General features: G+C 72.4%; 60 protein-coding genes and 1 pseudogene (1 of these 61 cut by a window edge). 33 read left to right on the top strand and 28 right to left on the bottom strand.

All coding sequences use genetic code 11. The features are described from left to right. From ACIOJE_RS35190 to ACIOJE_RS35180, 3 genes are all read right to left on the bottom strand, one after another. Positions 1-538: the 5' portion of an exonuclease domain-containing protein gene (locus ACIOJE_RS35190; protein ID WP_400781995.1), read on the bottom strand. Its footprint begins 923 nt before the window's first position; the window shows 538 of its 1461 coding nt (coding positions 1-538); the start codon lies at positions 536-538; its stop codon lies off the left edge, out of view. Positions 539-668: 130 nt separating this feature from the next. Beyond that, the gene (locus ACIOJE_RS35185; protein WP_400781993.1) at positions 669-1256 is read right to left on the bottom strand and encodes a hypothetical protein; all 588 of its coding nucleotides are present in this window, start codon (positions 1254-1256) and stop codon (positions 669-671) included. Positions 1257-1320: 64 nt separating this feature from the next. Then, the gene (locus ACIOJE_RS35180) at positions 1321-1611 is read right to left on the bottom strand and encodes a hypothetical protein (protein WP_400781991.1); all 291 of its coding nucleotides are present in this window, start codon (positions 1609-1611) and stop codon (positions 1321-1323) included. 186 nt (positions 1612-1797) lie between these two features. Between ACIOJE_RS35180 and ACIOJE_RS35175 the strand changes: the two genes are divergently transcribed. From ACIOJE_RS35175 to ACIOJE_RS35075, 21 genes are all read left to right on the top strand, one after another. Then, the gene (locus tag ACIOJE_RS35175; RefSeq protein ID WP_400781989.1) at positions 1798-2121 is read left to right on the top strand and encodes a hypothetical protein; all 324 of its coding nucleotides are present in this window, start codon (positions 1798-1800) and stop codon (positions 2119-2121) included. A 236-nt stretch (positions 2122-2357) separates the two neighbouring features. Next, the gene (locus ACIOJE_RS35170) at positions 2358-2816 is read left to right on the top strand and encodes a hypothetical protein (protein ID WP_400781987.1); all 459 of its coding nucleotides are present in this window, start codon (positions 2358-2360) and stop codon (positions 2814-2816) included. Between the two features lie 504 nt (positions 2817-3320). Then, the gene (locus ACIOJE_RS35165; protein WP_400781984.1) at positions 3321-5111 is read left to right on the top strand and encodes a ParB/RepB/Spo0J family partition protein; all 1791 of its coding nucleotides are present in this window, start codon (positions 3321-3323) and stop codon (positions 5109-5111) included. Positions 5112-5321: 210 nt separating this feature from the next. Continuing rightward, on the top strand, positions 5322-5624 hold the full coding sequence (locus tag ACIOJE_RS35160) for a hypothetical protein (RefSeq protein WP_400781981.1): 303 nt from the start codon (positions 5322-5324) through the stop codon (positions 5622-5624). A 93-nt stretch (positions 5625-5717) separates the two neighbouring features. Further along, positions 5718-6122: a hypothetical protein gene (locus ACIOJE_RS35155; RefSeq protein ID WP_400781979.1), complete on the top strand. Its 405-nt coding sequence runs from the start codon at positions 5718-5720 to the stop codon at positions 6120-6122. Between the two features lie 15 nt (positions 6123-6137). Continuing rightward, entirely contained in the window at positions 6138-6350 is a 213-nt protein-coding gene (locus ACIOJE_RS35150; RefSeq protein ID WP_400781976.1) for a hypothetical protein, read from the top strand. Between the two features lie 93 nt (positions 6351-6443). Beyond that, positions 6444-7136: a hypothetical protein gene (locus ACIOJE_RS35145; RefSeq protein WP_400781974.1), complete on the top strand. Its 693-nt coding sequence runs from the start codon at positions 6444-6446 to the stop codon at positions 7134-7136. A 437-nt stretch (positions 7137-7573) separates the two neighbouring features. Next, entirely contained in the window at positions 7574-8152 is a 579-nt protein-coding gene (locus ACIOJE_RS35140; RefSeq protein ID WP_400781972.1) for a hypothetical protein, read from the top strand. 88 nt (positions 8153-8240) lie between these two features. Beyond that, positions 8241-8996 (top strand): hypothetical protein, encoded by a 756-nt coding sequence (locus tag ACIOJE_RS35135; protein ID WP_400781969.1) that lies wholly within the window; start codon positions 8241-8243, stop codon positions 8994-8996. 161 nt (positions 8997-9157) lie between these two features. Then, positions 9158-9463 carry a hypothetical protein gene (locus ACIOJE_RS35130; protein WP_400781967.1) on the top strand — a complete coding sequence of 102 codons (306 nt, stop codon included), beginning with the start codon at positions 9158-9160 and terminating at the stop codon, positions 9461-9463. A gap of 910 nt (positions 9464-10373) precedes the next feature. Then, on the top strand, positions 10374-11423 hold the full coding sequence (locus ACIOJE_RS35125) for a hypothetical protein (RefSeq protein WP_400781964.1): 1050 nt from the start codon (positions 10374-10376) through the stop codon (positions 11421-11423). 159 nt (positions 11424-11582) lie between these two features. Further along, on the top strand, positions 11583-11969 hold the full coding sequence (locus ACIOJE_RS35120) for a hypothetical protein (RefSeq protein ID WP_400781961.1): 387 nt from the start codon (positions 11583-11585) through the stop codon (positions 11967-11969). 102 nt (positions 11970-12071) lie between these two features. Next, the gene (locus tag ACIOJE_RS35115; protein ID WP_400781958.1) at positions 12072-12386 is read left to right on the top strand and encodes a hypothetical protein; all 315 of its coding nucleotides are present in this window, start codon (positions 12072-12074) and stop codon (positions 12384-12386) included. A 215-nt stretch (positions 12387-12601) separates the two neighbouring features. Beyond that, a complete protein-coding gene (locus ACIOJE_RS35110) occupies positions 12602-13303 on the top strand; it encodes a hypothetical protein (RefSeq protein WP_400781955.1) in 702 nt (233 codons plus the stop codon). A gap of 337 nt (positions 13304-13640) precedes the next feature. Continuing rightward, positions 13641-13802, top strand: coding sequence for a hypothetical protein (locus tag ACIOJE_RS35105; protein ID WP_400781952.1), 162 nt, complete (start codon positions 13641-13643; stop codon positions 13800-13802). A 73-nt stretch (positions 13803-13875) separates the two neighbouring features. After that, positions 13876-15930, top strand: coding sequence for a hypothetical protein (locus tag ACIOJE_RS35100; RefSeq protein WP_400781950.1), 2055 nt, complete (start codon positions 13876-13878; stop codon positions 15928-15930). Between the two features lie 199 nt (positions 15931-16129). Beyond that, on the top strand, positions 16130-16441 hold the full coding sequence (locus tag ACIOJE_RS35095; RefSeq protein WP_400781948.1) for a DUF6211 family protein: 312 nt from the start codon (positions 16130-16132) through the stop codon (positions 16439-16441). Beyond that, positions 16429-17328 carry a hypothetical protein gene (locus tag ACIOJE_RS35090; protein WP_400781946.1) on the top strand — a complete coding sequence of 300 codons (900 nt, stop codon included), beginning with the start codon at positions 16429-16431 and terminating at the stop codon, positions 17326-17328. The genes ACIOJE_RS35095 and ACIOJE_RS35090 overlap by 13 nt, the downstream gene beginning before the upstream one ends. A 33-nt stretch (positions 17329-17361) precedes the next feature. Then, positions 17362-17946, top strand: coding sequence for a hypothetical protein (locus tag ACIOJE_RS35085; RefSeq protein ID WP_400781944.1), 585 nt, complete (start codon positions 17362-17364; stop codon positions 17944-17946). 171 nt (positions 17947-18117) lie between these two features. Further along, complete coding sequence (locus tag ACIOJE_RS35080; RefSeq protein ID WP_400781942.1) at positions 18118-18678, top strand: hypothetical protein; 561 nt, start codon at positions 18118-18120, stop codon at positions 18676-18678. Between the two features lie 1018 nt (positions 18679-19696). Beyond that, positions 19697-22045, top strand: coding sequence for a helix-turn-helix domain-containing protein (locus ACIOJE_RS35075; protein WP_400781939.1), 2349 nt, complete (start codon positions 19697-19699; stop codon positions 22043-22045). A 47-nt stretch (positions 22046-22092) separates the two neighbouring features. On the opposite strand, the gene ACIOJE_RS35070 is transcribed toward ACIOJE_RS35075, so the two are convergent. Further along, a complete protein-coding gene (locus ACIOJE_RS35070) occupies positions 22093-22530 on the bottom strand; it encodes a DnaJ domain-containing protein (RefSeq protein WP_400781937.1) in 438 nt (145 codons plus the stop codon). A 372-nt stretch (positions 22531-22902) separates the two neighbouring features. Here ACIOJE_RS35070 and ACIOJE_RS35065 point away from each other — a divergent pair, with 372 nt between their 5' ends. After that, positions 22903-24075: a hypothetical protein gene (locus ACIOJE_RS35065; protein ID WP_400781936.1), complete on the top strand. Its 1173-nt coding sequence runs from the start codon at positions 22903-22905 to the stop codon at positions 24073-24075. A gap of 320 nt (positions 24076-24395) precedes the next feature. Further along, positions 24396-24971 carry a helix-turn-helix domain-containing protein gene (locus ACIOJE_RS35060; protein WP_400781933.1) on the top strand — a complete coding sequence of 192 codons (576 nt, stop codon included), beginning with the start codon at positions 24396-24398 and terminating at the stop codon, positions 24969-24971. A 126-nt stretch (positions 24972-25097) separates the two neighbouring features. Here the strand turns inward: ACIOJE_RS35060 and ACIOJE_RS35055 are convergent, their stop codons facing one another. From ACIOJE_RS35055 to ACIOJE_RS35015, 9 genes are all read right to left on the bottom strand, one after another. Then, complete coding sequence (locus tag ACIOJE_RS35055) at positions 25098-26381, bottom strand: hypothetical protein (RefSeq protein ID WP_400781931.1); 1284 nt, start codon at positions 26379-26381, stop codon at positions 25098-25100. After that, on the bottom strand, positions 26378-26674 hold the full coding sequence (locus ACIOJE_RS35050; protein WP_400781930.1) for a hypothetical protein: 297 nt from the start codon (positions 26672-26674) through the stop codon (positions 26378-26380). Before ACIOJE_RS35050 ends, ACIOJE_RS35055 begins: the two co-directional genes overlap by 4 nt. Further along, positions 26671-26883, bottom strand: a complete 213-nt coding sequence (locus ACIOJE_RS35045) for a hypothetical protein (protein ID WP_400781927.1) — start codon at positions 26881-26883, stop codon at positions 26671-26673. The genes ACIOJE_RS35050 and ACIOJE_RS35045 overlap by 4 nt, the downstream gene beginning before the upstream one ends. Continuing rightward, the gene (locus ACIOJE_RS35040) at positions 26880-27161 is read right to left on the bottom strand and encodes a hypothetical protein (protein WP_400781925.1); all 282 of its coding nucleotides are present in this window, start codon (positions 27159-27161) and stop codon (positions 26880-26882) included. The genes ACIOJE_RS35045 and ACIOJE_RS35040 overlap by 4 nt, the downstream gene beginning before the upstream one ends. 11 nt (positions 27162-27172) lie before the next feature. Further along, entirely contained in the window at positions 27173-28087 is a 915-nt protein-coding gene (locus tag ACIOJE_RS35035; protein WP_400781923.1) for a hypothetical protein, read from the bottom strand. Then, the gene (locus tag ACIOJE_RS35030; RefSeq protein ID WP_400781921.1) at positions 28084-28395 is read right to left on the bottom strand and encodes a hypothetical protein; all 312 of its coding nucleotides are present in this window, start codon (positions 28393-28395) and stop codon (positions 28084-28086) included. The genes ACIOJE_RS35035 and ACIOJE_RS35030 overlap by 4 nt, the downstream gene beginning before the upstream one ends. Before the next feature lie 69 nt (positions 28396-28464). Next, a complete protein-coding gene (locus ACIOJE_RS35025; protein ID WP_400781918.1) occupies positions 28465-28806 on the bottom strand; it encodes a hypothetical protein in 342 nt (113 codons plus the stop codon). Positions 28807-28952: 146 nt separating this feature from the next. Further along, complete coding sequence (locus ACIOJE_RS35020; protein ID WP_400781916.1) at positions 28953-29672, bottom strand: hypothetical protein; 720 nt, start codon at positions 29670-29672, stop codon at positions 28953-28955. Next, positions 29669-30244: a hypothetical protein gene (locus ACIOJE_RS35015; protein ID WP_400781914.1), complete on the bottom strand. Its 576-nt coding sequence runs from the start codon at positions 30242-30244 to the stop codon at positions 29669-29671. Before ACIOJE_RS35015 ends, ACIOJE_RS35020 begins: the two co-directional genes overlap by 4 nt. 117 nt (positions 30245-30361) lie before the next feature. Between ACIOJE_RS35015 and ACIOJE_RS35010 the strand changes: the two genes are divergently transcribed. Together ACIOJE_RS35010 and ACIOJE_RS35005 are read left to right on the top strand one after the other, a co-directional pair. Continuing rightward, positions 30362-31282, top strand: a complete 921-nt coding sequence (locus ACIOJE_RS35010) for a DNA ligase (protein ID WP_400781911.1) — start codon at positions 30362-30364, stop codon at positions 31280-31282. 143 nt (positions 31283-31425) lie between these two features. Continuing rightward, positions 31426-32046 (top strand): hypothetical protein, encoded by a 621-nt coding sequence (locus tag ACIOJE_RS35005; protein WP_400781908.1) that lies wholly within the window; start codon positions 31426-31428, stop codon positions 32044-32046. A gap of 47 nt (positions 32047-32093) precedes the next feature. Here the strand turns inward: ACIOJE_RS35005 and ACIOJE_RS35000 are convergent, their stop codons facing one another. From ACIOJE_RS35000 to ACIOJE_RS34990, 3 genes are read right to left on the bottom strand one after another with little or no spacing between them, the layout of a single operon-like run. Next, entirely contained in the window at positions 32094-32804 is a 711-nt protein-coding gene (locus tag ACIOJE_RS35000; protein WP_400781905.1) for a hypothetical protein, read from the bottom strand. A 51-nt stretch (positions 32805-32855) separates the two neighbouring features. Continuing rightward, entirely contained in the window at positions 32856-33461 is a 606-nt protein-coding gene (locus tag ACIOJE_RS34995; protein WP_400781902.1) for an HNH endonuclease, read from the bottom strand. A 35-nt stretch (positions 33462-33496) separates the two neighbouring features. After that, positions 33497-33886 (bottom strand): hypothetical protein, encoded by a 390-nt coding sequence (locus tag ACIOJE_RS34990; RefSeq protein WP_400781900.1) that lies wholly within the window; start codon positions 33884-33886, stop codon positions 33497-33499. A gap of 566 nt (positions 33887-34452) precedes the next feature. Here ACIOJE_RS34990 and mobF point away from each other — a divergent pair. Beyond that, positions 34453-39510 carry a MobF family relaxase gene (mobF, locus tag ACIOJE_RS34985; RefSeq protein WP_400781898.1) on the top strand — a complete coding sequence of 1686 codons (5058 nt, stop codon included), beginning with the start codon at positions 34453-34455 and terminating at the stop codon, positions 39508-39510. A 262-nt stretch (positions 39511-39772) separates the two neighbouring features. Here mobF and ACIOJE_RS34980 read toward each other — a convergent pair whose 3' ends face one another. The 9 genes from ACIOJE_RS34980 to ACIOJE_RS34940 form a co-directional block, all read right to left on the bottom strand. Further along, on the bottom strand, positions 39773-40300 hold the full coding sequence (locus tag ACIOJE_RS34980) for a hypothetical protein (protein ID WP_400781896.1): 528 nt from the start codon (positions 40298-40300) through the stop codon (positions 39773-39775). Further along, positions 40297-41778 carry a type IV secretory system conjugative DNA transfer family protein gene (locus tag ACIOJE_RS34975; RefSeq protein WP_400781894.1) on the bottom strand — a complete coding sequence of 494 codons (1482 nt, stop codon included), beginning with the start codon at positions 41776-41778 and terminating at the stop codon, positions 40297-40299. The genes ACIOJE_RS34980 and ACIOJE_RS34975 overlap by 4 nt, the downstream gene beginning before the upstream one ends. Then, positions 41768-42037: a hypothetical protein gene (locus ACIOJE_RS34970; RefSeq protein WP_400781892.1), complete on the bottom strand. Its 270-nt coding sequence runs from the start codon at positions 42035-42037 to the stop codon at positions 41768-41770. Before ACIOJE_RS34970 ends, ACIOJE_RS34975 begins: the two co-directional genes overlap by 11 nt. Then, positions 42037-43596, bottom strand: coding sequence for a hypothetical protein (locus ACIOJE_RS34965; protein WP_400781891.1), 1560 nt, complete (start codon positions 43594-43596; stop codon positions 42037-42039). Before ACIOJE_RS34965 ends, ACIOJE_RS34970 begins: the two co-directional genes overlap by 1 nt. Beyond that, positions 43593-45080 carry a hypothetical protein gene (locus ACIOJE_RS34960; protein ID WP_400781889.1) on the bottom strand — a complete coding sequence of 496 codons (1488 nt, stop codon included), beginning with the start codon at positions 45078-45080 and terminating at the stop codon, positions 43593-43595. The genes ACIOJE_RS34965 and ACIOJE_RS34960 overlap by 4 nt, the downstream gene beginning before the upstream one ends. A gap of 20 nt (positions 45081-45100) precedes the next feature. Beyond that, positions 45101-46711 (bottom strand): hypothetical protein, encoded by a 1611-nt coding sequence (locus ACIOJE_RS34955; RefSeq protein ID WP_400781887.1) that lies wholly within the window; start codon positions 46709-46711, stop codon positions 45101-45103. Continuing rightward, on the bottom strand, positions 46708-47487 hold the full coding sequence (locus ACIOJE_RS34950) for a hypothetical protein (protein WP_400781885.1): 780 nt from the start codon (positions 47485-47487) through the stop codon (positions 46708-46710). The genes ACIOJE_RS34955 and ACIOJE_RS34950 overlap by 4 nt, the downstream gene beginning before the upstream one ends. 169 nt (positions 47488-47656) lie before the next feature. Continuing rightward, positions 47657-47983, bottom strand: coding sequence for a hypothetical protein (locus ACIOJE_RS34945; RefSeq protein WP_400781883.1), 327 nt, complete (start codon positions 47981-47983; stop codon positions 47657-47659). A gap of 23 nt (positions 47984-48006) precedes the next feature. Then, on the bottom strand, positions 48007-49503 hold the full coding sequence (locus ACIOJE_RS34940) for a hypothetical protein (protein WP_400781881.1): 1497 nt from the start codon (positions 49501-49503) through the stop codon (positions 48007-48009). Between the two features lie 547 nt (positions 49504-50050). Here ACIOJE_RS34940 and ACIOJE_RS34935 point away from each other — a divergent pair. Genes ACIOJE_RS34935 through ACIOJE_RS34925 form a run of 3 tightly spaced genes read left to right on the top strand, consistent with a single transcriptional unit; the run spans position 50051 to position 51932 of the window. Then, on the top strand, positions 50051-50305 hold the full coding sequence (locus ACIOJE_RS34935) for a hypothetical protein (protein WP_400781879.1): 255 nt from the start codon (positions 50051-50053) through the stop codon (positions 50303-50305). After that, positions 50302-51315, top strand: coding sequence for an NlpC/P60 family protein (locus ACIOJE_RS34930; RefSeq protein ID WP_400781877.1), 1014 nt, complete (start codon positions 50302-50304; stop codon positions 51313-51315). Before ACIOJE_RS34935 ends, ACIOJE_RS34930 begins: the two co-directional genes overlap by 4 nt. Further along, complete coding sequence (locus ACIOJE_RS34925) at positions 51312-51932, top strand: hypothetical protein (RefSeq protein WP_400781875.1); 621 nt, start codon at positions 51312-51314, stop codon at positions 51930-51932. Before ACIOJE_RS34930 ends, ACIOJE_RS34925 begins: the two co-directional genes overlap by 4 nt. 72 nt (positions 51933-52004) lie before the next feature. Here ACIOJE_RS34925 and ACIOJE_RS34920 read toward each other — a convergent pair whose 3' ends face one another. From ACIOJE_RS34920 to ACIOJE_RS34910, 3 genes are all read right to left on the bottom strand, one after another. After that, the gene (locus ACIOJE_RS34920; protein ID WP_400781873.1) at positions 52005-52325 is read right to left on the bottom strand and encodes a hypothetical protein; all 321 of its coding nucleotides are present in this window, start codon (positions 52323-52325) and stop codon (positions 52005-52007) included. 67 nt (positions 52326-52392) lie between these two features. Continuing rightward, the gene (locus tag ACIOJE_RS34915) at positions 52393-52629 is read right to left on the bottom strand and encodes a hypothetical protein (protein ID WP_400781870.1); all 237 of its coding nucleotides are present in this window, start codon (positions 52627-52629) and stop codon (positions 52393-52395) included. Next, positions 52626-52817, bottom strand: coding sequence for a hypothetical protein (locus ACIOJE_RS34910; RefSeq protein WP_400781867.1), 192 nt, complete (start codon positions 52815-52817; stop codon positions 52626-52628). The genes ACIOJE_RS34915 and ACIOJE_RS34910 overlap by 4 nt, the downstream gene beginning before the upstream one ends. A 224-nt stretch (positions 52818-53041) precedes the next feature. On the opposite strand from ACIOJE_RS34910, the gene ACIOJE_RS34905 reads away from it, so the two are divergent. From ACIOJE_RS34905 to ACIOJE_RS34890, 4 genes and pseudogenes are all read left to right on the top strand, one after another. Beyond that, entirely contained in the window at positions 53042-53857 is an 816-nt protein-coding gene (locus ACIOJE_RS34905; RefSeq protein ID WP_400781865.1) for a hypothetical protein, read from the top strand. Positions 53858-54006: 149 nt separating this feature from the next. Beyond that, the gene (locus ACIOJE_RS34900; protein WP_400781863.1) at positions 54007-54159 is read left to right on the top strand and encodes a hypothetical protein; all 153 of its coding nucleotides are present in this window, start codon (positions 54007-54009) and stop codon (positions 54157-54159) included. Positions 54160-54451: 292 nt separating this feature from the next. Beyond that, a complete protein-coding gene (locus ACIOJE_RS34895; RefSeq protein WP_400781860.1) occupies positions 54452-56044 on the top strand; it encodes a hypothetical protein in 1593 nt (530 codons plus the stop codon). A gap of 119 nt (positions 56045-56163) precedes the next feature. Beyond that, positions 56164-56914 (top strand): annotated as a pseudogene (locus ACIOJE_RS34890) (hypothetical protein); the annotation flags it as partial.

Genomic DNA, 56914 nt, shown 5'->3' with positions numbered 1-56914 from the left:
CCACCCGCTCCAGCCAGCGTGCATCAGCCTCCCGCCGCTTGGCCGCCGTCACCCGCCGACAGTCCACACACAACCGCCGCCACCCGTACCCCTCCCGCACCACCGGGAACGGCCGCCCCCGCAGCCGCTGCCGCCGACACCCCTCACACGTCCGCAGCCGCAGCCGCTTCGCCGCCGCCTCCGCCCGATCGCGGCACTCCTCGCACCGGCCGCCCCGCACGATGTAGCCCCGCACCAGCGAGCACACCGGGCACCTCCGCCGGGCCTCCATCTCCGCTTTACGCTTCGACGCCAGCGGCTTCATCTTCACCGCGTCCGCCGGATCGAACAGCGCCCGCTGCTCGACTTGGTAACCCCGCGCGTAGTACCTGCACAGGACGTAGGCCACCGGCAGCTGACCCGGCGCCAGCTTCAACCGGTGCCGCCGTCCCAGCTGCGTCTTGGTCCGCAGCCCCGCCGGCGCCGCCCCCGAGTCGTACACCGGCACACCCCCGTCCAACCGCAGCGGCTCACCCCGCGGCACCAGACCAACGCTCACGGAACACTCCTTTCACGGGAAATTCGGCACACCACAAATATCGCAATACAGCCCACCGCGCAAGCAATACCCAAAAGTCGAACCAAAAAGCGAAAGGCCCCCTTTTGGAAACGCGCGAGAAAGCCAGTATTCAATGGATCTCCATTAAATGTGGACCCATCCGGTCGCCGCTCGCACCCTTCGGGTACCAGTCCAGGGCCTCCCGCACGATCTGCGCCGGCGAACACAACAGCGCCACCAGGCGCTCCCGCTCGTTCCGCAGCCGGGCCGGCGTCCCAATCGCCCGGCGGATGCCCAACCGATCCAGCTCCGCGAACGCCCCCTCACTCAGGCGCCACGACGCCGTCCGGAGGTGTTTCACCAGGTCGGACGGCAGACTGTAATGACGCTGCCTAAGCCGGCCGATGTTCGGCCCCGGCCACCGGCCCGACAACTCCATCCCCAGTTCCTCCTCCTCGGTCAGCGGTTCCCACGGCCCCGCCACGTCCTCCTCCGCCAGGCGCCGACGCAGTGAAGCCGCCACCAGTTCCTCTGCCGGAGGCCACCAATCCGCCTGGACCCGGGCCACCTCCAACCGCGCCTCCCGCCGGCTCAGGCCCTCCCCCTCCAATTCCAGCGCGTAAGCCACCTTCTCCGCCCTGTGCTGCCGATCACGTAGCTGGAACCGGGCCGCCTGAACAGCGGTAATACACACAGTGATCTCGCTTTTCTCCACCATTTCCCCCACCACTCCAATCTATGGATCTCCATTGAATCACCGGCTCAGCGGCCGCCGCAGCAGGTCAGTTCACCGCCGGCCTCGCCGCCGCCGCCCGCTCCACCACGTCCACCACCCGCTCCCACACCTCACGATCACCGTCCACATCACCGACCACCCAAAGCCGCGCCGAAGTGACCCTCTCCGCGTGCGCCCACAGCCGGGAGGCCGTCCCAGATGTGGCGGCCGCGGCACCGCGCATCAACGGCGGGAGATCGGCCAGCACCAACCGGCCCGAGTGCGGCGGGGTCAGCCACCCGCCAGCCGCGACCTCCAACCGGGCGAGCAGGCCCGGAATGTAGCCCTCGCTATCCACCAACCCAGCCTGACACAACAAGGACCCCGCCGAGACTGCGGCGGACGGCCGCCCCGGACGGCGCCGCCACTGGGGCCCAGGCCGTACCCGGCCGGGTTGCCTCACTCGAACGGGTGATGCCCAAAACTCGGAGACCTGCCCCCAGTTCACCAGGTGGTCCCAACCCCCAACCACCCGGAGCACCCCGTGACCTACCGCAGGCTCACCGCCGGCCTCGCCGCCGCCGCCCTCCTCACCGGTCTCACCGCACCGTCCGCCGAAGCCGCCACCCCCGAACGACGCGGCATGCACCGAGGCACCGACGGATGCTTCAACTGGTCCTGGGACGACGGAGGTTGGTCCAGCACCACGGTCTACTGGCACAACACCTGCGATCGGGCCGAAAAGCTGGCCATCGCCTGGAAATGGACCGGACTGGAGGTCAGTCGGATCACGGTCCCCGCCGACGGCAAAGGCCACCAGGCCAGGCGCTCGGAACCCGAATCGATCTGGGACGACGGCGCCGCCTGACCCACCCGACAGTCAGCCGATCACCACAGCCGTCGCATCGTCGCGGTAGCCGTCCGCAGGCGGCTCGGCGGCGGCCACAAGCGCCTCGGCCAGAGCCCGTCCACCGTCCGGCATCCGACACCGCCTCAGCCGCCCGCACAGCGAACACCCCGCCCGACGACACCCAAGCCGTGAGCTGGGCTTTTTGTGCCCGGCGCAGGCCTGCGACCCCATCCCCGCGCGGTCGTTAAACCGGCATGGAGACCGCTGCCGAAGACCCGCTCACCGCCCTGCTCGCCTCGCTTCGGCTCGACGTCGGAGTGAGCTGGGTGTGCTGGGCCTGCTCGGTCCAGAGCTGCTACGTCTACCCGTCCGTCGACGCCGCCCGGCACGACGCGGCCGGCCACGCCCTCGGCCTCCACCAAGACCGGCTCGCGCTGTCCGAGATCGCGCTGCGGCTGGTGTCGGAGGAGGAGCAGCAGGTCCGCACCGACGCGCTGCTCGGCGGGCCCCCGATGGTCCCACCAGTCGAGGACCCGTACCTCCGACCGGACCTGAGCCCGCTGCAGCAGGAACTGGTCTGCGACGCGATCGGCTGCCCTCCCAACTCCCGCCACCGGCGCCGCCGGCCCCCACTCGACACCGACGAGGCACCCGTCGTGCTCATCCCACGCCGCGCAGGATTGGCCGCGTGCCCCGACCCCGGTTCAGCCTGAAAGACGCCTCCACCCTCCGGGGGACCGCTCACTCCGGGGGAGCCGAGCCCGGACGGCACCCGGTGGCGGGGCGCCGTCCGGGCCCTGACCCGCCGTAGGTGGTTGCTGTCCCGGGGGTGGCCGCCCGCCTCCCCCGCCGCCCGGACACCCCAAAGGGGCTACCGGGGGCCCCGCCAGAGCGTCAACCCGGGAAAAAGCACCCCGGGTTGACCCCCCGACGCGACCCCCGGCAACGGCTACGCTGCCCGACCGACGGGGGAGCCCACCGACCACCCGGCCCCCCGTCCGTCGGTGGCCCGACACCCCGAACGGCACCCCGCCCCGGCGACCCCAACTCCCCAACCAGCAGCCAGAATTCACCCCGACACGCCGTCAGGATCAATTGGACACCACACCCAAAACCATGGTTTAATTGACACATCAAAGCGGGGAGGGCAACCCCCGCCGAGACCGGGCCCACCGGCCCGGAAGACACCACCACCAGCACCACCAGGGAGAAACCCCATGGCGAACACCGCCACCGCACCCGCAACGGCCGCCCGCGTCCGCCGAGCCAAGACCGCCCCGGCCGTCCCGCAGGCGGCGCCCGCCGTCGAGGCGGAGCCGGTCGCCGAGGCCGCCGCCGTCGAGGCGGAGCCGGTCGCCGAGGCCGCCGCCGTCGAGGCGGAGCCGGTCGCCGAGGCCGCCGCCGTCGAGGTGTGGCCCGCCTTCACCGTCGTCGACCTGCTCGCCCACCCCGGCAACACCCCCGGCGAGCCGGACGCCGAGCTCACCGCCAGCATCGCCGAGCACGGCATCACCGACCCGCTCCACATCACCCTCCGCTCCGACGGCACCCCCCATGTCCAGGACGGCCTCCGGCGCCTCGCCGCAGCCCGCGCCGCCGGACTGGAGAGCGTCCCGTACTCCCCCGTCCCGCAGATCCGGGTCACCGCGCTCACCGCCCACACCCGCAACCTGCGCAAAGGCCTCCACCTGGACGAGCCGTTCGTGGAGTCGATCCGCGAGCGCGGCGTGGACATCCGGCTCATCCTCGTCCCCGGCGAGGACGGCAGCCCCGTCGTGGTCGACGGCCACCGCCGCCTCGCCGGTGCCGTCGAGGCCGGACGCACCCACGTCCCCTACGAGATGACCCGGCAGGACGCCGCCGAGCAGATCCTCACCATGCTCCGCACCGCCGTCCACCGCCGGGACCTCACCGCCGACGAGCAGATGGACGGCCTGTTCGAGCTGGCCGACCTCGGAGCCGACCCCGCCGCCGTCGCCGCCGCCTCCGGCCGCACCAAGAAGGAGGTCAAGGCCCTGGCCGAAGCCTCCCAGGCTGCCCCCGTCAAGGCCCTGCGCCGGGCCGTCCCCGGCGTCACCCTGACCCTGGGCCAGATGGACGAACTCGGGGAACTGGACGGCGTGCACGAGGCCCAGGCCGCCGAGGAGATCGCCAAGGCCGCCTCCGACGACAAGGCCACCGCCAACGAGGTCACATGGATCATCAAGCGGGCCAAGGCCCGCCAGGACGCCGCCGCCAAGCTCGCCGCCCAACTCGCCGAGCTGGAGGCCGCCGGTGCCCGCCTGCGCGAGGAGGCCGAGCTGAGCGAGAAGGCGTCAACCCTCCACAGCCTGCGCGACGGCAAGGGCAAGGGGTTCACCGCCGAGCACCACGCCGCCACCTGCCGTGGCGCCATCTGGGTCCGCCGCACCGGATCCGACACCTACACCCAGATGTGCGCCAACCCCGACCTCTACGGCCACAAGCGGGTCCTGCCCAACGAGGGCAAGCCCCGCAAGAGCGCCGCCGAGCAGGCCGCCATCAAGCGCGGCAACGAGGACTGGGCGGCCGCCACCGAGATCCGCCGCGCCTGGCTGACCGCCTACCTCGCCAAGGGCCGCAAGTACACCGCCGCCGAGCAGAAGGCGATGACCGAGGCCCTCGCCGTCGCGCTGCTGCCCGGAGGCTGCCCCAGCATCAGCGGCCGCCACGGCGACCACCGCACCCTCCCCACCCTGGTCGCCCTGCTCGGCGTCAAGCCCGCCAAGGGCCAGACCACCGTCACCCGGGCCGACATCGCCAAACTCTGCGACCGGGCCACCTCCGCCCGCCTCACCGCCCTCTCCCTCGCCACCATCCTGGCCTGCGGTGAAATGGACTCCACCCGCGAGGCCTGGCGCACCGAGGAAGGCGCCGACAACGGCCGCCGCACCAAGGCCCGCGCCCACCTGACCCTCCTGATCACGCTCGGCTACCCGCCCGTCGGCATCGAGCAGGCCGTCCTCCAGGACAAGCCCTACAAGGCCTGACCGGCCCCGCCGCCCGGGGCGGGCAGACACCCGCCCCGGGCCCCAACTCCCGTACCACCAGCGGAAATCCACCCCGACACGCCGTCAAGATCAATTGGACTCCGCACCCAAAATCATGGTTTAATTGACACATCAAGGCGGGGAGGGCAACCCCCGCCGAGACCCCGGGCCCACCGGCCCGGAGGACACCACCAGCACCAGGAGCACCAGTTGAACGCCGACGCCTACCGCCTCTGCTCCCCGGCCGCCGCCGGACTCGACCTCGCCGACCTGCTGATCAGCGGCCAGATCACCGCCATGTCCGCCGGTCCCGAAGGCTGGACCGCCACCCGCACCCCCGGCGGCACCGCCCGCCCCTTCACCACCCCCGAGCACGTGCGCGCCTACGCCGACCACACCCGCCACCAGGCCGCCGTCACCGCCCAGGCCACCGCCGACCCCGAGGACCGGTTCCTGCGCCGCATCGCCGCCCGCGCCGCCGAGGCCGCCGCCGCCACCCAGCGCACCGCCTGACCGGCCACCACCCCGCACACAGCCCGGCGGGACGCGGAGGGCAACCCGCCCCCGCCGGGCCCCACACCACCAGCACCGAGGACACCCGTACCCGTGAGCACCAGCACCGCCACCCGCACCGCCCGCTCCACCCGCGCCACCGACGCCGACGACGCCGCCGACACCGGCTGCTGCCAGGCCGCCGCCCAGGCCACCACCACCCGCGAGAGCGCCGAGCTCCTCCAGGCCCGCGCCATCGCCCGGCACCTGCCCGCACTCGGCATCCCGACCAGCCGCGTCGCCGCCGCGCTCGACCCCGCCGCCCAGTCCGCCGTGGTGCGCGTCGACTCCCCCCACGGCCTCTACGCCATGGCCATCCCGCCCGTCGGCCACGCGTTCCCCGTGCTCCACCACGGCCGCCGCATCGGCGCGCTGGACGTGCGCCGCGTCCCCGCCACCACCGACTCCGCCACCGCCGCCCACCTCGCCCTCTACCTGCGCGACCGCGCCGCCCTGTAACCCGAGGAGACCGACGTGACCACCACCGCCCTGTACGACCCGGCGACCCCCGTCGAGATCACCGCCGCCGGATACGAGGCCTGGGCCGCCGGACGCGAGCACACGGCCACCCTGCGCTCCCACGCCCGGTTCAGCTGGCCCGTCGTCGCGGCCGACTACTACCGCGCCGCCGCCGAAGCCGCCTTCGAGGACGTCATCGCGCGCGTCCAGCCCCGCCCGGCCGACTGACCGGCCACCACCCCGCACACAGCCCGGCGGGACGCGGAGGGCAACCCGCCCCCGCCGGGCCACTCCACACCACCAGCACCGAGGACACCGACCATGCTCACCCTCACCACCCCCGCCACCGACCGCCTGGACGTCATCGAGGCCCTCCGTGTCGTGACCTCTCTCTACCGCGTGCGCGGCTACTTCCAGCCCGTCAGCCGCCAGTGGGAGGACCGCGAGCCCACCGCCCACGAGGCCGAGGCCTACCTCCACGGCTACGACCGCCCCCAGCTGCGGGCCGACATCGACAGCGTCCACGACGCCGCCGACCTCGCCACCGCCGCCCTCCAGTGGTGCCTCGACGGCGCCACCAGCATCGACACGTTCCGCCGCCGCCTCGCCTCCATCGCCCGCCAGCCCCTCGCCCCGTGGACCGCGCTGCCGCTGCTGGCCTCCGTCCCCGCCGCCATGGAGCGCGCCCGGGCCGCCGCCGAGACCCGCGAGGCCGCCCACCGCTCCCGCCACCTCGGCACCCCGGGCGAGCGCCTCACCGGCCTCACCCTCCGCGTGGTCCGCGTCTTCGCCGAGCGGCCCCGCCAGTTCGGATGGCACGTCCAGCCCAGGAACACGATCCTCCTCCGCGACCCCGCCACGCTCGACACCCTCACCTGGACCTGCACCAGCGCCCACCTGCCCGCCGTCGGACGCACCCTCACCCTCTCCGGCACCGTTCTGGCCCACCGCCTCTACCAGGGGATCACCCGCCAGACCGAACTCACCAACTGCCGCTGGAAGTACACCGGCTGACCGCCGGTTCCCCGGGCGCACCCACCGCCCGGGGAACCGCCCGGGCCCGCGAGCGGCCGACCGCGTCCGGCGGCATCGAGCCGCCAGCCACGGGCATCCGCGCCGTGGCCGGCCACCGACCCCACCCGCGCGCCCGACCGGGCCCGCGCGGCATCGAGCCGCCCGGCCCCGGGGCTGACGCCGACCCCGGCCACCCCGCACCACCTACCGCACCACCCCGACCCCGCCGCGCGGAGGGCAACCCGCACGGCACCGGGACACCACCACCAGCACCCAGGAGCACACCATCATGACCACCAACCAGCACTGACCCGCCCCCGCCGGTCCCGGGCCCACCCGGGACCGGCCCCCACCCCCACCGCGCGGAGGGCAACCCGCGCGGCACCGGCCCGGGCCAGCCGGCCCAGCCGGACACCACCAGCACCAGGAGCACGAGCATGACCACCACCACCCCGTCCTACCGCGTCGGAGACCCGACCGGGGACTGCCGCTACCCCGTCTACGTCATCGACCCCCGCACCGGCACCGAGGCCCTCGCCGGAATCGCCCAGCGCTGGGGACGCGACTGGCTCACCACCACCAGCAACGGCGTGAAGAACCACGGCCGCCCCGACGAGGGCGTCCCCGGCATCCAGGTTCCCGCCCAGTACATCGCCACCGAGTACGCCGCCGGGAACACCACCCCCCTGCACAGCGCCCAGCTCGCCGAGGAAGACCTCACCCAGCCGCAGGGCGACGTCCCCCTCCTCCACCCCCGCGTCCCCCAGACCCCCCGCAACGCCAAGGCCGCCCAGGACGCAGACACCACCATGGCCCGCTACTACTGGCTCCGCATCGGCGGCTTCCCCGGATCCGACAACCCCCAGGCCACCAAGTGCCTGCTGTGCGGCTGGACCGGATGGCGCTACTACAGCCACCTTCGCGGCCGCAACGGCAACCCCCCGAGCGCCAACCGCCACCCCGGCACCTGCATCGACAAGGCCCGGATCCGCCAGCTCATCCCCGGCACGAAGTAACCCCCTCAGCCGCGCGGAGGGCCACCCCTCCGCGCGGCCCCCACCCGGCCAGCCGGCACGGCCCCACCACCACCAGGAGCACACCGCCATGACCACCACGTCCACCTGGACCCCCGGCGACCAGCTCGCCGACGTCGTCAAGACCGCCCTTGACCAGCGCGGCATCACCTACGAGAGCCACGGCTCCGCCCGAACGGAGTACCTGGTCATCCCCATCCCCGGCGGCCCCGGCGAGATCTGCCTCAGCGATGTCGACAGCGCCCTGGCCGGAACCCTCGGCGAGTTCCGGGGCATGCACGCCCACTACCTCCCGACCAGCCACATGTACGGCTACGGCGACGACGTGCAGCTCTTCGAGTCCCCCGACCTCGGGGCGCTCCGCGGAATGGACGCGTTCGCCGCCGAGTTCGGCGCCCTGCTCGCCGCCATCACCGCCTGCCTCGCCCTGGTCGGCTCCGGCGACAACGCCCGCCGCACCCTCGCCGCCCAGGCCGCCGAGCGGTTCCACCACCACACGCCGCCCCCCGCCACCTACCGCTACCGCCGTGCCGCCAGCGGCATCGTCACCCTCGCCGTCACCACCACCGCCGTCATGGACGCCCGCTCCCTCGCCGTCCGGCTCGCAGGCGCCTACAGCGTGCCGCTGGACAACGGGACCAAACTGCCTGCCACCCTCACCGTCGCCGACGTCATGCAGACCCTTGCCGACGAGAGCGCCGGATGCGCCGACGGCTGGCACTTCTGGGCACAGGAGCCCAGCGAGGATGCCGACGAGGCCACCCAGGAATGGGCCACCGGCCACATCGGCCGCCTCTTCCCCGACCTGACCCCCTACCAGGACTGACCCCGCCCGCCGGTCCCCGGGGCGCCGCCCCGGGGACCGCCCCCCGGCCGCGCGGAGGGCAACCTGCGCGGGCGGCCGGGTGTCGGCGGCATCGAGCCGCCGCCCCCGGGCCGCCGGCCGCCGTACACCACTACCGACACCAGCACCCAGCGGAGAACCCCGTGACCATCTGGACCCCCGGCCTTGTCGCCCTCGACACCCTCGGCCCCTACCCCTGCTTCCTCAGCAGCCGCACCTGCCCGAACGGCTTCGCCCTGCCCCGCGTGAGCCTTGACGTCGTCCGCCGGATCGCCGCCGACATCGACGCGGATAACCAGTTCTACCGCGACCGCGACACCCTTCGCGTCACCGGCACCACCGTCGACGTCATCGACTACGCAGACGGCGACCTGGTCGAGCGGTGCGAGCCCAACGAGGACGGTACCTACTCCATCGGCCACGGCTACTGGACCTGGACCGCCTGCTGACCCAGCACCAGGCCGCCCCGGCCCCGGGGCGGGTGGCCGGAGGCCGGCGGCGTCGAGCCGCCGTCCCCCGGGGGCTGCCGCGCGGCGGGGCCGGCCGCCGTGCCAGCGGCTGTGGAATCGGCGCCCTTCGGGCGGCGGCCCCGTGTCCGGCGCGTTCACCGCCGGGGCCGTGGCCGGCCCCGGCGGGCGCCGGACAACCCGCTGGCGTGCTGGCGCGCTGGAAGGCTGACCTTCCTGCGCGCCGCGCCGAGCCGACGTCAGCACTTTGCTGACGTGAGGGTTGGTGGGTGGTGGTGGCCGCCTGGGTGTGTCCGGCGGGGGTGGTGGGCTGCCGGTGGGGGTTCTGTGGGTGGGTCGGCTTCGGGTGGTGCCCTTCCGGCATCGGCCTGCGGCCGATCCGGCAGTGGGCGCGCCTGGTCGTGTGACCGCGCCGTGCGGCTCCGGCGGTCGAGGTGCGGCGTGCGTTCCCGCGCCGCCCGCGACTTGGGAGGCTCCGCCGCGCGCGAGCCCCCCGCGGGGCTCCTCCGGACCCCCGCCCCGCGGGGACCGGTTTCGGTGGCGGGTCGCCGTTCGGGGCTGGGGAGTTGGTGGTGGCCGGGGTGGGTGCGCGAGTGGCCGGGGTGGGTGGTGGCCGTGGGGTGGCGGGCGTCGTCGCGGTGGGTCAGGTGGTGGTCGAGGTTGGGTTCGGCGGGTGCGGGCGGGGTCGTGGCGTGGGGTCAGAACGGGCTGACTGGGAGGGGGGCCGGGCGGGCGTCCGGCGAAGAAAGCGCAGTTCAGTGGCGGTTTTGGATTGGACACGGCCCCAAAATCATGGTTTAATTGACACATCAAGGCGGGGAGGGCAACCCCCGCCGAGACCCCCGGACCACCGGCCCGGAGGACACCACCAGCACCACCAGGGAGAAACCCCATGGCGAGCACGCCCCAGACCGCCGACCGCATCGCCCGCCTCGCCGAGGCCAACGGCTGGACCGTCACCCGCAGCGGCCGCACCCCCCGCAACGGACAGGCCACCCACCTCCTCCACGCCGAGCGCGGCACCGACGTGATCAGCATGTCCTGGCAGCGGACGTCCACCCCGCGCGGCCTGCGCTGGACCCCCTCCACCTACACCGTGAGCATCAGCGCCATCGTCGGGACCGCCAGCCTCGCCGAGATCACCACGATCATCACCACCCCGACCGAGCCCGCCACCCCCATCAGCCCCGCCCGCATCGGACTCTGCGACGCCCCCGAGCAGGCCCACAGTCAGACCCCCGGCGCCGCCGTCGGCGTCCGCCTCTACCACGTCGGGGACACCACCGGCACCGAGCGCGACGCGATCTGCGCGCCCTGCGCCGCCGCCCGCACCCACCGGCCCCTGACCGACATCCCCGCGTGGGAGCTCACCGACGACGACCGCCAGACCATCACCGACACGCTCACCGAGTACATCCAGGACGTACGCCGCGACGCCGCCTACGGCTGGGCCGACTCCCTCACCTGGGACGCCGACCCCAACGGCCCCGAGCCGCACCGGGTGCCCGTCCTCTTCGACGAGTGGTACGCCGCCGTCGACCACATCGACCCCGCCACCGCCTACGCCCGCTGGCGCGCCGAGCAGGGCCGCCCCCTCACCGCCGACGAGTACCAAGCCGTCGGCCTCACCGCCCCCATCGACGCCGACGAACCCGCCGCCGCCGACATCGAGGAGCCCGCCGGAGTCGGCCCCGCCACCCAGTACCTCGCCCGCGCCCTCGCCGACGGCCTCTGCACCCTCCAGCGCGTCGCCCCCCGGACCTGGCAGTACGTCATCCACCACGAGCTGTACACCGTCACCCACAGCGGCCCCCACCGCTACGACGTCCGCCACGCCACCCTCTCCGGCCTCCACGAGATCGCCACCGATCGCGTCACCCTCCAGGCCGCCGCCCAGAGCGCCCGCGCCCACGCCCGCCAACTCCAGGCCGCCCGCGCCTGACCCGCCGCCGGTCCCCGGGCACCACCGCCCGGGGACCGGCCACCGACCCGGCGCGACAGGCCGGGCCCGGGCCGCATCGAGCGGCCCGGCCCCGGGGCTGACGCCGACCCCAGCCGACCCGCACCGGCCCCGCCGGACACACCACCACGAGGAGCACCGATGCAGACCACGACCACGCCCCCCGCCGACGCCGCCGCGCTGATCGCCACCGCCGAGGCCAACGGCTGGCAGACCAGGATCAACCTCTTCGCCTCGGAGCCTGGCACCCAGCACTACAGGCTGTCCGCCAGCCAGGACAAGACCAAGGGCGGTTGGGGCACCTGGGTCACCGCCGAGTGGTACACCACCGGCGGACCGTGGCTCCCCGGCCCCCAGGAGCCCTACCTGGCCACCGCCATCACCGGCGGACCGTGGGTCCTCGGCCCCAGCGAGGAGCCCCGCCCGATCACCGCCGACGAGGGCCACGACGCGACGATCGCCCAGCTCGCCGAGTTCATGGCGCTCAACCCCGTCACCCGGCCGGTCGAGACCCCGCCCGCCGACTGACCGACGGCCTCCGGTCCCACCCCACCGGGGGCCGCGCGGAGGGCAACCCGCGCGGCTCCCGGCCAGCCGAACACCACCACCAGCACAACCCTGGAGAGCACCATGACCGACACCCCCACCCAGTGCCCCGCCGAGGCCGCCCAGCTCATCGCCACCGCCGAGGCCGCCCACTGGACCGTCACCACCGGCACCACCCCGCTGCCCGACGGCGGCACCCGCTACTACCTGCACGCCACCAACAACCCCGACAACTGCTACACCGAGCGCGCATGGGTCGCCGCCGACTGGCGCACCGCCGACGGCCAGTGGACCCCCGACGACCACAGGCCCCCCTACCTGATGTACGACGGCTACGGACTCACCGCCACGGTCCAGCGCCTCGCCGAGCTCATCACCTCCCTCCCCGTCCGGAACTGACCGACGGCCGCCGGTCCCCGGGCACCACCGCCCGGGGACCGGCCACCGGCCCGGCGCGCGTCCGGGTCCAGGCCGCATCGAGCGGCCCGGCCCCGGGGCTGACGCCGACCCCGGCCACCCCGCACCACCTACCGCACCACCCGCCGCGCGGAGGGCAACCCGCACGGCACCGGCCCCGCCGGACACACCACCACCAGCACCAGGAGCACACCACCATGACCACCCAGTACCGCGTGGACGACCGCGTCTCCCACACCGCCGCCCCCGCCGACGCCCCCGAGTACGGCACCCTCCGCCTCATCACCGCCACCGACAACGGCCCCACGCTCACCGTCGAGTGGGACCACCGCCAGGGCCGGACCCAGGACCACACCCACGCCGAACTCCACCACGCCCCCCGCTACGAGGCCGACCAGGCCGTCCCCGCCCTCGCCACCGGCGTCCGCGTCCAGCGCCGCATCACCCACCTCGACCCCGTCCCCGGAGCCCGGCCCCGCCAGCTCATCGAGCGCGGCACCTACCAGGGCATCCTGTACGGCGGGCACACCGTCCTGTGGGACGGCGCCGCCCACCCCGAGTTCAGCCACGGCACGCCCGACTTCCGCGTCCTCCACCCCGGCCACCTCGCCGCCGAGCGCCGCATGAGCGCCCACGCCATCGGCGACCGCATCGAGACGATCCACCGGGGCCAGATCCTCGGCGGCCGCGTGCTGGAGATCCGCCGCACCAGCGGCCGCCTCGGCGTCCGCCAGGCCCGCATCCGCCTCGACGGCCAGCCCGGCACCCTGTGGCGCGACGTCCTCACCCTCTACCCCCTCCACGGCGCCCAGCTCGCCGCCGAGTGCGCCCGCCGCAGCCTCGCCGGACAGCCCCATCAGCAGGCCGTCCAGGTCTACTACGGCGACTACCGCCCCTGACCGGCCGCCGGTCCCCCGGGCACCACCGCCCGGGGGAACCGGCCACCGGCTCGACCCCCGGCGCCGGCCGGACCCCACAGCAGCCGGCCGGCCCGCGGCCCGTGAAATCGACGCCCCTCCGGGGCGGCCGCCCCGACTCCGGCGCGTTCACCGCCCGGGGCCGTGGCCGGCCCCGGGCGGGCGCCGGAGCAGCACCACCTCCCCGCCCAGGCCTGCCGACCTACCGCACCACCCCGCGCAGGCCCCGGCCCCCAGACCGCCCGCCCGGCAACCACCGGACGGGCCCCGGGCGAGGCAACCGCCCGCACCCCACCAACACCACCACCAGGAGACCCCCATGTCCGAGCACACCAGCGACCACGACCGCGCCATCCCCCAGTTCAGCACCGTCATCCCCGGCCAGCGCCGCGCCAGCGCCCCCACCGGCGGCGGCCGACCCTTCGGCCCCCCGCCCGCCGACGACACCATCCCCGGCCCCGCCGACGGCACCGACCGGTGACCACCACCACCTGACCGACCCGCCGGGGCCCGCATACCACCGGGCCCCGGCCCCACCCACCAGGACCACCACCGTGTTCACCATGCCGCCGCTGTGCCAGGCCGTCGACCCCGACCAGCCCCACCTCCTCACCGCCGCCCCCTGCCGATCCGACGCCACCCACCGCGTCATCGGCTACCGCCTCACCACCCCCGACCTCGCCGCCGGCTACCACCAACTCGCCTGCCAGCCCCACGCCCACGCCCTCGCCGACCACTGGACCCGCCGAGGCGTCCGCACCGCACCCGGCCGCCGCCCCGACCCCGTCATCGCCCGCACCCACCCCTACCGCCCCGGCGCCCTCTACCCCACCGCCCTGCAACCCGCCTTCGACGCCCTCCCCTCCTACACCCCCCAGCCGCCGCCCGCCGCCCCGCGGCCCGGCCGCCCCGGCCGCCGCACCCCGCCGCCCCGGCAGCCCGCCCTGTGGACCACCACCGCCGTCCCCGCCCCCGAGCCCGGCACCCCCACCGCCGGCCCCGACGACGCGGACGACGCCGACCTGATCGTCCTGCCCGGCTACGTCCGCGCCGTCCCCGCGGGCACCCGCCCCGACGGCGTCCAGGACCGGTGGCGCATCGAGTGCCGCCGCACCGGCCACGGCGACGGCGACTGCAACGACCCCGCCGCCGACGGTGGGTGGCGCGCCGTCCGCACCGTCAGCGGCGACCACGACACCGCCCTCGACTGGGCGCTCGACCACGCCGAACACCACCTGCCCCGCAACAACCTGGTCACCGTCGCCGAGCTCGCCGCCGCCCGCACCGCCGCGTTCAGCGCCGCCCAGGCCGACGTCCTCCAAGCCGCCCTACGCGGCGAGCTCCACGAGGACCTCAACGGCTACTACACCCCCGACGCCGGCAACTGGACGCCCCGGTCGTTCCTCGCCCGGCGTGTGCGGACCCTGCTCGCCCTCGGCCACCTCGCCTGGACCCCCGACACCACCGGCTACCGCCGCACCCTCCCCCTCACCCCCACCGGCCGCACCCTGTGGACCGCGTGGGTCCACGCCCGCCGCTGCGAGCTCATCACCCACGCCGACACCGACACCGAACACGGCGTCACCGACCTCCAGCGCGACCAGTACCTGATGCTCAAGGAGGAGTTCCCCGCCGAGCGCGCGGCCGCCAACCAGCGTGCCCAGCAGCCCCCGCCCGAGCGGCCGCCCACCGTCCGCGCAGACGGCCACTGGTACCGGCCCTACGCCGCCACCACCGACACCGAGCAGGAACGCGCCGTCCACTACGGCCCCCACCGCTACCGCCTCCGCCGCGCCGCCGAAGACCAGCCGATGACCCTGTTCCGCTTCGACGGCGGCCCCGCCCTCGCCACCGGACTGCCGTCCTGGCACCAGGTGGAGCAGGCCGTCACCGCCCACGCCCAGGACGGCGGCGAGCGCGGCCGCGACGAACTGGGCCCGCGCCCCGCCATCCCCTGGGGACTCGTCGTCTCCTGCCCCGTGACCATCCACCAGGTCGGCTACCGGTGGCGCGACGTCGAATGCGCCGACTGCGAGCGCTGGGGACACCTCATGGGCCGAGGGCCCGGCCTCGGCGAGCACGACACCGAGCCCGCCGCCGTCCACGCCGCCACCGCCCACGCCCGCCACCACGAGCAGCAGATCCGCGCCGCCATGGAGAAGGCCCACCGCGAGGAGGCCGCCCGCGCCCTCGCCCCGCACTTCACCGCCGAGCTGTACAACCTGCTGGCCGCCGCCGCCGACCGCGCCGACGGCATCACCTACGACGGCCGCACCCGCTACCGCACCATCCCCGCGGGCACCCCCGCCAGCAGCCGCCGCAACGGACGCCCCGTCCGCCGCGAGCTGGTCACCCTCCTCCAGCGAGCCGGCTACCTCCACTACCGCCGGCCCGGCAACCACGGCCCCGTCACCCTCACCCCCGACGGCCGCACCGCCCACCAGGCCCTCGCCGACGCCACCCTGCCCGCCACCTGGCCCACCCGGCAGGCCCCCGAGAAACTCCCCTACGTGCCCGAGGGCTGGGCCCAGGCGCGCATCCGCCAGCAGCAGCGCGAGCACTGGCAGCGCATCGAGGCCGAGCACGCCCAGCGCCGGACCGCCGCGTAGAACACCCCGCAAAGCGTGGTTTAATTGACACTCTGTCCCGTGCCGGCCGCCCCGCGGCCGCCGGGACAAACACGGAGGCCCGCCGCAAGCGGCGGGCCTCCGTGAGACGGGCGGACGCAATTGGGCAACCGGTCCGGCCCCGTCAACACCACCAGCAGAACACCGCGGCCAAAACCGCAGAACTCCACCGGAGCCACCCATGCTATCCGACCAGGACCCCCGCGACGAACAGCCGCACGACGCACCGACGTACGGCGATCTCGTCACCCTCACGCCGGCGGCCGCCGCCGGTGCCCCCGCCGCCGACCACTACCTGATCGCCGACCTCACCGACCACCCCGGCAGCGGCGTGCACACCATCGCCGACCCCGTCGAGCGGCCGCTGATGTACGTGCTCTGGCTCCCGGAGGACCACCCCCGGTACCAGGACTGGGCGATGAGCGTCACCCGCGAGCAGATCGCCGGGGTCGTGCGGCACACCGAGGACGGGGTCCGGACATGGCGACCCTGACCGCCGCCGGAACCCTGTTCCTGCCGCGCCAACGGGTCGCCCTCCCCGAGGAGACCCCCGTGAACCCCGCGCACCGACCCGCCGACGACCTGCGGCTCGACCAGGCCGTACGCCTGCTCGCCGAGCACCCCGAGGCCGACACCGCCGACCTCGCCCACGCCGCCCACCAGCAGCACGGCAGCCCCGAATCCACCTGGCGCCGCCTCATCACCCAGACCCGCGCCGAGCTCACCGACCGCACCGGCCTCATCGAGGCGACCGGCCTCAGCCGCAGAACCCTGAACCGCCTGTGGGCCGAGCGCGCCGACAACGGCCACCCCGTCCCCGTCACGGTCGACGGCGTGATGCACTGGCACCCCCGGCACTGGCAGACCTGGCACACCGGCCTCACCGAGGAACGCGCCACCCAGCACCAGGCCGACGCCGGCGGCATCACGCGCGACGGCGAACCGGACGACCTCGTGCCCTGGCGCGAGCTCGGCCGCATCCTCGGCCACAAGGACGGCACCACCGTGGCCGGCTGGCGCAAGGACCCGCCCGCCGGACCCATCGGCGACTTCCTGCGCGACGAGGAGCCGGACGGCGAAATCCTCTACCGCGGCCAGCTCCAGCCGGCCTACCGGCGCCAACGCCTCTGGGACATCGCCGCCCAGGCGCCCAGGCGCGGGCAATCCGGCGCGAACCGCGGCGCCGGCCGCCGCACCGGCACCCCCCATATCCACGCCCACCGCGACACCGCCCGGCGCCTAATCGCCGAACATCCGGACTGGACCACCGCCGACCTCATCCGCGCCGCCATCCAGCAGGTCCCCGACGGCCCCGGCAAAACCATGTGGCGACGGATCATCGAAACCGCCCGCACCGACTCCGGGACGGACGCCCCGTGACCACCGGACACCCCCGAGACGAGGCCGCCGCCCATGCCCGTTGACGACCACCACCCCGAGATCGCCGCCGCACTACCCAGGGACCTGGACGTCGACCTCGGTCCCTACCTCCGCGACGCGTTCGCCGTCCCCGCCGACGAGCCGGACGACGACGGCCCCGACGACGACTGCGATTGCCACGACCAGGACGACTACGACCGCGACGAACCGGGTGACTGCCACTGCGAGCCCGCACCCGACGACGACGAGGAGCCCGTCCGGCTCCGCCACGACCCCGTCCGCGGACTCGACGTCCTGCGGCTCAGCCACGTCCCCCGCACCGCCGTCGAGGACGGGCACGCCGAACTCTCCCTGCACCGGCCGATGCTCGCCCTGATGCGGCGGGAGATCGGCGCGTGGCTGGAGGCCGCCACCCTGCACGACCTCCAGGCCGCCGGCTTCACCGCCACCGTGACCAGCAGCGGCCCGCCGCTCACCGTCACCGGCAACTACCCGACCCTCCACCGGCTCGCCGACGCCGGACTCACCGACCCCTGGGGCTACACCGCCGCCAGGTACAAGACCGCCCCGGACAGCACCCTGGACGACGGCGTGCTCTACCTCGGCCCCATGCCCTGACCCCCAGACCTACGGGCAGGCCCGCAGACGAATCCCCGTTCAGCCCACGCCTCCACCCGCCGCCCGACAGAATGCGACGAGCGGCATGCAGCTCCTCCCCGCACCCGCGGGGGTCAGCGCCGGTCCGTCAGGTCCGCGCGCGCTGCACATCCCCGATCACGGAGGACCACCATGCCCCAGACCATCACCAAGCCCGCCGCCGAGCTGCAGGTCGGCGAGATCTTCACCTCCCCCGCCAGCCTCATCAACCCGCGCGGCTCCGAACCGCACCTGTGCACGGACGCCCCGGAGCGCCTCGGCACCGTCGGCCCGGACGCCAAGCTGATCCGCACCTTCGGCGTCCCCTACGACCGCGCCGGCCACCTGCCGGACGGCACGCTGGAGTTCGGCCGCACCCTCCACGCCACGTTCAACATCCCCGCCGACACCTTCGTGACCGTGCACGGCACGGCTGTCCAGAGCGGACTCCAGGTCCCCGGCGAGCCCCCGACCAGCATCCGGGACGAGACCGGGCGGCGCCGTCAGAGCTGGACCCGCGAGGTCCGCCGGATCTCCCACTCCAAGCAGTACACCCCGGACAGCCTGTTCAACCGGTTCGGATTCCAGCGCGCCCTCTGCAAGGCCACCAAGTACGGCGCGCTCCCCGCGGACCTCGCCACCGTCTCGGACCTCCCCGAGGCCCGGATCACGGAGTTCCTCGCCACCGCCCCGCCCCGCCTCTTCGACTGCTGACCACGACGCCGGGCCGCGACGTACTGTCGCGGCCCGGCCGTACCTGAGTACCCGTACTCATGACCCCTAGCCAGGCACCCAGCAGGATGACAGATACCTGATCAACTGGGCCCACCCGAGCCTCCGTCAACCAACGCCGGAAAGCGCCGTTTAGCCGGCCACAGGGCATACGGAACCAGGCTCGTTGACGCGGCCACCACGTCAACGAGCCTGGCAGGTACCAGGACACGGGGACCGATTCGGCCAACCCGATAGGACAAAAGGGAAAAATGGTGCAATCTGACGGCTCGTCAATCCAGACTCCGGAAAAAAGATCGCGCCACGCCGTGAAAGTTGTGCACCACAATGCCCTGTCCCACTAGGATCTTGGCTATGGCAGCACCACGAGGACGTCAGCAGCGCGGAAGGTCGGCCGAGTTCCCCCCGGACCGGCCGATCCTTGCGACTGCCCGGCTGGCCCCTGGTGACCCGCTCCGCCCCGGATTCGAGCAGTTGGTTAGGTCGATGGGAGTGTCGGGCGCCGAGGTTGTGCGCATTGCCCTGCAGTCGCTGATTGAGCATCACCGGCCGATGGCCCGCCACCACGAGGAGGCAGGGACCATGACGTAACAGGCCCAGCTCCGGACTCTTACCCACCGGCTTCCTAACCCGGCGGGCGGTCCACGGAGCGTCCCCGGTGTCTCAGCATCCCAGGTCACCACACCCAGCTGAGATCACCCATCAATCACACAAGACGTTTGTTCGGACGACGGTTGGTTCCTAGGCCAACTGGCGCCCTTTTACGCCCTGGAGCCCTGCCATCGTAGCGCAGACCGGCGGCGACGGGACCCCCATGTCCGAGTCCGGCGTGTTGCCGGATTATCGACTTAGCGATCCGTGCGCCGCACTTGACGTGGACCCAACACGTGTTTTGACCGTGTTTGTGACGAGGTTGCACCCGAGCGCACTGGTGCGCGCGGCGGCCGAGGATGGCCAGGGTGGTCATCTGAATTCCTACCCGGCCGGGGCGACGATGCCCGTGTCGGAGGCCGTTGCGGAGCATCCGTCGCGCCCGGTGGTGGTCTACCTGACGCAGCGCCGGCGCGGTGTCGACCGGTTCGTTTTGCTGGTCGGGGAGTTCGACACCAAGGCGTGCGGCGCGGGGGCGGCCGAGGAGCACGCCGCCGAGTACGCGTGGATCCTCGCGGAGGGGGGTGTGGCGCCGGTGCCGGCGCGGTCGGGTCCGTCCGGTGGCTGGCACGTGTGGTCAGGGTGTTCGGCCGGGGTGTCGGCGGAGACCGTGGCGCGGATCAACGCGGCGGGCAAGGCGTTGTGGCCGTCCTGGGACAGCAGCCCGCTCAGCAACCCTGCCACCGGCGCGGTCCGTCCGCCCGGTTCACCGCACCGGCACGGCGGGCACAGCCGACTGACGGCCCACACGGTCGAGGAGGCGGTGCGGCTGCTCGGTCCCGCCTCGGCGGGCCCGGAGGCCTACGTCCGGGTGGCGGAGCGGATGGAGGCCCTGGCCGCCGAGCGCGGCCGCGCGATCGTGCTCCGGACGGCGGCAGGCACCCCGGCCCGCGGCGACGGGCCGAGCGTCCCGCCGTCCATCAAGCTGATCGACCCGCGCGACCCGGCCCGGGGTGAACGGCCGGTCGTGCGCCGCGTTGCCGCTGACGAGAACGGCCGCCCCTACATCGCGGACGTGCCGCGCCGGGAACTGACCGGCCGGGCCGCGCGCCAGCTCGCCCGGAAGCTGTCCGACCGCGACGACCACAGCCACCAGTTCCACGCCCCGCTCGTCGACATGGCCGTGCGGGGGTGGCGGTTCGAGCAGGTGGCCGCGGTGGTGCGGGACGCCGCCGCCTCTCCCGCGCTGGAGTGGCTGCGGACCGTCAAGGACGCCACCGGTGCCCGGATCGAGCGCACGGCGGACGACGCCGCCGACCGGCTGGAGAGGGCATGGTGGCTGGCCGTCCAGGACGCCGCCCGCATGCCCCGCCGGCCCACGGACTCCGACGGGTACGACGAGCCGAGCGAGGCCGAGCACGCCGCCGCCGACCTGCGCAGGCGCATGGACGCGGCCGGAGAGGCCCGGTGGGCCCGCGAGAGCGGGCCAGCGGACTACGTCCTGCTGTGCGTGCTGTCCTGGCTGATGATCACCTGCGACAGCCTGGACGTCTCCGCCGACGTGCGCCGCCTCGGCGTGCTGGCCGGTTACTCCCCCGACACCGCCTCCCGGACCCTTCGGCGCCTCATCAAGGACGGCTGGCTGGTCGTCACCAGGGAAGCGATCAAGAGCGCAGGCGAGGCCCGCCGGGTCACGCTCGCCACCTCTCACGAGTGCCCCCCCGACGGCCACCACCACCGCTGTGCCGTCTACGACGTTCCCAAGAGGCGCCAGGGGTCTGACAGAAGTGTCAACGCCGCCCCCCTGAAGGGTGGTGATGCGCACTCTCAGAACCTCCGGACCTCCCTCGGCACTGTGCTGGCGCACGCTCAGAGCGACGTGTGGCACCGGCTCGGACACCACGCGGCCCGTACGCACCGGGTGATCCTGGAGTCCCGTCGAGGCCTGTCCCTGGTGACCCTGGCGAAGCGCACTGGCTACACCCTCCGTACGACCCACAGGCACGTCACCCGCCTTGAGGAGCTGGGGTTGGTCACCACTGTCCAGGGAGCCCAGGGACAGGCCGTGAGGGCGGTCAGGGGGGCGTCGTTGTGGCAGGCGGCCCGTCAGTGCGGAACCGATGGGCGGATCGCCCGTCTCGCCGTACGGGCACGGGTGGAGCAGGAGCGGCACCGGTGGTGGCTGGCCGAGGAGGAATGGTCGGCCCTGGCGAAGGAGGAGAAGCGGGCCCAGGGGCGGCGCCGGGAGGCCGACGAGCTGGTGTTGCCGGGGATGGACCCGGGCCGGCGCAAGTACCCCCGGTTCGAGGACAAGAGCCCCGACCACGCCAGGGCCTACCGGATCGAGGCGGAGCGGATCCAGGCGCCGGGCCTGCTCGTCCACGCGCTGCAGCTCGCCGCGGACGGGCAGTTGGTGGACCCGCCCCGGCTGGCGCCCACCGAGGCGGTGAAGGCCGCGCCGGAGCCGGGCGCGCGACGTCGGCGACGTCGGCCGCGGCCCGCCGGGGTACGGCCCCGCCGCCGGGGCGGCGCCGTACAGATGGCGCTGCCCGGCCTGGCCGGCGGACCCGTCGCCGATGAGCCGTCGGTCACGGCCCTGGCCCTGCAGCTGAGCTGCCCGCACTGCGATGCCCGCTCCGGGCAGCCGTGCGCGCGGTTGGATGGGCAGCCGGCCGCCCGTCTGCACAAGGGCCGCCTGACCAAGGCCCGGCGGCTCCAGGACCGGCAGCGCGCCGCCCGGTACCGGTACGGCGCGTGAACCCGGCCGGGGGGCTTCCCCCGGCCGGGCCAGGACGAACACGACGGCTACAACAGGCCTGCGTCTTTCAGAACGGCGGCGGCCTCCGAGAGCCGTTTGAACGCGGCGTCACCCTTGCCGTGGTGGTGGTCGGGGTGGTGCAGCCGGGCGGCCGTGCGGTACGCGGTTTTCAGCGTCGTCACCCCGTCGTCCCGCAGTTCGGCCAGGTCGAAGAGGACCACCCGCGCCTCGGCCGTCGACAGCCCGCCACGGCGGAAGCCGGACGAGGAGGAGCCGGCACGGCGCCGGCGTTCCTCCTCAGCCCGCCGTCGCTCGTACTCGGCGTGCTGGCGCCGCTGTTCCTCCTGCAGCCGCTCCCACGCGGCTTGCTCGGCGCGTTCCTCCTCCGCCTGGCGTTCCTTCTCGGCGGCCGCCGCCTTGGCCTCCCGGTACCCACGCGCCTTACAGGCGTCAGAACACCACCGCGGCGGCCGCCCGCTCTGCACAGGACGCGTCCAGGAGAACCTGCAGCCGTCACACCACAGCCGCTCAGTCCGCGGCGGCCTGGGCGGGGGCACCCGCCGTTCTCTGACGTTCCGCGCCATAGCACCCATCCCATCCAAAGATTCTGAGGCCCCCTCACCCGAGAGCCCGTCACGTTTCAAATCGTAACGGCCCTTGGCCCTGTGTCACGTTTCAAATCGTGACGCCAGCCGCGGCCGGCGCGTCACGATTTGAAACGTGACAACTACCAGCCTCGGCCCCACGTTAAGTTTCGTTCCGTTCTGTAACGAAACGGAACGAAAGAATAAATCTGTTTTGTTCCGTTTAAGAACAGAACGTTTGAAATTGCGAACGAAACGGAGGATGATGGGCGTATGACCGATGATGTGGCGCTCGGCGCCGTCGAATCCGGGGCCGAGGAGGCCGAGACGCGGTGTGGCCGCCCGGGGTGCCCGCACACCTTCCGCCAGCCGCCGACGGGCCGTCGGCGTATCTACTGCTCGTACGAGTGCCGGCGGGCGATGTTCGACGCCGGACGGGAGGTGAAGAAGGCCGAGGCGCCCGACGGTGCGCGGGACGGCATCCCGCCGCAGGACCTGACCGCGGAGCTGGTGAGCTTGGTCGCCGGCCTTACGCAGGTGGCCGGCGCGTTGCACCGTGAGCGGGCGGAGTTGGATCCCGCGTCGGTGCGCTCCAAGGTGGCCAAGGCCGAGGCCGAGGCCGCCGGTGCCACGGCCAGGGCCGAAGGGCTTCGGGTCAGTGTGGAGGCCGCGGCCGAGGCCATGGCGGAGGCCGCCGAGGAGGTCAAGGAAATTCAGGCCAGAGCGGACGAGGAGGCCCAGGAGGCCGCCCGCGTGATCGCCGAGCTCACCGCGGAGCGCGACCACTACCGCGACACCGCGGCCGCCGAGGCCGAGCACGCCAGCGCGGCACTGGACATGCAACAGGCCGCGCTCGACCACGCCGGCCGCCTCGGGCTCAGGGCCCAGGAGAGCGAGGACCTGGCCGAAGCGGCGCGGGCCCGCGCCGCACAGCTGGAGACGGAGCGTCAGGCCCTGGCTAGCACGGCCGCGGCGGCGGAGGCGACCGCGAGGGCCGCCGTCGACCAGGCCGAGAAGGAGAAGGCCCGCGCCGACAAGGCCGAGGAGAAGGCGACAGCCGCGCGGGACGCCGCCGAGAAGGCCGTGCGGGCGAAGGACGCCGCCGAGCTCAAGCAGAAGAACGCCGAGGACCGCGCCACCAAGGCCGAGAAGGAGAAGGCCGACGCGGTGAAGGCCCAGCGCATCGCCGAGGGGCTGCAGAAGGAGGCCGAGGGGAAGACCGCGGCGGCGGAGGCGACCGCGAGGGCCGCCGTCGACCAGGCCGAGAAGGAGAAGGCCCGCGCCGACAAAGCCGAGGACCGGTTGGCCTCTCTGGCCGTCGCCCTGCTGCCGGTGGCCGAGTCAAAGGCCAAGGCCACACCGGCCGCCACCACCGCTCAGGAGGATGCTCCGGCCGTGACCAGCCAGCCGACGAAGCGCCGCCGCCCCAAGGACGGCGGGGAATAGCCTGAGCCCATCCCCGGGCAAACCGTCGTACCGATGCCCGAACAGGATGACAAGCCGTCGTCGTAACCGGTGCCTCCCTCCTTATCTGGGGTTGGCTCTTTGAATACCAGCAGGTCAGCGGCCCTTTAGCCGGTTAAGCCACATTAGGCACACCCGGAACGTGGGGTGCAGCCGGATACCTGCCCAGGGGTGAACACACCCCCGGCCTCGCGAGGGGGGTGGGGTTCGTTCACCCTGAACGGACCTCCAGAGGCCCCCGTCATGTGCCGATCGTTCAGGGTGAACGAACCTTCCATTACGACGGTCGATAGGAGACGCGGGTGAGCCAGGCCGAGTACGGCTTCGACGCGGCGAAGTTCCGCGCCGCGCGCGCCGCCGCTGGAGCTTCCGTCGCCCAGATCGCCCGTGCCGCCGGGGTCACTGAGCGCGCAGTGGGCCTCTACCTGGCCGGCACCCGCGTGCCCCGGCCGGAGGTGCTACCGCGCCTGGCGGCCGTCGTCGGCGTCGGCCCGGCCGATCTGTGCGCGGTCGAGCACGAGCGGCTGGTCCACCTTCGGGTGTTCACCGGCCGCAGCCGCGCCCAGATGGCGAAGGCGCTCGGCATGGCGGAGGAGACCTACCGCCGGGTGGAGACCACCGGGCACCGCGGCCGGGCGGCGACCAGCCGCTACGACGGCCGCCTCGGCCGTTACATCGCCTGGGAGGAGTGGGCGACGCCCGTGTACGGCGTCACCGCTGAACGGCTCGCTCAAGCTGAGCACCACACCCGTGAGGCGTGGCAGGAACTGCGGGCCGAGCGGCGGCGGTTGTGGATGGAACACCTCGACCAGGTCGAGAGAGACAGGCTCAAGGAGCTCAGCAGGCAGGGGCGCCGAGCGCGCGGTGGAGGCGGGTGACGAACGCAGAGCCGCGCGGCGGCGAGCGGGGAAGCGTTTCGGTCGAAACTCTTCGAACTGACGATCTGGGCGGGGGCGGGAACCGATCGGTTCCCGCCCCCGCCGTCGCACGCAACTGCTGGATGCCTACAGCCGCACCAGGGCGGTGGGGTTGTCCGCCCAGTCGGGAAGGTCGGACAGGTAGCGGTCGAGCGCGCGGGAGCCGGGCCGGTATCGGGCGTGCTGTTCGATCACCGTCCGCACCACACCCCGGCGCTGCATCTCCCGGATCAGCCCGCGTCGCATCGAGTGCCCGGTGTAGCGGGCGCGGGAGCGCCGCAGGCTCCGGCGCTCGGTCCGCAACCGGGCCCGGAACTTGTCCCGGTCGGCGGCAGGCAGCGCGGCCAGGTCGGCCGCCTCGGCGGCGGTGCTCAGGATGCGCCGCTGCTCTGGTGTCCACGGCTCCACCAGGCGGGCAGCCTCGGCGGCCGCCCTGATGATGCCGCGCACCGTTCGCGCGCTGATCCCGTACGAGCGAGTGGCGTCCGCCGTCGGGCGCCCGGCCGGTCGACGGCCGCCGGCCCCGCCGACCCGGCCGTACCGGTCGACCCGTCGCAGCAGCGGCCCCGGTCCGGCCCGCTGTTCGTCCAAGACGCGTACCCACTCCCGGTGCGCGAGGACCGGGCAGAGCTCCGGGGTGTCCTGCGCGAGGATCCGAACCCGGTGGTCGAGTCGGCCGTGCGGGTTGATTTTGTCGGTGGGCACGGTGACCAGCAGCGCGGGGCGCGCGACCGGCCGCCCGGTGACCGGGTCGAGGTACTGGGCCGTCAGCTCCGTCACGTGGGCGCGGTCGAGCCCGGCCGGCTCCGAGCACCGGCCGGCCATGTACCAGTCCAGCAGCAGGGTGTACGCGTCGCGCAGGCCCCGCACGGTCGAGCGGTCGCACGTGGCGACCATCGCGGCCAGGTCCTCCGGCGTGACCGGGGTCGCCTGCAGGGCGCCAGCCGCCTCCGTGCCCTCGCGCGCCTCGGCCGCCGCCCGGTGCGCGATCACCGCGTGGGCCAGGCGTCTGTCCTCCCCGTCCAGCGGGCTCCGCCCGAGCTCAAGCCAGGTGGACAGGGTGCCCAGGTGGGCGTCCAGGGTCGCGGCCGGGTGGTGCAGGTCCGCCAGGTGGGTCAGGTAGTCCGGCAGCGTGCCAGGGTCGACGGGCACCCGCCCGCGCTGCTGGCACCAGGTGGTGTAGCCGCGGACACGCGAGCGGCGGGCGGCCCGGGTGCCAGCCGGCACAGAGTTGGCCGCCCGCCAGGCGGTACGCGCGGAGATGACGCGCCCGGAGGAGGTGACCACCCGCTCCCCCGCCCCCGGGTAGGCCGCCCCCTCGGCGGCCACCAGGACGTCCCTGGCGAGCTGTACCGCGACGTCGACGCTCACCGCGACGCCTCCGCCGTGGCACGCGGGACGGAGCGACCTATCGCGGTCACCGGCTCGACACCCCGGTAGGCCAGACCATCAGGGACTCCACCGGCACCCGGCCATCCGGCGGGCGGGACGAGCGCCTCCCCGGCCGCCTGGCGTACGGCCTCGTCCTGGCAGCAGATGCCGCAGACCGGCACCGAGCGGCCCGGCGTGCTCCGGGAGCGGCCTCCAGTGTCGCCGTCGAACAGCGCGAGGGGGCCGTGGCAGCGCGGGCACTGCTGCGGGTCGGTCGAGCCGACTGCGGTCATTTCGATGCTCCGTTCTTGCCGGACGGGCGGGTCCGCGCGGCGGGCACGAGGCGCCGCAGCAGCCATCCGGCGAGCGCGCCCCACACCGCCCCGCAGCCGGCCAGGAAGGTGATGGTAGACGCGTCGGTGGCGCCGGACTGCGCGCACAGCACCCCGGTGACGAACACGGCGACGACCAGGGCGACGGCGAGCGGCACGTGACGGGTCACTGGTCCGCCTCCATACGGACCCGCGTCACCGCGGCGTCCTGGCGACGGGCCAGGTGCAACAGGACCAAGCGGGCCAGCAGGAAGACCAGGCCGGCCCCGCCGGTCCAGGCAAGGCCTTGGGCGGCCGCGTCGGCAGCCGCCTGGCTCGCGCCGCCGCGCTGCAGGCCGAACAGCGTGCCGGCCCAGAACGCGGTGCCGACGGCGAACCCCACCACCATGACGTTCATCAGACGGGCGGTGCTGCGGTGGGTGGCCGCCGTCGTAGCCGCCCTGTCCATCCGGGGGTGGGTCACGAGTGGTCCTCTCCGTGCGGCTCGCCGGCCACGACGTCGTACATGGGGCAGGTGTGCCATTCCCCCGGCCCGCCGGACGGGGCGACCGGGGCCACGGTGTAGGAGCCCGCCCGGAACTCCAGGACAGGACGGCCGATCTCTGTCTCCACCGCGGTCCACAGGTTGGCGGGCGTGCAGTCGCGCGTGAGCTCATCGGCCAGCACCATGCAGTTGGTTCCACCCGCCCACGCGTCGTCTTTGAAGAGCTGCCAGTTCATCACGTCGGGCGAGCCGAGCAGGTCCCCGGGGAACCAGGCCAGGACGTGGGTGCGGGGGCGGCCGGTGACCGGCAGCGGGGCTGGTCCCAGCCAGAGGAACCGGGACCGGTTGGCGCTGTCGCCGTGGTCGAGGACGTAGCAGCCGGACGGCCACCACGTCCCGTCGTACGAGCCGGCGGTCAGACTGACCGCCGCCGGTTCGGTCCGCTGCCATGTCACCGTCCGGCCGTCGAACGGGCCGCCGATGTAGAGCAGTTCCGTTGGCGTACGCAGTCCTGGAATACCCTCCCAGATCCGCCGGGGGCCGTCGTCGGCGCACCCGTGCCCGGTCAGCGCGTCCCACACCGCCCAGGCGGCCCAGTCCGGTTCGGCCCAGGTGGCCAGTTCCAGCCGCGTCCGGTCGGTCACCGAGCCGTCCGGCCGGAGTCCGGCGAGCACCCAGCCGGATACCGGGGTCCAGGTGATTTGGACCCCGTTGCCCTCCCAGATCTCCGGGTTGACGTACGGGTTGTCCGGGTTCCACCGCCACGCACAGGCCTTCGCCGACTGCTCACAGCTGTCCGGCTGGTTGCCGCCGAGTTCGGCTCGGACCGCCTCCAGGTACCCGTCCGCGCCCGGAGTCGCCGGTAGGCCGAGGTCGAGCATGGTGGTCACCGCAGCGTCTCCGTCCCGCCGTCGACGTCGAGGAGTACCACCCGGCGGGCCGCGGTCCAGTGCAGCCAGCGGTCGGCGGTGAGCGCGGAGACCACGGAGGCCACCCACACGGTGCCCGCCGCCCACATCAGCCACCCCGTCAGGTGCAGGGGACCGTAGCGCAGGACGGTGATCCCGCACACGGTGCCGAGGACGAACAGCACCGCCATGATGAGCCACGTGCGCCTGGACCACGGGAGGGGCCCCGCCGTTTGCACCGACTTGCCCGGCCCGCCGCGTTCGGCGGGCACCATCACCAGGTCTTTCACCAGCACCTCCTACAGGGGTCGACAGGGATTCCACCGGCCGGTGCCGGCTAGCTAGCGGGAACGGCGGGTTCAGCGGTTGTCCGCCGCGTGGCCGGATGCGCGCCAGCGGGCGCGGGGGTCGAGTCCCCGGGCCAGGTCGGTGCCAGCCAGGACGGCGGCGCGGGCCCAGGCGCCGGCGCCGAGGAGGTAGAGGAGCATCAGGATCCGGCCCATCACCGGGCCGAAGCGGGTCAGCGTCCCGCCGATCAGCGGGACGTCGGCCGGCTCACCGAGCGCCCAGCGGTGGACCAGCACGGCGGCGACGGCGGCCCCGGTGAGGGCGGCGAGTACCCGGGCGGTGAACTCGTCCCCGGGCATCGACCCTTCGGGGTCGAGCAGCGGCCGCAGCCAGCCGAACGGGTCGTCCACCACGACGTGCCCCCAACCTCCGCCGACCTCACCCGAGGTGACGGGCTATCGCTGTTCTGTGATTACCGATAAGGGCAGCATATCGGCAATCACCCACCGTGACAGACCAGTTGGCGGCCCGCCACCGAACACCATTTCCGCATCATTGGCTACGCGGACGCGACCGCTGGCGTTTCGGTCGTGACCGCCGTGTTCTCCGCCAGAACGCTCACCCCGCCGTCCGCGTCGGGCAGCCACAGGTCCGCGCGGCGCTCTCGCCCGGCGGAGCCCCGGCCGACGACCCGCAGCTCGACCCGCCGGCGGTCGAGTTGCCCCCACCCGTCGCCGAGCCCTTCCCAGCCTCCCGACCGGGTGTCCACGCGCAGGTGGGCGCCCGGCCACGGGCCCGGGGTGAGCACGACCGTCCCGGCCCGGCGCAGGTGGGCGGCGAGCCGGTCCGCAGCGCGGGCCGGCAGACCCTGGTGGTGCCCGGCCGCGATGATCACCGGGCAGGCGGCGGCCAGGGTCGAGACCACCTCGGCGTAGTGGGCCCCGGGCTCGTCCACCACCAGGACCCGGGCCAGGTCCAGCCCGTACTCGGCCGCGGCGGCCATCCCCAACTCGGGCAGCCCGATCACCGCCGTGTAGCCGTACCGATCGGCGCTGGCCGGGCCGGCGGCGAGTGCCAGGAGCGTGCCGAGGTCGGGGGCGACGGTGACCGTCCCCCTGGCCAGACCACCGTGCGGCAGCAGCGGCCGCAGCGGCTCCAGCACCGGCAGCACCTCGGCACCGGCCTGGCGCGACCGGGCCTCCGGTGACGTCGCCTCCAGCAGCTCGGCCAGCCGATCGGGGCCCGTCTCGCTCGGTCCGTGGACGGCGGCGAGCGTCACCGGACCACCGCCGTTGAGGACGAGGCGGCGACAGGACGCACCGCGGTCCCGTCGGCCAGCAGCCAGCCGGCGGCCTTGTCCTCCCCCCACCGGGCGTAGACGGCCCAGGGGAGATCCGGGGCCGGTGGCCGCCGCCGTTCGAGGACCACGGCTGAGCGCCACGCTCCGCCGAGCCGGACCCAGGCCAGGCTCCAGCACCGATCGGCACCGTCCGGATCGGACGGTCCCACCGCCTCCGGAGCCACGGCGACAGCGTCCGCCACCGGGCCGTTCTCCCCCGGTTCGGGGAGAGGCTCCAGAGCGGGGGTGTGCAGGAACCACCCCCAGGCCGGCGGGAGGGTGGCCTCCGGGCCCCAGCAGACGTGGGCCACCCACACCGCGCCGCCGGGCGGACGGCGCCACACGGTGAGCATCGCGTTCCGCCACTGCCCGTCCAGCCGGATCCGTACCAGCCGCCAGCGCCGGATGTCCCGGGACACCCCGGGCAGCGTCATCAGCTCGCGCGGCGCCGACCGCGCGTCGCCGGACGCGGGGCCGGAGGAGTCGGAGGAGAAAGGGGACATCGAGCTCATAGGAACAAGTGTTCTATTAAAGGTCTGAGTGATCAAACGTCAGCCATTCGGATCCCGGCCGGGGCCGCCCGGCCCCCGGAGCCCGCTTCCGGTCGCCGCGTGCGCGAGGCTGGAGGTATGCCCCGCACCAGGAGCCCCGTGGTGCTGCGTCCGCCGGTGGAGGTGATGCAGCCCGTACTCGTGCGGGCACTGCCGGACGAGGACGCCCTGCCGGGCGGGACGCAGTACACGATCAAGCTGGACGGCATCCGGGCTGTTGCCCACGTACTCGACCGCCACGAAGTGCGGCTGGTGTCGCGGCGCGGCAACGAGCTCGGCCCGCGGTTCCCCCAGCTATTGCCGGCACTGTCCACGCTGCCCGTCGGCCTCTGTCTCGACGGCGAGATCGTGGCCTACGAAGCGGGAGCGGGCGGAAGGCCGGGCCACCTGGACTTCACCGCGCTGCTGCGGACACCGGCCGCCCGGGCGGCCGCCGGCACCCAGGTGCTGTACGTGGTCTGGGACGCTCTGGCGCTGCCCGGTCGCGACATCCGAAGCCGGCCGCTGCGGGAACGGTGGGAGGCCCTGGAAATGGTGTTCGCCGGTGCCCGCCCGCCGCTGCAGCTCTGTATGGCGACCACCAGCAAGGCGGAGGCCGCCACCTGGTACGACACGCTGGAGCCGATGGGGATCGAGGGTCTGGTGGGGAAGGGCCTGGACACTCGGTATCGGCCCACGCACGGCGCCGGCGCCTGGCAGAAGGTTCGCCACACCGAGACGACGGACGCGTTGCTACTCGGGATCACCGGGACTCCTAAGCGCCCGCTGAGCCTGCTGGTCCGCCTCCCCGACGGCCGGACCGCTCTCACCTCCCCGCGCCTCACGCCGGTCCAGGCCCGGCCGATCGCGGACACGCTCGCCGGACGGCTGGCGCCGGGCCCGGCCGGTGAGAGCGCCCCGGTGTGGACGGTCACCGGCCCTCCCCCGCTTGTCGAGGTTGCCATAGGCAGCGGCCGCCACGGCACGGTCCGGGCTATCCGCCTGCGTCTGGAGGAGTAGCTGCAGGCAGCGAGGCACCGACCTACCCGGCAACCTCACCGCTGCCCGGAGGAACCGGCGCACAGGCCCCGAGCCGCGTCCCTCCACGCGCCGTTGCGCCGGCTGCCGCGGTTCGTCACGCTGGAGCCCTGCGAGGAGGCGATGTGATCGCTGGTGAGGCACTGAGCGGCGCCCTGCTGAGCGCCGCAGCCGCAACGGCTGTGTACGGCATCCGGCAAGCAGCCGTCGGGCCCCCGCCCGGGCGTGTCAGCCGAGCACCGGAGTGGCTGAGCAGCGCGCTTATCCTCACCGGTGCCGGTCTGTTCACGCACGCTGTGCTCCGCCCGGCCGATGTCGGACACGAGGCGTTCATGGACTGGTGGGCACTGCTGGGCCCCGGGGTCGCGATGCTGACCGCCCTGGCTGTCATCGCGACTGCCCGAGGCTCCGTGCGCCGCTTGCGTGGGCGGCGCCGCGTGCCGTCGCTGCCGGACGGCGACCTTGCCTCGCTCGGCGCCCGGCACGACCGGGTACGCGAGCGCTACGGCGCGTTGCTGACCGTGGACCGGTTCAGCCGGGCCACCGCCGAACCGACAGGTCCGCTCCGGCTCGCCCTCGCCCAGGCGCTCGTCGTGGCCGGCGAGCGCCGTGCCGACGGCTCCGGCTCGTACGCGGCCCGCAGCGCGTACGCCCGCGCGGTCGGCGAGCTGGAATCGGCCTGGCTGGCCGTCCTAGCCGAGGCGCACGGCCAGGGCGTCGTCCTGCCGGACGACAGGAGCGGCTGACGTCCGGCGACGATCTGGATCCCAACTGGGTTTCTAACGGTCGCCGCCTACCCGTAGACGGAACGGCACATCGCGACGATGTCGGGCGGCAGGTGGCCCGCACCGGCCGCAGCATCGCAGAGCCCGCCGTTCCCGCCGTTGGGGATCGGCGGCGGCGCCGGACGCGCGGGCGCGTTCTGTTGGCCGGGGTACTCGGCTGTCGGGCTGCCCTTCCCGGAGCCGACTGGTCGTGACGGCCCCGGGCGTCGGGCACCGCCCGGCCCGGTGGGCCGGTTGCGGGGCGGCGCCGCGGCGTCCTCCTCGCCGTCCGGCGCTGGCGCGGGATCGGCCGCGTTGGCTGGCAGCTGCGGTGCGGGCGGGGGCGGCGGAAGCGGCGGCGCCACCGGCGGCGGAACCGGAACCGGTGTCGGCGAGGGCGACACCGCCGCCAGCGCGGCCGCCAGCGGCTGCTCTTCCCTGGTGCCCGTCCAGACGGCCGGCCGAGGGTCCGTCCGGTGCTCGCCCACCTCGGTGGCGATGCCGACGAGCGGCACGGCTAGCAGCGGCGCCAGTGCGAGACGTCCGAGCCGACGCCGTCCCGCCTGGGCGAGGACGGGTGCCGAGTCGGGACGGTTCGGCTGGTCTGCGGGTTTCGCAGCGGCCGGCGGCCAAGGAGGAGTGCCGCCGCCATGGCCGACAGCTGTCTCGAAGGCGTCCGCCGCGGCCGCGAAGGCGGCGCCGAGGTCATCCGGAGCGCTCTCCGGCCGGTGGTCGATCATGGTGCACGCCTCCGTCGTTGTCGGCAGGGGTTGGGCGACCGTTAGAAAGGCTCAGAACAGCGCCGGATGATCGGCGGTCCACCGTGGCGCAGGCCGGTCCGGCCCGCGCTTCCTTTGCCGGTGTCGAACCGACTGGTGCGGCGGCGCGGGGAACAGCGTGCCGTGGCCCGCGAACGGGTCACCCGCTGCGATCGCCTCGGCGACGACGGCTTCCAGTTCGTCGGGGGCGCGGGTGCCTTGTCTCAGGGCGTCCAAGACGGCCGTCCGTACCGCCTTCGCGGACGCGTAGAGACCGCGCCGGTCGGCCTTGCCGACCCGGCCCGGGTGGGTGAGCCGGTCGCGGCTCACCGCGTCCGCCAGATTGTCCAACCGGTCACCCTCCTGCAGACACCCCGGGTTGACGCACCAGGACCGGTCACAGTCGTGCCGGATGACAGCGTTCGAGGGGATCGGTCCATGGTGGGCGTGCCACATCCAGCGCGACGGCCGGACGGACGGCGAAGACTGCCCCATCAAGGCTGCGGCTATCGGCGCATGGAATCGCCCGTACCCGTCATCGGATAGCGCTCCCGCGAACACCCAGCAGCGATCGGTGACGACCAGACAGGCCCGCAGCCGTGCCCACTCGCCCAGATCCGCCCGTGGTGGCAGGTCCACCGGCGGACGGACCTCCTCAGGCACGCGAGGCACAGCTACTCGGCAGCGACAGACGCCGCCGACACCGGGCCGACCTGTACGGGAACCGTCCCGCTCTGCCCGGCCAGTTCAGCGTCCGATAGCTGCTCGCTCTGCGTCGCGCTGCTCGGCTCGCCGTCGTCTGCCGCGTCGTCGTCCGTGCTCACCTCGTCGTGGAGCTTCAGGTAAGCGGCGATGTCTCGCGCGTCGAGACCGGCCAGCGCGCCGGCGCGAGCCGCGCCGACCTTGTCGACGAGGTCGGCGACACCGGCCGCAGTCGCCTCCCGCGCCTCTTCCTCCGCGGTCAGCAACTTGAACACCTCGTCGGCCGCGAGCCGTTCGAGTTTCTGCTGTTCGCGCAGCGCGGCCCGCCGGTCCTGAATCTTGTTGTTGCGTGCAGATGCCATGACCGCAGTGTAGGAGGTGATCCGCTGCACCGTCAGCGGTTTCACCGGCACGTCGCCCCAGCTTTCTAACGGTTCCCACCGCCGCCCGGGCCGCAAGCGGCCCGGGCGGCGGGCCGGGGTTCCGCCGGTCACTGTTCCCTGATGGGCGGTGCCCGTCGGGGAGACGGCGCCCCCTGGGGCGCCGAGTGGACGCCGAGGGCGCCCACGGGCCCACGCGAAAGACGTTTGGCGTGAGCCCGCTGCCGAGCGCTCAGCTCGACAGCACCTGTCATCCAGCGAAGCATGGATGACAGGACAGAGCCTTTGCTCAGCTCGCTGAGGATCGAGAAAAGCGCTCGATCCTCAGCGAGCTGAGCAAAGGCAAGGAGAGCTCTCTTCGATCTTGATCGAGAACAGCATTCGATCAAGATCGAAGAGAGCTCGAAAACACGGCACACCTCTTGCACTCCGCGAAAATCCCCACTGTTGATCTTGAAATGAGGCTACCTTCTACTGGTGAACGCCGCTCAGAACCGCCGCGCTGAGGCGGTTCTGTGCCCTGCTTCGGGCCGTGGTGATGCCCGGTGATGACGCTTCACGCGATCTCAGCGGGCAGCGGGATCGACTACCTGATGCGCACCGTCGCCAGCGGCGACGACAAGATCAAGGGCCGCGACCTCGCCGAGTACTGGTCGAGCGGCGGCGACACGCCGGGCGTATGGATCGGCGCCCAGGCGGCGGCCCTGGGGCTCGCCGGGATGGTCACCCAGGAGGCCGCCGACGCGATCTTCAAGGCGGGCGTGAACCCCCTCACGGCGAAGGCACTGGGCCGCAAGTGGCCCACCTATCCGACGGCTGACGAGACGTACGAGCGCCTGCTGGAGCGGGAGCCCAACGCCACCGAGGCCCGGAAAGTCGAGCTCCGGGAGAAGGCCGACAAGCTGGGCGAACGCACCGCGAGGGCAGGATGGGAGAGCGTATTCTCGCCGGTCAAGTCCTGGTCGGTGCTGTGGGGAGTGTCCGGCGACGGGCTCCGTGCCGAACTGGAAGCGGCCGAGGCTGCGGCGTTCGCGAGGGTCTGGGCCCGGCTGGAGACAGCGGCGTCGTGGACCCGGATCGGCCCCCAAGGCGTCGCCCAGGTCGAGGCCAGTGGGCTGATCGCCGCAGCGTTCATCCACCGCACCAGCCGGGCTGGCGACCCCGACTTCCACCGGCACGTCGCCGTCTCGGCCAAGGTCCAGACGGAGGACGGCCGTTGGCTGGCACTGGACGCCCGGCCACTCCACCGCGTCACGGTGGCACTCAGCGAGATGTACACCACCGAGCTTGAGCGGGAGATGTGGCGGCGTTTCAGGATCACCGCCGCCCCTCGCGAGGATTCGATCCGGCCTGGCAAGCGCCCCATCCGCGAGTACCTCGGCGTGTCCGGCAGCATGGTCAGCCTGTTCTCCCAGCGCCGCAGGCAGACAGAGAAGGCCCTGGAGAAGCTCCTGGCGGCCTTCCAGGAGCGGGAGGGGCGCGCGCCAAGCCGGGCCGAGCAGTACGCCCTCGCCCAGGCCGCCGCGCTGACCGCCCGTCCGGACAAGATGCCAGGTAGCGTCGGCGACGAGCGCCGACGGTGGCGCGAAAGGCTCTGGCGGGCCGGAGTCTTCATGCCGTCGACCCTGGTCGCAGCGGCCCAGCAGGCCACCACTACGGCGCTGACCGAACCGCAGGACCTGCCAGCCCTCGCCGACGTCGCCGCCGCCATCCTTGATGTCCTGGAACACGACCGCGAGAGCTGGACCCGAGACAACGCGACCGCCGAGGCCTACCGGCAGCTCACCGCCGCCGGGTGGCACCTGGCCGCCGGAGAGCAGTTCGACACCGTGCTCTCCGACGTGGTGGACCACGTGCTGCACCCCGACCAGTGCGAACTCATCACCCCACCGGAGCCCCTAACGATCCCCAGCCGCTACCTGCGGCTGGACGGAAGTCCGATTTTTTCCCAGGTCAGGGCCTCCCGCTACACCTCCCACCGCATCAAGGGATGGGAGAACGATCTGGTCGAGGCGAAGGCCCAGCCCGCCGTCGTCCAGCAGCTCACCGCCGAGCAGATCGACGCCGCCCTGGCTCTCGCCGACGCCGAACGAGGGTTCCAGCCGACCGAGGAACAGCGCGCCGCCGTGCACGCGGTGTTCACCCGGGCCCGGCGTCTGCAGGACATCAGCGGGTACGCCGGCACCGGCAAGACCACCATCATGAAGCTGATCAAGGAAGTGGCCGACCAGCACGGCATCCCCGTTCTCGGCCTGGCGGGCGGGCAGGTCCAGGCGGACACCCTGGCCGAGGCCGCCGGCATCCGGACCGAGAACATCGCCCGCTGGCTCACCCTGTCGAAGCTGCTCGGTGAGCGCACGACGTTCAAGAACGCGGCGGAGATCCAGGCGAAGCTGCGGTGGACACTACGGCCGGACACGATCGTCATCGTCGACGAGGCGGGGCAGGCCAGCACCCCGGACCTGCACGCCATCCTGCACCAGGTCGAGGAAGCCGGCGGCCGGATGCTGCCGGTCGGCGACTCGCGCCAACTCGGATCACCCGGAGTCGGCGGCGCCTTCGCGCTGCTGGAAGACGAGACCACCATCTACCTCACCGAGGTGAGGCGCTTCCGCAACGCTGGCGGAGACCTGCGCGAATGGGAGATCGACGCGGCCAACGCCGTATCCCGGGGCGACGCAGAGACGTCGTGGCAGGCCTACAGCTCCCGCGGCCGCGTCCACGTCGGCACCCTTGCGGAAATGCTGGACGAGGCCTATCGGCGGTGGCAGGCCGACGTCGCCGACGGGCTCGCCAGCGTGCTGATCGCACCGACCAACGCTCTCGCCGCCGAACTCTCGGACCGGGCCCGCGCCGACCGGATCGCCGCCGGAACCGTCGATGACACCCACACCCTCCCCCTGTCCGACGGGAACCAGGCCGGCCGCGGCGACCAGGTTGTCACCCGCGTCAACAACCGCGATCTGACGTGCGAGGACACCCGCCAGTGGGTCCGCAACGGCGACATCTGGACCGTTATCGAGATCCGTGGTGGCGCGCTACTCGTCGAGCACACCATCACCCGGGGCCGCACGCTGCTGCCCGCCGACTACGCGACCAGCGCCGTCGAACTCGGCTACGCGATCACCAAGGACCGGGTCCAGGGCGTCACCGTCAAGACCGGGCACGGCCTGTTCACGATCGGGATGGACCGCAACTCGGCCTACCCCACGCTCACCCGCGGAGCGCTGGAGAACCACGCCTACATCGCCACGGACCAGGGCATCATCCCCGAGTCAGGCGAGCCGGGCCGACCGCTGACCGGACACCAGGCATGGGCCGCGATCGTCGCCCGCGACGGCACCCAGCTGTCCGCGACCGCCCGCCAGCGCAAGGCATTCGACGAGTCCGAGAGCGTCCGGACCAACGCCCCGCGCCTGTGGTTCGTGCTGGACGAGCTCGCGGACGAGGAGGCAAAGGCCGCGATCATCGCCCTAATCGGCCCCACGATCGGGGGCCTGATCGTGGCCGCCTCCGCGTGGCCGGCCCTGCGGGCCCAGCTCACGCGGCTGGCCGACGAGGGGCTGGACACCGACGCGTTGGTGCGCGCGGCCGACGCGAGCCGTGAATGGGACAACAAGGTTCAGGACCACGCCGCCGCCATGCACGCGCGCGTGCGGTGGCTCCTGGAGGACGAGGACGGCAACCCGATCCCGGGGGCCGCCGAGCAGTACGCGCTGCCCGAAGGCGCGCCCCGGCCCACCAGCGCGGCGACCTACGAAGAGGACGCCCAGGCCACCGGCGCGGACTTCTTCGCCGCCTACGGTCTGCGTCTTCCCACCCCAGAGGCCGAGGACCGCGACGACCGGCACGACTACGTCGACGAGCTGGTGGGGGCCATCCGCGCTCGCGTCGACCACCTCGCCCAGCAGGCCCAGCAGGACGCCCGGGAGGGCGAAGGGTGGGCGGCAGCCTACGGTCCGGAGCCCGTCGGCAGCGTGGCCGAGGCCGTCGCGTGGCGCGACCGGATCGCCGCCGCAGCCCAGTTCCGTGACCTGGCCAACTACGCCGGTGCCGACCCCGTCGGCCCAGCGCCGACCGAGGACGAGCCGCACCTGCGCGGGCTCTGGCGGGCCGCCCAACAGGCCGACGACGCCATCCAGGCGTACAGCCGCGCGCTGCAGCTCGCCGCCGAGGGCGCCACCTGGTTGGACGCATTCGGTACCCCGCCGGCGCCCGGCGACCCCACCCGCGCCGCATGGGCGGCCGCCGTCCACGCGGCCGACACCTACCGTCGGCTGTGGGAGATCGGACACGAGAGCGCCGCCATCGGACCGGAGCCGACCGAGCCGGTCCAGCGCGCCGACCATCGGGCCGCTCAGGCCGCTCAGGCCACCTACCAACTGCTCCGCGAGATCCCGGCACTGGCCGAAGCCGACGCCGAGACCCTGGCCGTCGTCATCGCCCAGGGTAACCAGAGCGCCCCCGTAGCCCAGGCTGCGGCCGACGCCATCGCCCAGTACGACGCTGCCCGACGCGCGGAGACCGCCGCCATCCAGGCCGCCGAAGATGCGGTGAACCGCGCCGCCGAGGCCCACGCCCAGACCGGGGACAAGGAGGTGCCACCGGCCCGGCTCGCCGAACTCGACCGCGAGGCCGACCGCGCCCAGGCCGCCGCGCTGCACGCCACCTCCGCTGTGGAGACGGCCAGTCACCAGGTCGACGCCACCGCTCCGGGCGCGATCGAGGCCCGCGAGCAGATGCGCCGCGCCGAGCAGGCCCGCCGAGTCCTGGCCCGCCGCACGCTCACCCCCCGCCCGGACGACGGCCCCGGCCTGACCCCCGGGCCGAGCCCGTTCGACGCCCGCCGGCATGGCCGCCTGACCGACCGCGAGCTGGTCGGTGCCGCCCAGCGCGCCGTCGCCCTGGCCGTCGAGATCGACAGCACCGCCCCGAAGGCCGAGGCCAACCGGGCGCACGCCGCCGTCGCCGTCCAGGCCGCCGCCGAACTGCGCGAGCACGCTGCCGAACTGCGCGCCGAGTACGCCACCCGCGCCGTGATGGCACCCGAAACGCGTGCCCAGGAGGACGCCGACCGGCTCGCCGCCCGCCAGCGAAGCGCCCAGGCCCGACTCCTCGGCGCCCACCAGGACACCACCGGCCCCGAGGCCCTGCACACCGAGCGCGGCCGTACCCGCACCGCGCCGACGCCTGAGAACGCCCCCAAGCGCCCCACCGAGAACGCCAAGACCAGCGCCCCCGTGACGGACCGCCGGACCAGGCCCGAGACCGAGGCGAAGGCGAAGGCCCCGCGCAACCGCGCCGAGGCCAAGTTGCTGAACGCCTACGGCGACACCACCGGCCCCGAAGCGCTCGACTCGTGCCGGTCCCGCACCGCCCCGAAGCCCAGGCCCGAGAAGGCCCAGCCCAAGGCCGTCCAGCCCGAGGCCGCGCCGAAGAAGGCGGCCCCGAAGACGCGGCCGAACGCGTCGAAACGCCTCGATGCCGCGTACAGCCACGGCGAGGCCCCGTCGAAGAAGGCCACCCCCAAGGGCCGGCGGATGCCGGGCGAGGACCCGAGCCGCCGGCGGCCGCCACCCCGTGACCCGGGGGCACCGCGGATCTGACCGCGCGGCACGTGCGGCCCAGTGGCTACGGCTCTTGCCGCGCTCACCCGCGTCTCCTACCCGCCGTAGTTTGAGGGGGTCCGTTCAGGGCGAACGATTGGCAACCAGTCCGGATCGGCGGAGGTTCGTTCAGGGTGAACGAACCCTGAGAGAGTCGGGTCTCTCGCGGTTCGTTCACCCCTTGATGAAACCGGTACGACACAGCGGCCGCTTCCCCGGCGAAGGGGTGGCGGCCGCCGACAGAGGGCCGATCTGCTGCCGCTCAGCTCACCTCGGAGCGCTCTTCGATCGCCCGCTGCACGCCCTGGCGGACGTAGTCGGCCGGCGTGCTGTGCTTGCCGCTGCGGCAGTCGCGTCCGTCGTTTTCGCCCAGAGCGGTCGCCATGCGTCGCAGCAGGTCGTCCACCTCGTTGTGCCACCTCGAAACGAACGCTGGCGTGCCGGTGGCGTACGCGTCCATCCGGCCGAAGGCGACCGCGGCGAGGTCGAGCGCGAGGCCGCCGTGGTCGTCCCAGCAGGCGGGGATCAGCTGGTGTTCCTGCCATCCGTAGCAGCGGTTGAACCACAGCACGACGTCGTCCAGCCAGCCGTACACGGCGTCCCGGAACTCGCCGACCAGCTCGCCCAGGTCCCACGGCCGGGTCACCGGACCGTCCACTACCTCCCCGGTGTTGAGGTCCGTTCGCTCCTGCGGTTCGTCCTCTTCCTCATCCGGTTCCTGCTCGGCTTCGATCAGTGCCAACTGCTCGGCGACGATGTCCGGCAGTGCCGGCCAGCGCGGAACGCTCACCGTCCGCTCTCCTTCTGCTCATTCCACGCAGCCGCGTTCGCCCGCATGGACCGGTCCTTTTCGGCCCTGGCCAGGGCCCGGGCGGCGTCCGCCATGGCCCGCACCTGCCGTACCTCTTCCTGGATCTGCGGCCAGTCCTCATCCTCTTTCAGCATCGGCAGCCGCGTGATCACTGGCGGGAGATTCGAGGCGAGTAGCAGCGCCTCGCCGAGGTCGACCTCCAGCTGCCCGATCTGGTGGGCCCGCAGTACCGGCTGCCAGTCCTCGCCGACGTTGCTGGACGGGCCGCTGCCGCGTCCGCTGCCCGAGGACGTCGACGTGCGGAAAACCCGCACCTGGCCGGCCCGCTTGGACATCTCCTCCAAAAACGCCGGGTCGCCGACCCCGCCGAACACCAACGTGTTGTTTGTGAACGACGCCAGTTCCTTTGCTACGTCGCGGCCGAACCGGGCCTCTGCCGACGCCCAGCCCTGCACAAAATATTGCACGGCCAGGCCACGGGCGCGGCCGTCGGCGACCCGCTGCCGCAGCGACGGGATCGGTGCCGCGTTCGCGACTTCGTCCAGGCCGACCAGCAACGGCGGGTCGAGCCGGCGAAACTCCAGCGTGTTGGCCAGCCTCTCGGCCCGGTCCAGCACGTCCTCCACCATGGCGGTGATCAGCGGTGCGATGGACAGATACGGGTTGTCCTTCCCCAGGAGGTAGACCGTCCCACGGGCGGCCAGCAGCGCCTCAATGTCGGTCGCCCGCTCCGGGGCGACGTCCACCGCGTTGACGACTTCCGCGTGCTTGAACGAGGCCAGGGCCCGTGCGAGCGTCGACATGGTGTTGGTGACCTTGCGTTCGTCGCCCGTGGTGGCCCGCACCAGATTCTCGGCCCAGCCGATCCCGGCTCCCGGGTGCTGGTCCAGGATCACCCGTGGTGCCGGGTCGGAGAACCGCGCGGCCCACTTCAATACGTCCCGCAGTGACGCCCCGTCGAGCGCCGCGGCGTGCAGCAAGCATTCCAGTACGGTCGCCGCCTGGTCCTTGTAGAACGACGACGCGTCGTCGCCCCCGTCTGACTTGGCCGCAGGCGAGGCCCCGGCACCGGCCACGAACGCGGCCGCCCGCATGCTGGCCACCTCCGTGTCCTCCGCCCCGTGGATCGGGGACAGTCGCAGCGGTTCCAGGCCCGGGCAGACGCCCTGCGCGTCCAACGAGACCACAGGCCCGCGCTTCACCCGCGCGCCCAAGGTCAATTCGACGATGTCCGGCTTGGTCGACGCCAGCAGCGCCGCCCCCGGGCAGCGGCGCGCGACCCGGGCCAGGTACCGGAAGGTCTTGCCCGAGCCCATCGGGCCAATGACCCTCAGCGCCTGGTCGTAGGGGCTGTACAGCGACTGCCCGGTCTCCGGCCTCACCGCCTCGCCCAGGTAGTAGCCGTATTCGTCCGGCTCCAACGCCGGCACCCGCTCCAACACCGCACTACCGGCCACGAGTCAGCCCCCTCCGTCGCGTCGCCTTCGCCGGTTCCAGGACCGGCCGAGCCAGGCCGGGCCGCACCTGAGCGCCCGCCGCCCGTACCGCTTCCGCGCTCAACCGGGCGTGCAGTTGCTCGGCGGTGGCGAAGCCGCCCCCGGGATCGTCGGCCGGGCGCGAGCCCGCCCGAGGACGTGGTGAGTAGGTCCCCCACAGCCAGCCGGCCACGCAGACCACCGGCAGCACGGCGAGGAAGATTAGGACGATCTGCATCATCACGCCACCTCCGGAGCCTGGGTCTGTCGGCCCGTCATCGCCTCGTCCGTATCCGTCATCCAGACCTCCAGACGGGTACGGATGTGGCGCACCCTCCGCGGAGGCTCCTTTCCGATCTTCAAGACGTGGCACCCCTTGTCCAGCACACCCAGCGTCTCGAACAGGGCGGGTGGCAGCCGGAACTGTTCCACCGCCTGTTGCGCGTCGTCCGCCCGGCTCTGCTGGTAGATGTGCACCACGTCCGCCTCGCGGATCAGACTCTCCGCGTCCGAGCCCTTGGGTACGTCGCTCAGGTGGTGGATCACCGTCACGAAGGCCAGGCCGATGCCGCGGCCGCGCTTGACGAGCGACCGCAGGATGGTCGCCACCGACGTCGTCCCCGGCGACTGCAGCCGGGTGGTGTGGTAGCCCTCTTCCAGGATGATGATCCGCTGCCCTGGCCGGTGGGCCCACACCGCCGTCAGGAACGTGCTGACCAGGGCCATCACCAGTGCGAGCGCCGGCGATTCCTCCGGCAGCGCCGAGGTGTCGAACACCAGCAGCGGCGCGTCCAGGTCGAGGTCCTCGCTGGTCTCCCGGTCGATCAGACCTGACAGGTCGCCGGTGATGAACCGGTCCAGGTCGAGAGCGAGGTTCAGACCCCACTCAATCACCCGGTCGACCGTCACGACCCCGCGGCGTGACAGATTGGGGTGCGGGATCGAGGTGGACTCGTCCGGGTCGAACAGCGCGGTGACGACGTCGTGGAGCGTGGCCACCCGGCCGGCTTCCTCCGCCCGCCGTAGGGCGGTCGCGTGCGCGGTCCGCAGCGCGTAGTGCTCCGTCGAGGAGAGCGGGCCGTGCGCGTGCTCGGCCACCATCAGCAGCAGCCGGTCCTGCCCGACACGCTCGCTACCGGCTTCGTCCAACGAGGTGGCCGAAATCCGAGGATCCAGCAGGTTGATCGCCGTGCCGCCGGAGCGAGCGAACCGGATCACCGGAGCCTCGCAGACCTCCGCGGTCCGCACGTATTCGCCCTGTCCCTGCTGGTTTTTGCGGTCGAAGACCGCAACCTGGCGCCCCAGCGCCACCGCCCGGGCGCAGTAGACCGTCTTCACCAGCGACGACTTAGCGGACGCGATGTCACCGAGGACCACCACGTTCGGCGAGGTGATCCGCTTGTCCTTGTAGAGCAGGTGCGGGTCACTGGTCACCGGCTGCCCGGTGTCCAGGTCGATGCCCATGATCGGCCCCGCGAGCGGCGAGTGCGTCGAGACGATCGCCGGGTTCAGCGCGCCGGCCTGGCGCGTCGACGTCAGAATCGTCTCCGTATCGGCCTCGTAGGAGCCGAAACGGCGCCGTCGGCGGTGCGGAGTCGGATCCCACTCCGGCTCTGGCTCGGGCTCCGGAGCCGCCTCCGGCTCTGCCGGGCCCGCCGGGGCAGGCGCCGGATCGGCCGCCTGCCCCCGCTTCTGCAGTCCCACGTGCCACCGCCGCCGCGGCCGGCCCGGGGCCACACCCTGCAGCGGGATCGGCACACCCTCCGCCAGATGGCCGCCGCTCTCCTGTGCGGTTGTCATGCCCGTACTCCCCGTGCCATCGGCAGTGCCGTGATCAGTGCTCTGTGGTGCCGGTTGTCCTGCCAGGCGATACGGGCCACCCCGCCGTTCTCCGCCGCCGTCGTGACGCGCCGGCGCGCGGCCGTCAGCAACTCCGGGTCGTCCGGAGCGGAGATCATGACCCGCACCGACGGGTAGGTGCCCGCGACCACCGGCTGCAGCAGGTCGTGCAGGGTGCGGCGCGAGGCCGACATGGCGGCCTGCGTCACCCCGTCGGCCACCTGCCCCTTGCGCCTCTCGGTCCGCGCGTCGGCGACGTCGTACGTCAGCCCGACCCTGGCCAGGTCCCGGGCCTGTGCCTTGGGCACCAGCCGGAACTGTGCCACCACGGTGCGAATCGTCGCCGGATTCACGCGGGTGACCAAGTGTTCCATCCAGCGGGCACCGACCGCGTGCTGCGGCCAGGCGTCGCGGGGGATGTGGCCGACCGCGTGGTACCAGTCCCGCGCGGCCCCCTCGATCCGCACGAACTGCGGGTGAGCCCAACGGGTGTAGCCCCAGCCGTCGGCGACCGTGGCGATACCCTCCTGCGTGTCGATTCCCACGTCCGGGTCGTGCAGGTGCCGGATCAGCGCTCCGAGGCGGCGCGGGCCGAGGACGTGCCGCAGCTGGTAGCCGGCCCCGTCGAAACGACGCACGACCTCCCCGAGGGTGGCGAACGTCTCCTCCGCCACGCGCTCCAGGTCGGCCGGTCCGGCGATGCCAGCGGCCAGTTGGGCCAGCGGGATGCGCAACGTCACGAACGACCGGTACTCCTCCGTGTTGCCGGCGGCCGCCGTGCTCAACTCCGCCATCGAGCGCCGCAGCCGGGCCGGAGTGCCCGCCACCACCAGGCCCCGCATGTGCTCCCGGTAGGCGTCCGGGTGCACGGGCAGGATGCGGGTGGCGATGTCCAGCTGATCCACCGGGATCTCCGCGCTGGCCAGGCCGCCCAACAGCCGCTCGAACAACAGGCCCGAGGTGTTGACCGCGCGCACCGGCAGCAGGCCGTCACCGCCGCCCTTGATCTCGATGGTGGCCGTCAGGTGGCCGGTCGCCCAGGACCTGCGGGCGTGGTCCTTGTGATGGACGATCGCCATCGGCACGTTCGGCCGGGCCGGAGGCGCGTAGGAGAGCATCCGCACCTCCCCCACCTCCGGCGGCAGCGCCTCACCGGGGACGAAGTCCGGCACCGGGCGGCGATGCGTGAAGCGGAACACCACCCCGTCCCAGACCTTCCCGGTCCACGACTCCCCCAGCGCCGTGCGGCGCGCCAGCGCGAACTCACCCGCCCCGCCGACCAGCAGCCCGACGATGAGCACCACGAGCGAGTGCGTGTCGAGCAACACCAGCATCCAGACCACCAGGAAAACGCCCCGGGCCGCGATCACGCGGCCCGACGAGGCGAACAGCGCGCGCCGGCGAGTCTCCCCGCCCAGCACGTACGTACGTTCCTGCGCTGCCATGTCTCCCTCTCCTGCCTCTCCTAGACCGCGGCTGCGGCCGGGGCCGGGGCCGGGGCCGGGGCGCCGCCGGCACCGCCTCCGAGCGATCCACCGCCGCCGTCACCGTCGGCGCTACCGGCGACGGAGCCACCCGGAGGCCGGGGGCTCAGGTCGTCCACTCCGCTCCCACCACCGTCGTCCCCGTCCGCGGCGCCTCCGCCGCCGGGACCACCGTCGTCGGGCCCGTCGTCGTTACCGTCGTCGTCCCCGCCGTCGTTGTTGCCGCCGCCGTCGTCGTCCCCGCCCTCGGCCTTTGATACGTCGTCGTTTGAGTCGTTCGACCCGTTCAGGCCGTCCGACCCGTCTTCGCCGTCCCCGTCTTCGCCGTCCCCGCCCTCGCCCCCCGAGCCGACGGCGCCCGCGCCGCCGCCCTTACCGCCGCCCTTGAAGAGCTTGTCCACCGACCCGTTGTAGAGGTCACCGGGGGTGGGGTTGGGGGCGGCCCCACGGACGTCCCCGGGCATCGTCTCGGCGCCGGGCGCCACCATGCCCATCACCCAGAAGGCCACAACCGGAAAACTGTCGACCATGAAGACGGAAACCAGCACGAAAATGCAGATCGTCACCGGAGAGTTTGAAGCGTCGGTTTCGAACAGGGCGTTAACCGAAGACCAGACCGTCCAGAAGAAGAAGAAGACCACCGAGGGCATGAACATCATGCCGAAAATCAGGCCGGCCAATCTCCGAAGGGCTCGCGCCCACGGCGGGTAGACAGCGGCTACGGTGACCAGGGGGACCAGAAGGCCGCAGATCATGAGCCCCCATGAGGAAACGGCCATCTCTATCAAGAGGATGATTCCAAAAATCACGATGGGAATCATCAGGACGATCACCATCAGGGTGCCGCCGAAGTCAGCCCAGCCGTTTCCCGCATGCTTCTGGATCATCGTCATGAAACTGCCGATCGCGCCGTTGGCCTGGATCGTGGCCTGGGTGGAGAACGACTTGGACAGCTCCGAGGCCAGCCCCTGCAGGGAGTACAGCAGCGCTGGGGCGAGCGCGCATGCGGGCACCACGAAGACGAGCCGTACACCGGATTTCCGCAGCAGCTCGATTCCGGAGACGCTGCTTCCCTGGCCTCCGCCGACCTTCGCAATGATCATCAGCAACATGAAGGCCAGGAAGATCAGCGAGAGTCCGAAGGTCACGGCGTACTGTTCGGCCCACCACTTCTGATTGAACGCGGGGGTTGCCAGCTTCTCGGCCGTCGAGGCGATGAACGACAGCATGAAAACCACCGCGTGGCAGAGCCCTTGGGCCCAGCTGTCGAGAATATTGGAAGGCGTCAACGCGTCGACGACCTTCTGAGTCTCGTCCGCCGCAGTGACGCCGCCCCCGATAATAGGCAGTTTCCCGAATCCGTTGACGATCTTCCCGAACGTGTCGGAACACGCCCAGCTCATCCAGTCCGGGGCGCCGCAGTCCTTTTTGTCGTCCGCCGCCGCCGGGGTCGCCGCCATGGCCGCCCAGGTCAGCACCGCCAGGACCGCGGCCGCCCGGCGCGGCCGCGTCGCGATCTGCAGCGCGACGGCGTCAAGCCCCGCGGTGATCGCTTTGCGGACGCGGCCCCCCGCTCCCCCGCGCGTTCTCACTTCGCCGTCCCCATCTCCGCCACCGGCTTGTCCGTGGCGTCGCTGTAGAGGGTCCACCCGCTGCCGTAGCCGGCCAGCAGCTGTGCGCGCTGGCCGTAGGTGGTGACGACCGTGCCCTGCGGGGGAGTCGGCGGAGCTGAGAACCCGCCCGGGCTCGTGCCGGTGACCTGCCAGTCCCCGCCCTTCCACTGCATGTCGAGCTGGACCACGAACCACTGGCCCCGCAGGTCCGGACCGTCCGGTCCGACGGTGCCGTTCAGGCAGACCTGCCACACGTTCACCGACGCCGAGTCCGCCGAGGAGTTCACTACCCGGTACGCGCCGAGCTCCGGGTGACACAGGTGGATGTAACGCTTCGTCGCGGAGACCTGGCCCGTCGACGGGTCGACCAACTGCCCCTGCCCGTTGAGCCCGTGCTGTTGCTGGTAGGTGGCTGCGCTGGCCTCGGCCCCGGCGGGCAGGGACCCGTACGCGCTGGTGAGGTAGGCGGAGCGGTCCGTGGGCGTCATGCGCTGGATCGTGAACACGTTGGCGGCCGCCGTGCTGGCCGCCTCCACCGCTCCGTCCACGGTGTGCCGGAACCCGCGCGGCAGGCCGGCCACCCTGGCGGATCCGTCCAAGCCGAAGGCCGACGCCGTTCCGCGGGGCAGCCCGGGCCCTCCCTCTCCCTGCCCGGCGGCCGCGGCGCCGGACGGCGGGGCCGCCGAGGGCTGGTTCGCCTCGTGCTGCGGCACGGCCAGCGCGGCGACGACCGCCGCGACCAGGCCAAGCCCCACCGCTGCGGCCAGCTGCAGTTTCCTGCGTCGCAGCCGGTCACCCGACGACGGAGAGGCCCCCCGGCCGGGGGGCTTGGACGAGCGCCGGGGCCCCTCAGGCTGTCCGCCCGGCTGCCAATCCACACTGACGTTCATGACGATCCCTCCGGTTGGCGTTCGGAACGTGGTTTCAGGAGAGCAGGGCCACGTAGATAGCCGGAGCGGCGACCAGTCCGACCGTCGCGGCCCCGGCGAGGATTACGTTCGTCCTGACCTCGGAGAGGTCGTCGCCGTAGCCGCCCTTCTTGCTCCGGGCGAAGTTCGCGACCCCGACGAGCAGGTGATATGCGGTGTATACGAAGCAGCCGGCCCACACCAGGGCGAGGAACATTCCGACCTTGCTGGTCAGGATGGCGTCGAACGGCCCGAACGAGGGGTCAACCCCCTTGAAGGGGTTGAACGAGCCACCGCCGGTGGGCGCGGGGGTGGGGTCCTGGGCGAGGTTGAGAGGGTCCATGCTCAGTCCTTTCTGGTTCGTTGTCACAACAGCGCGCGGGACATCTCCGCGCAGGCGTGCAGCCAGGCCTGGTGGGTGCGGTCCGAGATCTTGTCGTGATCGATCTCGCCGCCGTCGACCAGTGCCGGGTCGAAGGGGATGTGTGCCACCGCGCGGGTGCGGGCACCGAAAATCGATTCCATCGCCGACCGCAGCTTGTGGTCCCGGGTGCTGGCCGGCTCGGTCAGCACGGTGACCGTCCGCTGCCGCAGTTGGCCGGCGCCGAAGACGTGCCGTTCCAGCGCGTCCAGCATCCACAGCGCGGAGTTGGCCGCGTCGATCCTGACCGTCGTCGTCACCACCAGCAGGTCGGCCGCCTGGACGGCGCGCATCCAGTTCGCGGCCCGCATGTTGTTGCCGGTGTCGATGAGGATCAGCTGGTAGTAGCGGGAGAACAGCCGGTGCAGGCGCGCGACGTCGTCCGCCGCGATGTGCCCGGTCACCTCCGGCCGGTCGTCGGACGCCAACACGTCGAAGCGGCCGTCACCCTGGCCACGCAGGTACAGGCCCAGGTCGTCGACGCGGGCCCGTTCCGGGTCCTCGAACTGCCCGATGTTCGCCAGTAGTTCGCGCGCCGTGTTCGCGTGCCCGGCGCGCATCGCCCGCCCGCCGAGCGTCCCGCGCGTCTCGTTGTTGTCCCAGGCCAGCACGCCGCCGGCCCGGTGCACCCCGAGGGTGTGCGCGGCCATCAGGGTCGACGTCGTGGTGCTGGCTCCTCCCTTGGGGTTCACGAACACAACGGTCCGAGGCCCCCGGAGGGTGCGCTGCACCAGCGCCACCTCCTCCCGGTACGCGGCCTCAGCGGCGCTGGCCGCCGGGGAGATCAGTCCGCCGGACAGCCGGCGCACCTGCCCCCGCCACCCCCACCGGGCGGGCGAGCCCGCCTCAGAGCCGGCCCCGGGCGCGGACGGCTCGGCAGCGGCGTGCGAGCTGTCGACGTCGAAGCCCGGCACCGGCGGACTCGTCGGCGGTAACTGGTCGAACCCCGCGGCGCCGTTCCGAGGGCCGGCCGCGGAGGACCCACCCGTGGCCGACGAGGCAGCAGCCACCGCCGAGCCCGGCGGAGCTTCGTCGGTCGAGGACTGCAGCGGGGATTGGTGAACGGGCAGAGGGAAGAACGCGGCCACCGCGGCGGGTTGGACCGGGCCGGTCGCGAACGAGGGTTCCGGCAGGGGGATAGCGGGGCCTCGCGGAGGTGCGAACGTGCGGACGTACACCGAGTCGTTGACCAGGTCGGTGTCGACGGTCTCACCCGGCGGCGGCTGCTCGACCACCGGAGCGTCCTGGTGGCCGGAGTCCGGCCCGGCGGGCTCCGGAGAGGGAGCCGGCGCCTCCGGCTCCACCTTCGGTTCCACAACCGGGAGCGACACCAGGCGGGGGGAGACGTTCCGGCGGCTCTGCGCGGCGTGGTTGAACACCTCCGCCGTCAGCGCTCCCTCGTCCTCCTCGCCGACCGGCGGTTGAAACCGACTGCCCATCATCCGCGCTCCCTTGCTGGCCAACGTCGCAGGCAGAGGGCCCGAGCGTGCCCAGTTCTGTACAGGCAACGCCGTCGCGCTCCGGCGCGGTTCGGCTGACCGCCCACCTGGCGCACCATCCGCCACCGATTCCCCTGCAGATGCCCCGTGTTGCACATAGTCCCCTGCGGAGCAGGGATCGACCACCGGATTGTCCGAGGTGACACGCACACTCGGCACACAAACGTCACAGCCGTACCCTCCCCCGTGGTGACTAATCTATCACCGCTCAGATACAGCTACCATTGTAGCTCCGCTGGCTAATCTCTACAATCCCCGTATGTCAAGTCCTCTACGCGCAGGTGATCATCAAAACGGGCATCATTCAGCCGTGACGATGCGTAAGTTGACGACGTGGGATCCCGTCCGGTTCAGGGCGGCCTACCGCAATCGGGGGTGGACATTGCAGCAGCTATCGGTCAGTTCCGGCATTCCGTACAGTGCGATCCGTAGCTACTCGGCAGCACACGGGGCGTCGCCCACGGCTGGCCGTCTCCTCACGCTCGCCACCGTGCTGCAGGTCCCGACCACGGAGCTCGCGCCGCTGACCCAGGACCCGACGCTGCACGAACTGCGCTGGCACACCGGGCGGACGGTCGTCGAGCTCGCCGAGGTGGTCGGATACAGCGTCAGCCACACCTCCAACGTCCTGTCCGGGACGGTTCCGATGACCGCTCCCGCCCGGTGGGCGAAGGCCCTGGGGGTGTCCGCCAAGGCTGCCGGGAGGGCGTGGACCGCCGCCCGGGCCGAGCAGGTCCGGCCATGAGCAAGGGGAAGGCGGCTCTGGTGGCCGGCGCCGTCGTCGTCCTGGGCGTGCCGATGGCCGTCATGGGAGCCGGGGGAGGCGACGAGGCGAAGGCCGCCACCGTCTCCACCTCGCTCAACGCCACCTTTGTGCCGATGCTGTACAGGGAGTGGATCGACAAGGCCGCCGCCACCTGCCCGGCGATCACGGCCCCCGTGATCGCCGCGCAGATCGAAGCGGAAAGCGCCTGGGACCCCGCCGCCGTCTCCCCAGTCGGCGCCCGGGGCCTCTCCCAGTTCATGCCGGACACCTGGCGAACCTGGGGAGTGAACACGGCACCGGAGACCCGAACCGCGGCCGACCCGTTCAACCCAGCCGACGCGATCATGACCCAGGCGAAGTACGACTGTGCCCTGGCTGACCAGATGTCCCGGCTGATCGCCGATCACGAGGCCAGCGGTGACCTGCTCTCGCTCACCCTGGCCGCCTACAACGCCGGCCCGGGCGCGGTGAAGCAGTACCACGGCATCCCGCCCTACCCCGAGACCCAGCAATACGTCCAGGCGATCAAAACCGGGATGGCGAAGTACACCGCGTCGTCGCCCACCGGCTCCACCAGCGCGTTCGGCGCCGCCGTGGTGGAGGCCGCACTCCGCTGGCAGGGGACGCCCTACAGCTGGGGCGGAGGCGACATCAACGGGCCCACGCTCGGCGTCGGCCGTGGCGCGTCCACCAACGGATTCGACTGCAGCGGATTGACCCTGTACGCCGTCTACCAGGCATCAGGCGGGAAGACCCTCCTCCCCCACAGCTCCGAGATCCAGGCCACCATGGGCACCGAACAGACCATGACCACCATTCAGCCCGGCGACCTGATCGCCGTTCAGACCGAGCCCGGTGACTACTCCCACGTCGTGATCTACCAGGGCAACGGGATGATCGTGGAGGCGCCACGGACAGGCCTTGCGGTCCGCTCCGTCCCGCTCAGCGAATATGCCGGAAAGGTCCAGACCATTCGGAGGATCGGGTGAAGAACCGACGCCCACGGCTGACGCTCGCGGCCACAGCGGCCGCAGTCGCGCTGACCCTGTGCGGTTGCGCCAGTTCGGCCACCACCGGCAGCACCCCCACCGGCGCGGCACCTCCGCCGCCGGCGACGCCGAGCCCGTTGTTCAGCCCGACCCCCTACCCTACCGGTACGGCTGGCACCCTGCGGGCTCCCCTGCCTGACCCGGCGACCGTCAACGGCCAGGACGCCGGCGCCGTCGGCCGGGCCGCGGTGACCGTCATGTTCCAGATCGACACCGCAGTGGACGTCAGCCCTCGGGACGCCACCGTGAGGGCCGCGCCGTACCTCACCACCGCCTATGCTGCCGAACTGGCGAGTCACCAGGCCATGGCGGCGCCGGGAGCGCAGTGGGGCAACTGGACAGCCCACGACGCTTACACCATTGCCAGCGTCACCCTGACCAGCCAGGCCGGCGCCCCGGCGGACACCACCACCGAGGCAGACCGGACCTACACCGTCACCACCACCGCCCACGGCCGGGACGGCTACACCGACACCACCCCGGTGGGAACCGCGTTCGTCGTACTGGCCCGCAACGGCGCCGACCCGTGGCGCGTCTCGACCATTCAGATCCGATGACCACCACCTGCTCAGCCAACGCCGACGGGGCGGCTCCGAGTTGCGGAGCCGCCCCGTCGGGCATTCAGAGGTTCAGCCGGCCAGAGCCTCGCCCCGGCCGGTGAGCACCGCCAGCGCCCACCGGTCACGGAACACCGGCCGTTCCACCAGGAGGCCGGTGGAATCCCAGTTCAACCCCTCCGCCAGCGCCGCGATGTCGTCGACGTGGTCCTGGGCTAGGTCGGCCACCACCTCCGGGCGCTCCCGCATCACCTGCAAGCGCAGATCCCGCGTCGTCTCCCCGCGCTGCCGCAGCGCTTCCCGCAGCATCGTCGTCAGCGACTCGTCGCTGACGTACTCCAGATCGGCGCGCATCCCGGCCGCATCCTCCGGGTGGTTCGTGTTGGCGTTCATGACAGACCCTCCGTTGTGGTCAACGGCGGGGACGCCGGCCGGTCGCCCGCGTCCCCGACCGGCACGGTCAGAGCTCGCGGTGATCGGCACCCGAGCGAAGAGCGAGCACGCCACGGATGACGACCGCGAGCGGCCACACCACCAGCAGCAGCACCCAGACGAGAACGGCCGCAGCGACCTCTCGCCCACGCGGCGGACGTGTCCTGTCCGCCTGCAGATCCAGCACGGCACCAGCCGGAGTGGTCCCCCACCCCGCGTAGGCGAAGACGCCGAACAGCAGGTAGAGCAACACCACAGCGCTCACGCCGCCGATCGGTCGACGAGCACACCAACCACGCTCGCCACCGCCACCAGGTCGTCGACCGGCGGCCGCGGCGCCGTAACCGGCACCCGCCGCTCCCCCGTCGCCGACCAGCGGCCGACCGCGATTCGCACCGGCCCGTTGGCACGGCACGGCTTCACCACCAGCTCGCGGTTACCTGCGGCAGGCACCTCTACTACGCTGACCACAAGATCCTCCCAATCAGGATCTGAGCCCCGCCACCGTGTCCGCGGTGGGCAGGGCAACCAATGAGGGGCTGGGCCGTAGGAAGCCCGGCCCCTCTCTTGTTGGCTCACTATAGTTGCTTTCTTTCTACCACGCTAGCACTCTAGAGCTAGAGCTAGAAAGCGCGTCAGAAAGCGCGCAACCACGCGTTGTAGCTAGGATGCGAGCCATGACAGAGCAGCAGTGGGAGCGGTGCACCGCCTACTCCGAGTCCGGGGGCGTCACGAAGTCGATGACGCTGCTGTCGCTCGCCGTGGCCTGTGCAGAGGAGAACCCGGACGACGAGGTGATCGTGGGCGACTGCGACCCCCGCGGCGCCGTCACGAAATGGACTGGGGTCCAGCCGCGCGAACCCGGCCTCCACATCGGGGCCATCTTCGGCAACGACGACGTGGAGGGGTGGGCGGAAGAGCTGGCGATCCGTCCCGACCCCGCCGGCGGTTGGCCCGCGAACCTCCGGGTGATCCCGAGTGATCGGAAACTCTCCAACCAGGAGAAGACCGCCGACGACCACGCGAACATTCGCCTGTTGCGGTCCACGGAGGGCGTCCGGGCGCGTCTCTTCTTTGACTCGCCCAACCGTCAAGGTGGGTTGATCATTCAGAACATCTTGACCGCGATCAACGGAATCATCTACGCGGCCAAACCGAACGAGGATGGTTTGGATGGTGTAGACGGCGCGAAAGAGACTGTGCGGAAATACCGCGACCACCGGCGGAGTCTTCGCCTGCCGGACAATTTCCAGGAAATTGGCATTGTCCTCGGCGCCGCATGGCGTGGTGCAGTCTGGACCCGCGATGCCCTGCGGGCCGTCGATGAATTCGAGCGCACCTCTCCGGGAATGCTCATCAGGCCATTCATCCCTGATCGGGTAATTGTGCCGGAGTCGCGTTCGGCTGGTGTTTGGTACGGCCAATACGAAGGCGGTAAGCCCGTTTACGACGCTTACCGGAAGATTTACAACGAGAAGGTGCGTGCATCGTGACCAGCCCCCTCCCGGACCGTCCCGAGCCCCGTCCCCGAGGGGGCAGCGGGCCGAGGCCGGCCCCCGACGAGAACCGCGACCCCATCGAGCCCCCGCCGGCCGCCGCGGTGCCGCGCGGGCGACCGCGGAGCGCTCAGAGCTTCGCCCAGTTGAACACGAGGGTGGACCCCCTGCTGAGCGAACTGATGGACAAGGTCAGCAGTGAGCGCGGACTGAGTAAGCGGCAGGTCGTGGAGTGGGCGTTGAAGCAGACGTACTCCGGCGAGTACAGGCAGCTCGGAGGTGATCCGAACGTGCTCTGATCGCATAGAGCTAGAAAGCGACGGAGCGCGCTTTCTAGCTCGCTACCAAGAAACCTCGCATGGGTGCGCGCACGAGCGGCGGCACTCACGCCCCCGAACGGACAGGGGCCCCAGCAGCGCGGAGCTTGCAGGCAGCGCTACCAGGGCCCTCATCACGACGACACCACCAGGACGGTACCTGTGTTGTGCCCCAACCACAGTAATGCCCCCGAAGACTCCGCGATGACCGCGGCGGACAGGACGGCCGGAATCCGTCGCATTGGCCGGACGACCGAGCGGCAGGTGTGACCAAATGTCCCAGGTGACCCAGTGGGCACAGGAACACGCTGTGATGATCGGAGCGGCGGCGGCACTGTGCGTCTCCATTGTCGCTATTACGATCATCGGAATTCGATCGAAGCGAAAGGCCAAGCAGCGGCGAAAGCTGAGCGCAGGCACCATTGCCGCCGCTATCGCCTTCATTATCTGCACGTCCGTCAGCCTTCACACGAGCTACGGATTTGCGGCGGCAGCAGACGGCCTGAATATGGCCACCAAGTTCGAGCGGGTATTTTCCTGCGCGGCATTCGAAAGCCTCATGGCCATGATGGTTTTCGGAGCGCGCGAACGCCTTGCCAATCCCCAGAACCCGTCTCCCGGTTGGTACGGCACCGGTGTGTGGGTGTTCGCCGGCCTCAGCGCTGTACCGGCCTGGCATGAGGGCGACGGGTTCAGCGCCAGCACCATGGTTCGGATCATCGTCGGTTCGATCGGTAGCGCGCTCGCTGCCCACTCGGCCCTCGGCCTTGAACTCCGGCACCGCACCGGCGAGGAAAGCCAGGCCGCCGGCGCGCAGATCGCCCGCGAGATCCGCGAGCGCATGATGGCGTACCTCGGCCTGGCCCAGCGCGGGCAGACCGCTCAGGAGATCGCCCGGGACCGCGCGATGGACCAGGCGGTGGAGCTCGCCGACCGCGAGGCCCGGCTGACCGACAAGCAGCGTGAGGGCCGCAAGGGCCGCGTAGTGGCCCGCCGTCTCGGCCGGGCCCTTGAAGCGGCTGGCACCGCGGACCCGATCCGGCGCGACCAGTTCGAGGGGCGGTTGGCGCTCCGGCGTCACGCCGCCGAGCTCCGGCACGCAGACCTGAACCGCCCGTGGAAGTCCGCGGAGGAGCAGGCCGCGGAGGCCACCGAGGCGGACAGGCTCCGGGCGGAACTCGCCGAAGCTCTGGCCCTGGCCAACCAGGAGGCTGGCAAGGCCGCGGCCGCGGAGGCGGCGGCCGACGATGCGAGGCAGCAGGCCGCGGAGGCCCGGCAGTATGCAGTGGAAGCTCAGCAGCAGGGAGAGCAGGCGTTGGCATTGTTGACGCGCCAGGTCGAGGCGTTCGAGGCTCTGGCCAGCAATGCCGAGGCCACCGCGGTAGCTCAGATCAGCAATGCCGAGGCATACCGAGTGCCCGTCGAACTGCCCCGCCCACGGCCCGAGCAGGACGACCAGGACGACGCCGCAGCGGCCGGTGACTGCCTCAGTGGCGAGGAGGAGAACGAGTCGGCGGCCCCCGGCAATGCCGAGCGCCCGGCAGCGGCAGGTATGGACGGCAACCCCCGGGTGCAGGTCCGCCTCCCGCTGGACCCCGAGGAGCCCGACCCCAGCGCAGAGGACGAGGACGAGGACGAGGACGAGGACGACGTGTTGGATCTGGCCCGGTACGGCAGCAAGAAGGCGGCCATTCAGGCGCTGTACCACCGCGACATTGCCGAGGACGACAAGCGCACCACCAATGCCATCGCCGAGGAACTGCGGGCCACGCTCACCCGCGAGACCGGCAGGACGTACGACCAGGCGGCCGCTCACCGGGCAATCTCGGAGCTCCGGGCCGAGCAGAGCGGCCAGCAGGCCAGCTAACCCCCCAGGTCCGGAGGTTTCGGACCAAAGAAAGCAAGCGAGGTAGCGAGCGAGCGTGGTAGCGCGCTTGCTCGCTACCACGCTCGCTCGCAAGCAACAACGACGGAGAGGGGACGACGATGGACGACCAGACCTCTTATGCCCGTCCCGCGGCACCGGAGGCCCTGCCAATGCCGGGCCCGGCAATGCCACCGGATGGCCTCGGCGCACGGGTGGCCGACGCCCAAGCCCGCTTTCAGCGGGCACGCACGTTTCAGGAAACCCTCACCATCGCCACTGCTGCGTTGGCAGCGGCCGAACACACTGCCGTGGTCGAGGCCGACGGGCGCCGGCGGGCCGAGGGGGAGGTGGCCGAGGCCCGCGGCGGCAGGGCCGCAGCCCTACAGCTCGCCGAGCAGGCCCGGCAGGCCGCCGAGGGCATTGCCGCCGAACTGGAGAGCACCCGGCGGCAGCTCGCCGACCGCGAGCGCCAGGCCGAGCAGCAGACCGGCAGGGCCGATGCCGCCGAGGCCGCGGTGGACGAGCTCCGTCGTGAACTCGCCGACGCCCGCCGGCAGGCCGAGGAGGAAACCGGCAGGGCCGAAACCGCCGAGGCCGCGATGGCCAGCACCCACCGTGAGATCACCGACGCCCGTCGGCAGGCCGAGGCAGAGATGGCAGCCGCCCATGGTGGCAGGGCCGCAGCGCTGCAGCTCGCCGAGCAGGCACAGCAGGACGCCCAGCGCATTGCCGCCGAGCTGGAGACGACCCGTCGTGAACTCGCCGACGCCCGCCGGCAGGCCGAGGAGGAAACCGGCAGGGCCGAAACCGCCGAGGCCGCGATGGCCAGCACCCACCGTGAGATCACCGACGCCCGTCGGCAGGCCGAGG

This window comes from Kitasatospora sp. NPDC087861 (assembly GCF_044742585.1).
In the GTDB taxonomy this organism is placed as follows: domain Bacteria; phylum Actinomycetota; class Actinomycetes; order Streptomycetales; family Streptomycetaceae; genus Kitasatospora.
This window is presented reverse-complemented; position numbering and strand designations above follow the sequence as displayed.

Excerpts from the sequence above, each read along its gene's own strand:
- ACIOJE_RS35185 (WP_400781993.1), bottom strand. The coding sequence starts at position 1,256 with ATGGTGGAGAAAAGCGAGATCACTGTGTGTATTACCGCTGTTCAGGCG.
- ACIOJE_RS35170 (WP_400781987.1), top strand. The coding sequence starts at position 2,358 with ATGGAGACCGCTGCCGAAGACCCGCTCACCGCCCTGCTCGCCTCGCTT.
- ACIOJE_RS35165 (WP_400781984.1), top strand. The coding sequence starts at position 3,321 with ATGGCGAACACCGCCACCGCACCCGCAACGGCCGCCCGCGTCCGCCGA.
- ACIOJE_RS35145 (WP_400781974.1), top strand. The coding sequence starts at position 6,444 with ATGCTCACCCTCACCACCCCCGCCACCGACCGCCTGGACGTCATCGAG.
- ACIOJE_RS35140 (WP_400781972.1), top strand. The coding sequence starts at position 7,574 with ATGACCACCACCACCCCGTCCTACCGCGTCGGAGACCCGACCGGGGAC.
- ACIOJE_RS35135 (WP_400781969.1), top strand. The coding sequence starts at position 8,241 with ATGACCACCACGTCCACCTGGACCCCCGGCGACCAGCTCGCCGACGTC.
- ACIOJE_RS35125 (WP_400781964.1), top strand. The coding sequence starts at position 10,374 with ATGGCGAGCACGCCCCAGACCGCCGACCGCATCGCCCGCCTCGCCGAG.
- ACIOJE_RS35120 (WP_400781961.1), top strand. The coding sequence starts at position 11,583 with ATGCAGACCACGACCACGCCCCCCGCCGACGCCGCCGCGCTGATCGCC.
- ACIOJE_RS35115 (WP_400781958.1), top strand. The coding sequence starts at position 12,072 with ATGACCGACACCCCCACCCAGTGCCCCGCCGAGGCCGCCCAGCTCATC.
- ACIOJE_RS35110 (WP_400781955.1), top strand. The coding sequence starts at position 12,602 with ATGACCACCCAGTACCGCGTGGACGACCGCGTCTCCCACACCGCCGCC.
- ACIOJE_RS35105 (WP_400781952.1), top strand. The coding sequence starts at position 13,641 with ATGTCCGAGCACACCAGCGACCACGACCGCGCCATCCCCCAGTTCAGC.
- ACIOJE_RS35095 (WP_400781948.1), top strand. The coding sequence starts at position 16,130 with ATGCTATCCGACCAGGACCCCCGCGACGAACAGCCGCACGACGCACCG.
- ACIOJE_RS35090 (WP_400781946.1), top strand. The coding sequence starts at position 16,429 with ATGGCGACCCTGACCGCCGCCGGAACCCTGTTCCTGCCGCGCCAACGG.
- ACIOJE_RS35085 (WP_400781944.1), top strand. The coding sequence starts at position 17,362 with ATGCCCGTTGACGACCACCACCCCGAGATCGCCGCCGCACTACCCAGG.
- ACIOJE_RS35080 (WP_400781942.1), top strand. The coding sequence starts at position 18,118 with ATGCCCCAGACCATCACCAAGCCCGCCGCCGAGCTGCAGGTCGGCGAG.
- ACIOJE_RS35065 (WP_400781936.1), top strand. The coding sequence starts at position 22,903 with ATGACCGATGATGTGGCGCTCGGCGCCGTCGAATCCGGGGCCGAGGAG.
- ACIOJE_RS35050 (WP_400781930.1), bottom strand. The coding sequence starts at position 26,674 with ATGACCGCAGTCGGCTCGACCGACCCGCAGCAGTGCCCGCGCTGCCAC.
- ACIOJE_RS35040 (WP_400781925.1), bottom strand. The coding sequence starts at position 27,161 with ATGGACAGGGCGGCTACGACGGCGGCCACCCACCGCAGCACCGCCCGT.
- ACIOJE_RS35015 (WP_400781914.1), bottom strand. The coding sequence starts at position 30,244 with ATGAGCTCGATGTCCCCTTTCTCCTCCGACTCCTCCGGCCCCGCGTCC.
- ACIOJE_RS35010 (WP_400781911.1), top strand. The coding sequence starts at position 30,362 with ATGCCCCGCACCAGGAGCCCCGTGGTGCTGCGTCCGCCGGTGGAGGTG.
- ACIOJE_RS35000 (WP_400781905.1), bottom strand. The coding sequence starts at position 32,804 with ATGATCGACCACCGGCCGGAGAGCGCTCCGGATGACCTCGGCGCCGCC.
- ACIOJE_RS34990 (WP_400781900.1), bottom strand. The coding sequence starts at position 33,886 with ATGGCATCTGCACGCAACAACAAGATTCAGGACCGGCGGGCCGCGCTG.
- mobF (WP_400781898.1), top strand. The coding sequence starts at position 34,453 with ATGACGCTTCACGCGATCTCAGCGGGCAGCGGGATCGACTACCTGATG.
- ACIOJE_RS34970 (WP_400781892.1), bottom strand. The coding sequence starts at position 42,037 with ATGATGCAGATCGTCCTAATCTTCCTCGCCGTGCTGCCGGTGGTCTGC.
- ACIOJE_RS34965 (WP_400781891.1), bottom strand. The coding sequence starts at position 43,596 with ATGACAACCGCACAGGAGAGCGGCGGCCATCTGGCGGAGGGTGTGCCG.
- ACIOJE_RS34960 (WP_400781889.1), bottom strand. The coding sequence starts at position 45,080 with ATGGCAGCGCAGGAACGTACGTACGTGCTGGGCGGGGAGACTCGCCGG.
- ACIOJE_RS34945 (WP_400781883.1), bottom strand. The coding sequence starts at position 47,983 with ATGGACCCTCTCAACCTCGCCCAGGACCCCACCCCCGCGCCCACCGGC.
- ACIOJE_RS34940 (WP_400781881.1), bottom strand. The coding sequence starts at position 49,503 with ATGATGGGCAGTCGGTTTCAACCGCCGGTCGGCGAGGAGGACGAGGGA.
- ACIOJE_RS34930 (WP_400781877.1), top strand. The coding sequence starts at position 50,302 with ATGAGCAAGGGGAAGGCGGCTCTGGTGGCCGGCGCCGTCGTCGTCCTG.
- ACIOJE_RS34920 (WP_400781873.1), bottom strand. The coding sequence starts at position 52,325 with ATGAACGCCAACACGAACCACCCGGAGGATGCGGCCGGGATGCGCGCC.
- ACIOJE_RS34905 (WP_400781865.1), top strand. The coding sequence starts at position 53,042 with ATGACAGAGCAGCAGTGGGAGCGGTGCACCGCCTACTCCGAGTCCGGG.
- ACIOJE_RS34895 (WP_400781860.1), top strand. The coding sequence starts at position 54,452 with ATGTCCCAGGTGACCCAGTGGGCACAGGAACACGCTGTGATGATCGGA.